The 57225-nt window shown below is 59.9% G+C and carries 47 protein-coding genes (1 of these 47 only partly in view); 25 read left to right on the forward strand and 22 right to left on the reverse strand.

The annotated features are described in order from the left end of the window. Positions 1-2350, forward strand: partial view of an aconitate hydratase AcnA gene (gene acnA, locus C7H09_RS15985; RefSeq protein WP_106764548.1) — the 3' portion only. Its footprint begins 413 nt before the window's first position; the window shows 2350 of its 2763 coding nt (coding positions 414-2763); its start codon lies beyond the left edge, outside the window; the stop codon is at positions 2348-2350. Here the strand turns inward: acnA and C7H09_RS15990 are convergent. From C7H09_RS15990 to C7H09_RS16000, 3 genes are read right to left on the reverse strand one after another with little or no spacing between them, the layout of a single operon-like run. Beyond that, complete coding sequence (locus C7H09_RS15990; protein ID WP_240616622.1) at positions 2347-4338, reverse strand: ATP-binding protein; 1992 nt, start codon at positions 4336-4338, stop codon at positions 2347-2349. The genes acnA and C7H09_RS15990 overlap by 4 nt on opposite strands. Positions 4339-4353: 15 nt before the next feature. After that, positions 4354-6777 carry a GAF domain-containing protein gene (locus C7H09_RS15995; RefSeq protein ID WP_106764550.1) on the reverse strand — a complete coding sequence of 808 codons (2424 nt, stop codon included), beginning with the start codon at positions 6775-6777 and terminating at the stop codon, positions 4354-4356. Next, positions 6764-8551 (reverse strand): ATP-binding protein, encoded by a 1788-nt coding sequence (locus C7H09_RS16000; RefSeq protein WP_106764552.1) that lies wholly within the window; start codon positions 8549-8551, stop codon positions 6764-6766. The genes C7H09_RS15995 and C7H09_RS16000 overlap by 14 nt, the downstream gene beginning before the upstream one ends. A 98-nt stretch (positions 8552-8649) precedes the next feature. On the opposite strand from C7H09_RS16000, the gene C7H09_RS16005 reads away from it, so the two are divergent. The 6 genes from C7H09_RS16005 to C7H09_RS16030 all read left to right on the forward strand — a co-directional run bounded on the left by C7H09_RS16005 (position 8650) and on the right by C7H09_RS16030 (position 14842). After that, entirely contained in the window at positions 8650-10380 is a 1731-nt protein-coding gene (locus C7H09_RS16005) for a diguanylate cyclase (protein WP_106764903.1), read from the forward strand. A gap of 9 nt (positions 10381-10389) precedes the next feature. Continuing rightward, positions 10390-11529 (forward strand): response regulator, encoded by a 1140-nt coding sequence (locus C7H09_RS16010; protein WP_106764554.1) that lies wholly within the window; start codon positions 10390-10392, stop codon positions 11527-11529. Continuing rightward, the gene (locus C7H09_RS16015; protein ID WP_206074344.1) at positions 11526-11924 is read left to right on the forward strand and encodes a response regulator; all 399 of its coding nucleotides are present in this window, start codon (positions 11526-11528) and stop codon (positions 11922-11924) included. Before C7H09_RS16010 ends, C7H09_RS16015 begins: the two co-directional genes overlap by 4 nt. Before the next feature lie 69 nt (positions 11925-11993). Then, entirely contained in the window at positions 11994-12314 is a 321-nt protein-coding gene (locus C7H09_RS16020) for a DUF2288 domain-containing protein (protein WP_106764556.1), read from the forward strand. Positions 12315-12373: 59 nt separating this feature from the next. Further along, positions 12374-13282 carry a LysO family transporter gene (locus tag C7H09_RS16025; protein WP_106764558.1) on the forward strand — a complete coding sequence of 303 codons (909 nt, stop codon included), beginning with the start codon at positions 12374-12376 and terminating at the stop codon, positions 13280-13282. Positions 13283-13489: 207 nt separating this feature from the next. Continuing rightward, entirely contained in the window at positions 13490-14842 is a 1353-nt protein-coding gene (locus C7H09_RS16030) for a diguanylate cyclase domain-containing protein (RefSeq protein ID WP_106764560.1), read from the forward strand. Between the two features lie 130 nt (positions 14843-14972). Here the strand turns inward: C7H09_RS16030 and C7H09_RS16035 are convergent, their stop codons facing one another. Both C7H09_RS16035 and C7H09_RS16040 read right to left on the reverse strand, forming a co-directional pair. After that, entirely contained in the window at positions 14973-16181 is a 1209-nt protein-coding gene (locus tag C7H09_RS16035; RefSeq protein ID WP_106764562.1) for an HD-GYP domain-containing protein, read from the reverse strand. Continuing rightward, complete coding sequence (locus C7H09_RS16040) at positions 16178-16987, reverse strand: TatD family hydrolase (RefSeq protein WP_106764564.1); 810 nt, start codon at positions 16985-16987, stop codon at positions 16178-16180. The genes C7H09_RS16035 and C7H09_RS16040 overlap by 4 nt, the downstream gene beginning before the upstream one ends. Before the next feature lie 150 nt (positions 16988-17137). Here C7H09_RS16040 and C7H09_RS16045 point away from each other — a divergent pair, with 150 nt between their 5' ends. Further along, positions 17138-18409 carry a D-amino acid dehydrogenase gene (locus C7H09_RS16045; protein WP_106764566.1) on the forward strand — a complete coding sequence of 424 codons (1272 nt, stop codon included), beginning with the start codon at positions 17138-17140 and terminating at the stop codon, positions 18407-18409. 22 nt (positions 18410-18431) lie between these two features. Here the strand turns inward: C7H09_RS16045 and C7H09_RS16050 are convergent, their stop codons facing one another. Next, positions 18432-19121 (reverse strand): tRNA/rRNA methyltransferase, encoded by a 690-nt coding sequence (locus tag C7H09_RS16050; protein ID WP_106764568.1) that lies wholly within the window; start codon positions 19119-19121, stop codon positions 18432-18434. On the opposite strand from C7H09_RS16050, the gene C7H09_RS16055 reads away from it, so the two are divergent. Beyond that, entirely contained in the window at positions 19120-20358 is a 1239-nt protein-coding gene (locus C7H09_RS16055) for a methyltransferase (protein ID WP_106764571.1), read from the forward strand. The genes C7H09_RS16050 and C7H09_RS16055 overlap by 2 nt on opposite strands. 64 nt (positions 20359-20422) lie before the next feature. Here C7H09_RS16055 and C7H09_RS16060 read toward each other — a convergent pair whose 3' ends face one another. After that, positions 20423-21637 (reverse strand): OmpA family protein, encoded by a 1215-nt coding sequence (locus tag C7H09_RS16060; protein WP_106764574.1) that lies wholly within the window; start codon positions 21635-21637, stop codon positions 20423-20425. Between the two features lie 170 nt (positions 21638-21807). Continuing rightward, complete coding sequence (locus tag C7H09_RS16065; RefSeq protein WP_106764576.1) at positions 21808-24132, reverse strand: ATP-dependent helicase; 2325 nt, start codon at positions 24130-24132, stop codon at positions 21808-21810. A gap of 54 nt (positions 24133-24186) precedes the next feature. Between C7H09_RS16065 and C7H09_RS16070 the strand changes: the two genes are divergently transcribed. Both C7H09_RS16070 and C7H09_RS16075 read left to right on the forward strand, forming a co-directional pair. Further along, positions 24187-26328, forward strand: coding sequence for a tRNA(Met) cytidine acetyltransferase TmcA (locus tag C7H09_RS16070; RefSeq protein WP_106764578.1), 2142 nt, complete (start codon positions 24187-24189; stop codon positions 26326-26328). A 79-nt stretch (positions 26329-26407) separates the two neighbouring features. Further along, positions 26408-27001, forward strand: a complete 594-nt coding sequence (locus tag C7H09_RS16075; protein WP_106764580.1) for an ankyrin repeat domain-containing protein — start codon at positions 26408-26410, stop codon at positions 26999-27001. A gap of 1 nt (position 27002) precedes the next feature. Here the strand turns inward: C7H09_RS16075 and C7H09_RS16080 are convergent, their stop codons facing one another. Next, complete coding sequence (locus C7H09_RS16080; protein WP_106764583.1) at positions 27003-28112, reverse strand: enoyl-CoA hydratase/isomerase family protein; 1110 nt, start codon at positions 28110-28112, stop codon at positions 27003-27005. A 221-nt stretch (positions 28113-28333) separates the two neighbouring features. Here C7H09_RS16080 and C7H09_RS16085 point away from each other — a divergent pair, with 221 nt between their 5' ends. Further along, positions 28334-28669 (forward strand): c-type cytochrome, encoded by a 336-nt coding sequence (locus C7H09_RS16085; RefSeq protein WP_106764585.1) that lies wholly within the window; start codon positions 28334-28336, stop codon positions 28667-28669. Between the two features lie 21 nt (positions 28670-28690). On the opposite strand, the gene ppnN is transcribed toward C7H09_RS16085, so the two are convergent. Continuing rightward, on the reverse strand, positions 28691-30079 hold the full coding sequence (gene ppnN / locus C7H09_RS16090; protein ID WP_106764588.1) for a nucleotide 5'-monophosphate nucleosidase PpnN: 1389 nt from the start codon (positions 30077-30079) through the stop codon (positions 28691-28693). Between the two features lie 122 nt (positions 30080-30201). On the opposite strand from ppnN, the gene thiI reads away from it, so the two are divergent. Continuing rightward, positions 30202-31656: a tRNA uracil 4-sulfurtransferase ThiI gene (gene thiI / locus C7H09_RS16095; protein WP_106764590.1), complete on the forward strand. Its 1455-nt coding sequence runs from the start codon at positions 30202-30204 to the stop codon at positions 31654-31656. A gap of 8 nt (positions 31657-31664) precedes the next feature. On the opposite strand, the gene C7H09_RS16100 is transcribed toward thiI, so the two are convergent. After that, positions 31665-32678 (reverse strand): histone deacetylase family protein, encoded by a 1014-nt coding sequence (locus tag C7H09_RS16100; protein ID WP_106764593.1) that lies wholly within the window; start codon positions 32676-32678, stop codon positions 31665-31667. Positions 32679-33053: 375 nt separating this feature from the next. Here C7H09_RS16100 and C7H09_RS16105 point away from each other — a divergent pair, with 375 nt between their 5' ends. Continuing rightward, on the forward strand, positions 33054-34502 hold the full coding sequence (locus C7H09_RS16105; protein WP_106764596.1) for an NAD-dependent succinate-semialdehyde dehydrogenase: 1449 nt from the start codon (positions 33054-33056) through the stop codon (positions 34500-34502). 67 nt (positions 34503-34569) lie between these two features. Here C7H09_RS16105 and C7H09_RS16110 read toward each other — a convergent pair whose 3' ends face one another. From C7H09_RS16110 to C7H09_RS16120, 3 genes are read right to left on the reverse strand one after another with little or no spacing between them, the layout of a single operon-like run. After that, entirely contained in the window at positions 34570-34983 is a 414-nt protein-coding gene (locus tag C7H09_RS16110; protein ID WP_106764599.1) for a type 2 periplasmic-binding domain-containing protein, read from the reverse strand. An 11-nt stretch (positions 34984-34994) separates the two neighbouring features. After that, on the reverse strand, positions 34995-36200 hold the full coding sequence (locus C7H09_RS16115; protein ID WP_106764601.1) for a hypothetical protein: 1206 nt from the start codon (positions 36198-36200) through the stop codon (positions 34995-34997). A gap of 28 nt (positions 36201-36228) precedes the next feature. Further along, positions 36229-37842, reverse strand: a complete 1614-nt coding sequence (locus tag C7H09_RS16120) for a methyl-accepting chemotaxis protein (RefSeq protein ID WP_106764603.1) — start codon at positions 37840-37842, stop codon at positions 36229-36231. 250 nt (positions 37843-38092) lie between these two features. Between C7H09_RS16120 and uvrD the strand changes: the two genes are divergently transcribed. Then, the gene (gene uvrD, locus C7H09_RS16125) at positions 38093-40258 is read left to right on the forward strand and encodes a DNA helicase II (RefSeq protein WP_106764605.1); all 2166 of its coding nucleotides are present in this window, start codon (positions 38093-38095) and stop codon (positions 40256-40258) included. 216 nt (positions 40259-40474) lie between these two features. Here uvrD and C7H09_RS16130 read toward each other — a convergent pair whose 3' ends face one another. The 3 genes from C7H09_RS16130 to arsH form a co-directional block, all read right to left on the reverse strand. Then, a complete protein-coding gene (locus C7H09_RS16130; protein WP_106764907.1) occupies positions 40475-41272 on the reverse strand; it encodes an undecaprenyl-diphosphate phosphatase in 798 nt (265 codons plus the stop codon). A gap of 177 nt (positions 41273-41449) precedes the next feature. Then, complete coding sequence (arsB, locus tag C7H09_RS16135; protein WP_106764607.1) at positions 41450-42520, reverse strand: ACR3 family arsenite efflux transporter; 1071 nt, start codon at positions 42518-42520, stop codon at positions 41450-41452. Between the two features lie 9 nt (positions 42521-42529). Further along, a complete protein-coding gene (arsH, locus tag C7H09_RS16140; RefSeq protein ID WP_106764609.1) occupies positions 42530-43246 on the reverse strand; it encodes an arsenical resistance protein ArsH in 717 nt (238 codons plus the stop codon). 91 nt (positions 43247-43337) lie between these two features. On the opposite strand from arsH, the gene C7H09_RS16145 reads away from it, so the two are divergent. Genes C7H09_RS16145 through C7H09_RS16165 form a run of 5 tightly spaced genes read left to right on the forward strand, consistent with a single transcriptional unit; the run spans position 43338 to position 47725 of the window. Beyond that, positions 43338-43694: an ArsR/SmtB family transcription factor gene (locus C7H09_RS16145; RefSeq protein ID WP_106764612.1), complete on the forward strand. Its 357-nt coding sequence runs from the start codon at positions 43338-43340 to the stop codon at positions 43692-43694. A gap of 43 nt (positions 43695-43737) precedes the next feature. Next, the gene (locus C7H09_RS16150) at positions 43738-44742 is read left to right on the forward strand and encodes an ArsJ-associated glyceraldehyde-3-phosphate dehydrogenase (RefSeq protein ID WP_106764909.1); all 1005 of its coding nucleotides are present in this window, start codon (positions 43738-43740) and stop codon (positions 44740-44742) included. Between the two features lies 1 nt (position 44743). Further along, complete coding sequence (arsJ, locus tag C7H09_RS16155; RefSeq protein WP_106764614.1) at positions 44744-45955, forward strand: organoarsenical effux MFS transporter ArsJ; 1212 nt, start codon at positions 44744-44746, stop codon at positions 45953-45955. Further along, complete coding sequence (locus C7H09_RS16160) at positions 45948-46619, forward strand: SDR family oxidoreductase (protein ID WP_106764616.1); 672 nt, start codon at positions 45948-45950, stop codon at positions 46617-46619. Before arsJ ends, C7H09_RS16160 begins: the two co-directional genes overlap by 8 nt. Further along, on the forward strand, positions 46616-47725 hold the full coding sequence (locus C7H09_RS16165) for a tRNA-queuosine alpha-mannosyltransferase domain-containing protein (RefSeq protein WP_240616624.1): 1110 nt from the start codon (positions 46616-46618) through the stop codon (positions 47723-47725). The genes C7H09_RS16160 and C7H09_RS16165 overlap by 4 nt, the downstream gene beginning before the upstream one ends. On the opposite strand, the gene C7H09_RS16170 is transcribed toward C7H09_RS16165, so the two are convergent. Continuing rightward, positions 47719-48123, reverse strand: coding sequence for an acyl-CoA thioesterase (locus tag C7H09_RS16170; RefSeq protein ID WP_106764618.1), 405 nt, complete (start codon positions 48121-48123; stop codon positions 47719-47721). The genes C7H09_RS16165 and C7H09_RS16170 overlap by 7 nt on opposite strands. 228 nt (positions 48124-48351) lie before the next feature. Between C7H09_RS16170 and C7H09_RS16175 the strand changes: the two genes are divergently transcribed. From C7H09_RS16175 to phoU, 5 genes are read left to right on the forward strand one after another with little or no spacing between them, the layout of a single operon-like run. Further along, positions 48352-49407 carry a substrate-binding domain-containing protein gene (locus tag C7H09_RS16175; protein ID WP_106764620.1) on the forward strand — a complete coding sequence of 352 codons (1056 nt, stop codon included), beginning with the start codon at positions 48352-48354 and terminating at the stop codon, positions 49405-49407. Between the two features lie 58 nt (positions 49408-49465). Then, positions 49466-50854 carry a phosphate ABC transporter permease subunit PstC gene (gene pstC / locus C7H09_RS16180; protein WP_106764913.1) on the forward strand — a complete coding sequence of 463 codons (1389 nt, stop codon included), beginning with the start codon at positions 49466-49468 and terminating at the stop codon, positions 50852-50854. Then, a complete protein-coding gene (gene pstA, locus C7H09_RS16185; RefSeq protein WP_106764622.1) occupies positions 50847-52124 on the forward strand; it encodes a phosphate ABC transporter permease PstA in 1278 nt (425 codons plus the stop codon). The genes pstC and pstA overlap by 8 nt, the downstream gene beginning before the upstream one ends. A 9-nt stretch (positions 52125-52133) precedes the next feature. Further along, a complete protein-coding gene (gene pstB / locus C7H09_RS16190) occupies positions 52134-53015 on the forward strand; it encodes a phosphate ABC transporter ATP-binding protein PstB (protein ID WP_106764625.1) in 882 nt (293 codons plus the stop codon). 31 nt (positions 53016-53046) lie between these two features. After that, a complete protein-coding gene (phoU, locus tag C7H09_RS16195) occupies positions 53047-53769 on the forward strand; it encodes a phosphate signaling complex protein PhoU (RefSeq protein ID WP_106764627.1) in 723 nt (240 codons plus the stop codon). Positions 53770-53823: 54 nt separating this feature from the next. On the opposite strand, the gene C7H09_RS16200 is transcribed toward phoU, so the two are convergent. The 4 genes from C7H09_RS16200 to C7H09_RS16215 all read right to left on the reverse strand — a co-directional run bounded on the left by C7H09_RS16200 (position 53824) and on the right by C7H09_RS16215 (position 57179). After that, positions 53824-54189 carry a histidine triad nucleotide-binding protein gene (locus C7H09_RS16200; RefSeq protein WP_106764630.1) on the reverse strand — a complete coding sequence of 122 codons (366 nt, stop codon included), beginning with the start codon at positions 54187-54189 and terminating at the stop codon, positions 53824-53826. A 42-nt stretch (positions 54190-54231) separates the two neighbouring features. Next, positions 54232-55527 (reverse strand): FAD-dependent oxidoreductase, encoded by a 1296-nt coding sequence (locus C7H09_RS16205; RefSeq protein ID WP_106764632.1) that lies wholly within the window; start codon positions 55525-55527, stop codon positions 54232-54234. Between the two features lie 77 nt (positions 55528-55604). Next, positions 55605-56162 carry an aminoacyl-tRNA deacylase gene (locus tag C7H09_RS16210; RefSeq protein WP_106764634.1) on the reverse strand — a complete coding sequence of 186 codons (558 nt, stop codon included), beginning with the start codon at positions 56160-56162 and terminating at the stop codon, positions 55605-55607. Between the two features lie 183 nt (positions 56163-56345). After that, positions 56346-57179 (reverse strand): mechanosensitive ion channel family protein, encoded by an 834-nt coding sequence (locus tag C7H09_RS16215; RefSeq protein ID WP_106764636.1) that lies wholly within the window; start codon positions 57177-57179, stop codon positions 56346-56348. Positions 57180-57225: the final 46 nt, after the last annotated feature.

Genomic DNA, 57225 nt, shown 5'->3' on the forward strand with positions numbered 1-57225 from the left:
CAAGTTTGGCAACCCCTCGGCATTCAAAGACAACGTGGCCATCGAGATGGAGCGTAATCAGGAGCGCTACGAGTTCCTGCGCTGGGGCCAGCAGGCCTTTGATAATTTCCGGGTGGTGCCGCCGGGCACCGGTATCTGCCATCAGGTGAATCTTGAGTATCTGGGCAAGACCGTGTGGCACAAGCCGGTGGACGGCAAAACCCTGGCCTACCCGGACACCCTGGTGGGCACCGATTCCCACACCACCATGATCAACGGCCTGGGCATTCTGGGTTGGGGCGTGGGCGGCATTGAGGCGGAGGCCGCCATGCTCGGCCAGCCGGTGTCCATGCTGATTCCCGAGGTAGTCGGGTTCAAGATTACCGGCAAGTTGCGAGAAGGCATCACCGCCACCGACCTGGTACTGACGGTTACCGAGATGCTGCGCAAGCGCGGCGTGGTGGGCAAATTTGTGGAATTCTACGGCGATGGCCTGAAAGACATGCCGGTGGCCGATCGCGCCACCATCGCCAATATGGCGCCGGAATACGGTGCCACCTGCGGTTTCTTCCCGGTGGACGAGCAGACCCTCACCTACATGCGCCTGACAGGCCGCGACGACGCCCAACTGGCGCTGGTTGAAGCCTATGCCAAAGCCCAGGGTTTGTGGCGCGAGCCCGGCCATGAGCCGCTGTATACCGACACCCTGGAGCTGGACATGGGCGATGTGGAAGCCAGTCTGGCGGGCCCGAAACGGCCCCAGGATCGGGTTGCCCTGAAGAACATGAAGGCTTCCTTCGAGTTGTTGATGGAAACCGCGGAGGGGCCGGGGGAAATCCGTGAAGCCAACCTGGAATCCGAAGGTGGGGGCACCGCAGTCGGCGCCGAAAGCGCTTGGTTCGAGCACCCCAGCAGCCAACCGCTGGAGATGAACGGTGAGCAAAGTCGGCTTGACCCGGGGGCGGTGGTGATTGCCGCCATCACCTCCTGCACCAACACCTCCAACCCCAGCGTGATGATGGCAGCGGGGCTGATTGCAAAAAAAGCGGTGGCCCGTGGGTTGCGCACCAAACCCTGGGTGAAAACCTCGCTGGCGCCCGGTTCCAAGGTGGTGACCGACTATCTGGCGGTGGCCGGGCTGCAGGATGATCTGGACAAGCTTGGCTTCCACTTGGTGGGTTACGGCTGCACCACCTGCATTGGGAACTCCGGGCCACTGCCAGACGCGGTAGAGAAAGCCATTACCGATGGCGATTTGACGGTCGCCTCGGTACTCTCCGGTAACCGCAACTTTGAGGGCCGGGTTCATCCGCTGGTGAAAACCAACTGGCTGGCCTCACCGCCACTGGTGGTGGCCTACGCCCTGGCCGGGAATGTGCGGGTGGATCTCGACAAGGAGCCACTGGGCAGCGACCGCGACGGTAAGCCGGTTTACCTGAAGGATCTCTGGCCCAGCCAGGCGGAGATCGCCGAGGCGGTGGAGAAGGTGAAAACCGATATGTTCCGCAAGGAATACGGCGAAGTGTTCGAGGGCGACGATATCTGGAAGTCGATCCAGGTGCCCGAGAGCAAGGTGTACGAATGGTCGGACAAATCCACCTACATCCAGCACCCGCCCTTCTTTGACGGTCTGCAAGAGCAGCCCGAGGCCATCGAGGACATCCGGGATGCCAACATTCTGGCGTTGTTGGGGGACTCGGTGACCACCGACCACATCTCGCCGGCCGGATCGTTCAAGGCCGACAGCCCGGCTGGCCAGTATCTGCAGAACCACGGAGTAGAGCCGAAAGACTTCAACTCCTACGGTTCCCGCCGGGGCAACCACGAAGTGATGATGCGCGGTACCTTCGCCAATGTTCGAATCCGGAACGAAATGCTGGACGACGTTGAAGGCGGGTTCACCCGTTACATCCCCACCGGCGAGCAGATGTCGATTTACGACGCGGCCATGAAATACCAGCAGCAGGGCACTCCGCTGGTGGTGATTGCCGGCAAGGAATACGGCACCGGGTCAAGCCGGGACTGGGCGGCCAAAGGCACTCGCCTGTTGGGCGTGCGGGCGGTGGTGGCGGAGTCTTACGAGCGTATTCACCGTTCCAACCTGATCGGTATGGGCGTGATGCCACTGCAGTTCCCCGAGGGCAGCGATCGCAAGAGTCTGAAGCTTACCGGTGAGGAGACCATCAGCATTGAGGGGTTGTCGGGTGAGATCAAGCCTGGCCAGACCTTCACCATGACGGTCACCTACAAGGACGGCTCAACCGCCACCTGCGAGTTACTGTCGCGGATTGATACCGCCAACGAGGCGGAGTATTTCCGGCACGGCGGCATCTTGCACTATGTGGTGCGCCAGATGTTGCAGAATGCCTAATCTGATCCGGTAGCACTGGAGGTATCTTCGGCCCGCGCTGTCGGTGCGGTGTCTGTCGGGCTGGCTGCTGCCACTGGCAGTTCCAGCCAGAAGGTGGCGCCGTGACCGGGCACCGAATGGTAGTCCACCTGGCCACCCATCCGGATCATCAGTTCCCGGGTAATGGCCAGGCCAAGGCCGGTACCGCCCTTGGCACGACGGTCGGAACTGTCGGCCTGGGAGAACTTCTGGAAGATGCGGTTGCGGAATTCCGGGTCGATGCCCGGGCCGTGATCGCGCACCAGAATATGCACCCGCTGGCCGTGAATTTCGGTATACACGTTAACCTTGGCCCCGGCGGGTGAGAATTTGATGGCGTTGGACAGCAGGTTGTTTAACGCCTGGGCCAGGCGCTGCCGGTCGGCGCTGACCGCAACCTCCGACAGACGGCTTGCGTGGATGGCAACCTCTCTGTCGCTAGCGTAATTCTGGATGTTTTCCAGGCACTCCAGAACCGCCCCGGCGACCGGGAAGGTTTCGATCCGGAACGCCATCTTGCCCGCCAGCAGCTTCTCTATATCCAGCAGATCATTGATCAGAAAGCCCAGCTGCTGGCTGTTTCGCAGCGCAATGGTGACCAATGAGGACGCCTTGGCCGGTAACTCGCCGACCGCGTTTTTCGACAGCAGCGACAGGGAGCCGGAGATGGAGGTGAGGGGAGTGCGCAGTTCGTGGCTGACCGTGGAGATGAATTCGCTTTTCATGCGCTCCACTTCTTTTCGCTCGGTGATGTCCTCGGCGATGATCCAGACCACCGGCTCGCTGTCGTGAATGTTGAGTTTCAGGCCGTGCAGCAGTAAGGGCACCAGGGCCTGGGAGCGGCCCGGAAAGCGACCTTCCAGGCCGCTGAACCGGAAACGGTTTGCCAGAGTGGCAGATAGTCCCTGGCCATCGGGTAATTGTGTGCCCTGGTCATCGTACACCCGGTCGAAATAGTCCAGAGATGCCGCGCCCGTTCCCAGCGTCCGCTCGAACACCGGGTTGGCCCGCAGCAGTTTGCCGCTGTTACCGCCATAGAGCCCGATGCCGAAAGGCGCCAGATCAAACAGGCCCTGAAAGCGGCGTTGCATGGTTCGGTCCCGCTGGATCAGATTGGTCAGCCAATGGGTGCCGCCCACAATGACCAGCACCATAAGCGCCAACAGGCTACGAAACAGCCAGGGGTTTGCCGGATGGCCGGGCCAGCCCTGGCGGGGTTGTGCGTAGAGGGTCCAGGAAATGCCGGACATTTTCATGGTGGAAAACACCGGCTCCTGCCATTTCGATGAGGTATCGCTGCCGTGGAATTTGCCCGCTTCCGGGCCGTCGCTGGACGAGGTGGCCAGGGTGAACTGGCCATCCCGGGCAAGCTGGGCCAGGTTGACGGCCGCGTAGAGGCGGTCGAGATCGAGGATAACGGAAATCACGCCCCAGAAGCGATCCGTCGGACTTTCGTGAATGGAGATGCGGGCCGCCAGCCCCTGGCCGCCCTGAACCAGATCAATCGGGCCGCTGAACACCGCTCTTTCGGTGTCCAGCAGCAGGCGTACCTGCTGTTCTGACAGGCTCTGGGTGCGCAGATCCAGGCCGATGGCAGCCCGATTGCCTTCCTGCGGATAGATGTAGCGAATGGTGAAATCCGGCGCCAGGCCAATATTCAACAGCTCCGGAGCCAGGTGAAAGATCACCTCGGCGAGATCCTGAAAGCGTTGTTCATTGATGTCCGGCTGAACAGCCACGTTCGCCGCCAGGCCCCAGACCGTCTGGATATTCTGCAGTATAGTGCCCTGCAACTGCAGGCTCAGGTCATCCACTCTCGCCTGCCATTGCTTTTGTAAGTCTGTCCGGTGTTTGCTGGTAGCGGCCGAGTCCAGCGTGAAGGCAAGCATCAGCATCAACAAAAAAATACCGATTCTCGCGGCCCAGATCAGAACCGGAAACGCCTTGTCATGATTTTTCAGGATCATCATCGGTCAGGCCCGCCATCAAGCCACTGGAAGTTCAAGCCAGAATTCAGAACCTTCGCCTTCAACCGATTTGAATCCAACATTGCCGCCCATCTGCACCATGATTTCCCGGGTAATGGCCAGTCCAAGCCCGGTGCCGCCTTTGCCGCGGGTGTCGGAGCTGTCGGCCTGGGCGAATTTCTGGAAGATCCGGCTGCGGAAGCTGTCGGGAATGCCGCTGCCCCGGTCGCAGACCTTGATACGTATCTGGCGATCATCCGCGATGACCTCAACCCGGACGATACTGTTGTCCGGTGAAAATTTGATGGCGTTGGACACCAGATTGGTGAGCGCCTGGGCCAGCCGGCGACTGTCGATACTGGCATAAACCGGGGTGTCGGGACATGTAATGGAGACAGTGATGCCGCGGTGGCTGGCGTAGTCACTCAGTCGCTCAACGGCACCCTGAACCACCGGTTTTACTTCCTGCCGGGCAAGCTGCATGGCCATTCGCCCCGAAACAAGTTTTTCTATGTCCAGCAAATCATCAACCAGTTGGCGCAGAAGTTCGCTGTTTCTTGAGGCAATGCTCAGAACCCGGTCGATTGGCTCAGGCAATTTGCCCAGGGCGCCCCCCGTAACCAGCCCCAGGGAGCCGCTGATGGAGGTCAGGGGGGTGCGTAGCTCGTGGCTGACCGTGGAGATGAATTCGTTTTTCATCTGCTCGATTTTTTTACGCTCTGAGATGTCCTCAACCAGACTCCAGATCAGTGCTTGTCCTGACGGGTCTGTTATTTTCATGCCCCGGATAAGCACCGGGTAGGTGCTGTGATCCTTGCGGATAAAGGTCAGCTCCTCCGGGCCGAAACGGGTGTTTTCCTTGAGAGCTTTAATGATCTCGCGAGCCCGGGCTTTCTCGGTGTCTGGAACCAGCTCAAGAACACCCATACGGGCCAGTTCTTCCCGGGTGTAGCCTGTGGGCGCCAGCAGGGCTTCGTTGATATCCACAAAGGCACCGGAACTATAGTCGTTCAGGGCAATCCCGATCGGCGATAGCTCGTACAGTCGTCGCAGCCGTTCTTCATTTTCCTGCAGCGCCAGTTGGGTGCGCTTTTTCTCGTCAATATCAATAATATGGCCGTGCCAGAGGATGCTGCCGTCGGCCAGAGCTTCCGGTGAAGCGCTGCCCTCTACCCAGCGCCAGCCGCCGTTGTCCTGCCATACCCGATGTTGTTGCTGCCAGAGCGACAGGGTTCGGGCGGAGGTTTCGATGCTCTTGCCTACGCTCTCCAGGTCATCCGGATGCACTTTATTGAACACATCGCTGGCGTCTTCTTTTACCGCTTCGGCGGTGACGTTGTAGACCTCAAGAATCCGTGGGCTGGCAAACGGAAATGACGAGTGACCATCGGGCCAGAGCCGGTACTGGTAGAGCATACCGGGGGCATTGGCTAAGAGTTTGGTCAGCGTTTGAGACTGGCGGGCCTGCTGGATACTGTCGGCAATCCAGCGCGCCAGCAGGTTTACGAACATTTTTTCTGTGTCGGTAAACGGTGGTTTTCGGGGGGCGCTGGCGGAAAAATTCAGCGTGCCGAAGAATTCCTCGTCTATCCATATGGGCGCAGCGATGTAGCTTTCCAGCTTATGAGCTTGATAGCAGGGGCGATCTTTATAGCGGGAATGCCCCATGTGATTGATGCTCATGACCTCCCCGTGATCCAGCAGCATAGAGCAATAAGTCTGCTCCAGCGGCAGGGTCAGGCCGTCTTCAATGCTGTCGCCCCGGCGCTCATCATGCCAGAGCACCGTGTAGGTCTGGCCGGAGATTTCGCTGACAATGGCGGTTTCTGTGCCCAGGAACCGGTTGGCGCGGTACAGGGCATCGGGAATGGCCTGATCGGGATCCGAGCAGTGCTCCAGCGCAATGTCGTTGAGAATATTCAGAGCTCGGGTGCGCTCGCTGTAATAGCCACCCAGTTCCTGTAACTGGAATTCCCTCTCCAGCACATCGGCCAGATCCCTGAGGTTGTCGAGATCGTCTGGGCTGAGCGTTCTGGGGCGTTTGTCGATAATGCACAGGGTGCCAACCCGGAATCCGGCGCGATCCTGCAGGGGCGCGCCTGCATAGAACCGGATATGGGGTTCGCCGGTCACCAGCGGGTTATCCGCAAAGCAGGCATCGGCCAGAGCGTCTGGCACGACAAAGGTTTTTTTGCCCAGAATGGCGTGGCCGCAAAAAGAAATATCCCGGCCGGTTTCTCTGGCACCGAGGCCGTAGCAGGATTTGAACCACTGGCGATCCTTGTCGACCAGCGACACCAGGGCAATGGGCACGTCGAACATCCGGGCCGCGAGCCGGGTGATGCGATCAAAGCGCTCTTCGGGTGGCGTATCCAATAGCTTCAGGGCATCCAGTGCCGATAGGCGTTGTTGTTCTTCCTGCGGAAACTCAGGTGCCCGCATGGTGGTTCTCCGTGTCTGCCTGTGTTTCGGGTAATTCGACCCAGAAGTGCGCCCCGCCCTGATAATAGTAGCCGACTTCACCACCCATGAGGTGCGCCAGCTCACGACAGATTGCCAGCCCCAGGCCGGTGCCAGCCCGGGAGTTTCTGGCGATGCTGTGGGCCTGTTCAAAGCGCTCGAACAGTACCGGCTCAAAATCGGCGGGTACGCCCTGGCCCTGATCCGAAACCACAACCCGCACCCGCTGATTCAATAACGACTGGCTGGTGATCCGGATCTGGCCGCCAGCGGGTGAGAACTTGATGGCGTTACTGATAAAGTTGTCCAGAATTTGACGCAGCCGTTGGGGGTCGGCCCACAGTCTGATTGGCTGCTCTGCTGGCGGAGATGACAGCTCAACCCCGTACTGTTTTGCCATTACCCGATTGCCGTCGGCGGCCTGCTGTATGGCACTGGCAAGGCTGAGGGCTTCTGGGTAGACCGGTAGCTTGCCGGCAATCACCTTGTTGAAATCGAGAAGATCCGAGATCAGGCGCTGCAGCTGTTCGCCGTTTCTCAGGGCAATATCAGTGATACTGCGGGCTTTGCCCGGCAGTTCACCGGTGGCTCCGGAGTGCAACAGTTTCAGCGAGCCATTGATCGAAGTCAGCGGTGTGCGCAGTTCATGGCTGACGGTGGAGACAAACTGGTCTTTCATTTGATCCAGGTGTTCTCTGGCTTCCATCAGTTCATTGAAAGCCCGCGCCAGTTCCCGGGTTTCCATCGGGCCATCCGGCGCCAGGCGCCGGGTTTGCTGATTGCTGGTGATCATGGTTCGGATATTGGACGACATCCGGGCCAGGGGGCGGGTTGATGCACGAGCCAGCCACCAGGCCAGCACAATCAGAATGGCCAGAGCCGCCATGCTCCAGTACACGAACGTATTGAACGACGCCCATGCGGGCCCGGTGACGCGATCGTAGGGTTCGGCGCGCAAAAAAATCCAGCCCACCCGTTCCAGGTGGCGGGTTGCATAGACCCAGCGCTGGCCAAGTTCGTCTTCAACAATGCCGGAGGTAATGCCCGACAGCGCCGCATCGATCATGGCATTTTCGCCGGGGGGCGGCAGCGTCAGCATAGGGGAGTCCGGTGATAGCGAGTCCACCTGTATAAAATGGTTGGTGTCGAGAACCCGAAAAATCGTGTCGGTATTTTCGCCAAAAGAAGCCGGAATGATGCCGGATTCCGCCAGATTGATAGTGCCCCCCGCCAGACCCAGCAAATCGCCGTCGTCACTTTTAATGGGCGCCAGAAAAGTCAGCAACGGCAGGCCCGTGGTTCGGCCAATAATCGGGCGGCTAATCAGAGCTTCACGCTCTCTAAGTGCCTGTTGAAAATGCGGCCGATCCTTGTAATTGGTACCTACCCGGTTGGGCACAAAAAGGTTCTCGGCGATGGCGGTGGCCTGATCATCAAACACCAGCAAGCCGCCCTGAAAATAACGTTCCAGCCCGGTTTGTCGTCCAAGAGTGTCCAGGATCAGAGGTAGCGGAAGGCGCTCGTCACCATCGGTGAGGAAGCTTGCAAAGGTATTCAGGGCGTCCAGGCGGATCTGGAGTTCCTGGTCGACGGTTCTGGCAGCCTGTTCGGTTTCAAGTATCTGGCGCTGGGTGAGCACGTTTTCGAAGTCGCGAACCAGGCCGTGATAGGCTAGCAGCAGAACGGCGACAACGGTTACGACGCTGCTGAGAATGGTGATGAGCGTAACCCGGATGCCAATGGACAATGATCTCAACGGTATTCCTTAGTGGCGTGGCCGTAAACGATAAAACATGCTTACATAGAGCGTAGAGTATTTCCAAGCAGGGAAACACCGGAGTCCGGGGGGAATTGTTGAACAGTCCATTGCAAGATCCGCTTGCTGACCGCCTGCACGCCTTGAAGCAGCGCTTTGTTGAGCGCCTGAAGGTTGAGCTGGTCAGCCTTGAGGCATACGGGCAGAAGCTTGAGCAGCAGGACGTGGAACTGGAGTCTATGCGCAACTGTGTTCAGCGGCTGCACCAGCTGGCGGGCTCTGCAGGCACTTTCGGTTTTCCGGAAGTGGGTGAGCTTGCGCGGGAGCTGGAAAAGCGCCTCAAAACCGAGGTTGAACACTGGCCTGATAATGCCGGGGCCGGGCACCCGGGAGCAGAGGCCTGCACCGGTCTGGCGGTTCAGTTCCGGGCTCTTGTCGCGCGAATGAAAACGGAATCGGCCGAGCCGGTGCCTGATCGTGATCAGGCTGCCACCACCGTGATTGATGAGGCGTCGTTGCACGGTCAGCAGGTGCGTTTGCTGGTGGTGTCGGATGGATTGTCGGAGCTGGATGACCTGGTTAAGGAACTATCCCGATACGGGTTTAATGTTCTGGTGCTCGGGCTCTCTGACGACCGTTTTTCAGAGACGAATCGCGCCGCGTTACTGGATAACGTGGCAACGGCTATTTGTTGGCACGGTATGGTTGAGCGTGTCGCCAGACAGGTGTCAGGCCACCACGCAGACGCCTGGCCATATCTGATGCCCCTGGTCTGTATCGGTGAGACCGGCCAATTTGAACAACGTTACCGCGTTGCCAGTGCCGGTGCCCGGGCGTTTTTTCCCGAGCCGGTGGATGTTCCGGAACTTGTTGAGCGGGTGGAAACGTTCGTTGAAGAAAAAACCAGCCGGGTGCGTGGCCGGGTGATGATCATCGACGATGACCGCGAGCTGGCCGAGCACTACAGCCTGGTGCTGGCGGCGGCCGGAATAGAGCCCCGGGTGGTGAACGATCCGGCGCAGTTACTCGAGGCGCTGCATGGTTTCGAGCCGGATCTGGTGTTGATGGACATAGAGCTGGGCCATTATTCCGGCGTCACCCTGGCCGGTATGATCCGTTTCCACGCCCGCTGGTTGAGCCTACCGATCATCTACCTGTCCGCCGAGGACGATCTGGAAAGCCAGTTGCAGGCGCTTTCGGGTGGTGCCGATGAGTTTCTGGTTAAACCGATTTCGGACGACTATCTGATCCGGTCGGTGCAGATGCGCTGCCAGCGGGCGCGCCAACTGTCGGAGCTGATGAACCGAGACAGCCTTACCCGGCTGCTGAAGCACTCGATCATCAAGCAGGAAGTGGAGCGAGAGCGTTTGCGATCCATGCGCGGTGATTATCCCTCCTGTGCGGTCTTGCTGGATATCGACCATTTCAAGCAGGTTAATGATACCTGGGGCCATGCTCAGGGAGATGTGGTGATCCGGGCGCTGGCGAACCTGTTGCGTAACCGGTTGCGGGAGTCGGATGCCATCGGCCGCTATGGCGGCGAGGAATTTCTGGTGGTCTTGTCCAATTGCGATGCCCCGGCGGCAGAACATCTGGTGGGCCGTATCCTGCAGAATTTTTCTGAGCTGGAATTTGCCGTTGGTGAACAGGCCTTTCAGGTTACTTTCAGTGCAGGCATTGCGCTGATCAATCAGTTTGCAGAGGGTGACCAGGCCATAGAGGCCGCCGACCGGGCATTGTATGCACGCAAACGCGCGGGCCGGAATGGCGTAATGATCTATGACCAATCAATGGCAGGGCGGTCATTGTCGCCAGCCGATGGGTTTTAAGGAGCCGAATTGAACGCGCTGATTCTGGAAGACGATGATCTTTTTGCCGAACTACTGGAAACCGTGATTGCCGGTTTGCGCCCGGGTATCCGGGTGACAGTGGCGAGTGGCTTTCAGGAGGCCGCCCGGTTGGTGCGGGAACAGAGCTTTAACCTGGTGGTTACCGACTGGAACCTGCCAGACGGTTCCGGGCTGGATCTGGTGAAGCAGATACGGGCGGAGGATATGCAGCTGCCGATAGTGATCGTGTCCGGGCGGGCGGATCGGGAGTCGGTATTGCGGGCGGCCCACTACGGGATCAATGGCTATATTACCAAACCGCTCGATGTCCGGTTGTTGCATAAGCGCTTGTCGGAGTTGCTGGCGGATGTGGATGAGGTGCTGCCATCGGTGGAAGATTTTCTGTCTGCCGCCCTTGAGCATGTTGTGCAGTTGCCAACGGAAGTGGATGCCGCCGAGATTTTCCAGCTCCAGGAACGACAGGCCGATTTATCGGCAGCTCAGCTGGCGGAGCGTTGGCGTGAGTTGCCCGGGTTGTCTGCCCGGCTGCTGGATGTGGCTAACAGCACGTCGTTCCGTCGCTCCGGCGAGGCGGTTGAGCACCTTCGGGATGCGGTCAGCTCACTAGGGGTTGCTATGGCGCTCAATCAGGCGCTGGCGCTGGCCCTCGATGTCTCCGGCCGGGTACAGCATGCCGAACTGGCAGGGCTGGCAAGGCAGTATCATGACAAGGCGCTGACTCTGGCCAAGGCGGCACAGTCACTGGCGCTGAAAATGAAGAAAACGCCGGTGCTGTATCAGCAGGCGGGCTTGCTCAGCCGCCTGGGTGAAATGGCGGCGATCAAGGTACTGGACGATTACCTGGCGCTGGGTGGCCAGTTGCAGGATGGGCAGCCCGAGCGCCTGATCCAGCAATGGGCGCAGCCCTTCGGTAACCGGCTGAAGGTGCAATGGCGTTTGCCTCTGGGGCTTCGGGAGCTGATCGGGGCGGTGTATGTCCTGCCGAGTAACAGCACTCGGGAAGGTTCATTGCTGATGCGGGCGGCCGCGCTGGAAGCCGAAGGGCAGGCGAGCGCGGAAGAATGCCAGCGCCTGATGCGCAGGCTGGGGTTGGACGACTCAACACAACAGGAGGTGGGTCCGTTATGAGCAATGACGCCCGAATGCCGGAAAAAGTGCTGTACGTAGAGGACGACCCTGATATCCGCAGTATTGCCGAACTGGCGTTGAGAGACGTTGGGGGGTTCACGGCCTGCCTGTGTGAATCCGGAGCCGAAGCCTTGGCGGTGATCGACGACTTCCAACCGGATCTGGTGCTGCTTGATGTGATGATGCCTGGTATGGACGGCCCGCAAACCCTGAAAGCCTTGCAGTCGCGCCCGCAAGGCCTGCCGGTGCCGGTGGTGTTCATGACCGCACGTTTGCAACCGGCCGAGATTGAGGAATACCTGGCCCTTGGGGCCATCGGTGTGATTCCCAAGCCCTTCGACCCCATGACTCTGGCGGATGAGATTCGCCGCCTGGCAGCCGCGGGAGCGTCGTGAGCCGGATGCAGCGCCAGGGCTTTTCAGGTAGGCTTGCCCGTCGAATTTTGACCGATTGCCGAGGTTAGCATGTCATCCCCTGAGTCTCCGGAACAGCTGAAAGCCAAACTCAACCTGGAAACTTCCCGTATCCACTGGCATGAGCTGCAGACTTACTATGCCCGTGGGCAGGTGGTTCGGGTGTCGGCAGAGCTGGATCTGTTAACGGTTGCCGCTGAACTGGCGGCGGATAACAAAGCCCGGTTCGAGGGCTGGATGGCCAGCGGCCTGGTGGGGGAAGTCTCTGCCGACCTTGCCCGTGCCTGGTACGACCGTAATGCAGAGCTTTGGGCGGTGGTGATCGCACCCTGGGTGTTGGTGCAGGATCGCTCGGGTAATGCCCTGCACTGAGCCAGTGCGCCGCTGCTCTGCCGGCGCTTCCTTGTCTCCCTTTTGTTTTTGAGGTTGTCATGTTCACCAGCGCGCTGCTGATCCTTGCTCCGTTGTTTCTCGGTTTCGCCTTCGCCCTGTCTGACCGCAGGCTGATGACGGTGATCCATTATCTGGTTGAGGCGTTGGTGTATTTCATTCTGGCTCTGTTGGGGCTGGGGCTCGGGCAGATGGACGGCTTGCTGAATCAGTTGGGTACCATGGCAGGGCAGGTAGGCGGGCTGGTCTTTGCCTTGCTGCTGGCGAATCTGGCCGGGCTCTGGCTGTTTCACCGCTGGCAGCCTATGGATACCGGCACAGCCGACCAGGGTAACCGGCCCGGCTACGGCCGTCTGTTTCTGGCAGGCCTGAAGCCGCTGGTGGCGGTTTTTCTGGGGGCTCTGCTGGGCCTGTTTGTCTTCCCGGCGCTGCCCATGGTGGAGGATCTGGCAACCTGGTCGTTGATGTTACTGTTGTTTCTGATCGGCCTTCAATTGCGTAACGCCGGGCTCTCGCTGCGCAAACTGCTGATGAATCGTCAGGGGCTGGGTATCGCCACCGCGCTTGTGCTCAGCTCACTGGTGGCCGGGCTGGCCCTGATTCCCTGGTTGGGGGTGCCCTGGCATCAGGCCCTTGCGCTGGCCTCGGGATTTGGCTGGTATTCGCTCTCCGGCATCATGATCGGCGATGCGCTGGGCCCGGCCTGGGGTGGTGTTGCGTTTCTAAACGATGTGCTGCGCGAGATTATCGCCCTGGCGCTGATTCCTCTGGTGATTCACGCGCGGCCAGCGGTGGCAATCGGCTACGGTGGAGCCACCTCCATGGATTTCACTCTGCCGGTCATCCGTAGTAGCGGTGGTCTTGCCTGTGTGCCGGTTGCTATTGCCTCCGGGTTTCTTTTGTCTTTCCTGTCTCCGGTGTTGATGGGGATCTTCCTCTCCTTCGAATAATTTGGCACGTAGCTTGGAATAGCTTGGCACGATTTCTACCGCGCAAATTCCTATGCACCGGTTTGGCCGTTTTGCTACTGTGCAGATGCGCGTTTTTTCGATATCGTACGCCGCTATTGTATCGTTTGTGTACATGTGGGTGGCCTGAAAAGCCAATGCCCTGTCGTCGGTGCCCCGTAAAAACATGGTCTTGCCCCGGTATTCTCTATGAATGACAGTCATGTCTGGGTGGTTGCCTATGCCGCACTCCTGGCCTGCCTTGCGGTGTGCAGTCTCTGGCTGTGGCAAAGCCGCCGGGCGCTGGCGCGGGAAGAGAGGCGCCTTCGGCAGATGGTGGATCAGTGGCCTGAGCCCATGCTGATATTCCGGGATGGCCGGCTAATGCGGTGCAATCGAGCGGCTGCTGACCTGGTGGGATACCCCTCTGTTACCTCATTGTTCGGCAAGTCTCTGGTGAGTCTGTCGCCTGCCTACCAACCGGAAAACCAGCCATCATCGCGCCGGGTTGACGAGCTTCGGCGGCGGGCTCTGGCGGGTGACGTGGTGCAGGCCGACTGGATGCTGACCCGGGCGGATGGCCGCCGGATCTGGGTGGCCATGACCCTTGCACCCGTTTACCAGCGGGGTATGCAGACACCCGCAGTGCTGTGTGCCTGGCACGACATTACCCGCCAGAAATTGTTTGAAGAGCAGAACAAGCTGGCGCTGACGGTCTTCAAGAATGCCCGGGAGGCCATTTTTATCACCGATGCGCAAGGTCTGGTGATGGATATCAACGATGCCTACAGCCAGATTACCGGGCGCAGTTATGAACAGGCGGTTGGTCAGTTGCCGCCTTTGCCGGTGGATGAAGGCAGCTCGGTTCTGATTGTTGCGCGCCACAGAGGCGTGTGGAGCGGGGAGTTTGCCAGTCAACGCCGCGACGGGCAGCAGCGGGTGATTAACCTGACACTGAGCAGCGTGCTGGATGACCAGGGTGAGCCGTCCCACTTTGTCGGTGTGTTCAGCGACATAACGCGGCAGAAAGAAGCCGAGAAGCAGCTGCGCTTTATGGCACACTTCGATGCCCTCACCCGGCTGCCGAACCGAGTGTTGTTTGCCGACCGTTTGCAGCAGGCCATGGCCCAGGCCCGGCGACATGACTTTCAGCTGGCGGTGGTCTACATCGACCTGGATCAGTTCAAGCCGGTGAACGATGCGTTTGGCCATGATGCCGGAGATGGTCTGTTGCTGGAGGTTGCCCGCCGCATGAGGTCGATCCTGCGGGAGGAAGACACTCTGGCCCGGCTTGGGGGCGATGAGTTTGCTGCCGTGGTTATGAACGTACCGGATGCAGGCAGCCTGGAGCTGCTACTGGATCGATTGCTGGTGCGTATTGCTGAACCGGTGTGGGTGGTAAATCACAGTGTCGAGGTTTCCGCCAGTATGGGCTACACGCTGTTTCCCCAGGCCGGGGATATCGATGGAGACCAGCTGCTGCGCCAGGCGGACAGGGCCATGTATCAGGCCAAACGCGAGGGCAAGAACCGTTACTGCCGGTTTCAGGATTCAGCCGGTTGAGCCTCCGGATGGTTCAGGATGGCCATCCCAGCCTGCCACTGCAGGGCCTTGTTCCACTGGTCTGTGAGCCGGCGCACGGCACTGAGTGCATTCAGTAACCACTCGGCGAATGTTGGTGTGACTTTGGCCCTTAAACAAGGAACTTGCGAATATCGAGTTTGTAGTCACCAGGGTCGACGGCGCGGAGGATGCGATCCTGATTGCCCGGCTTTGCCAGGTCGATGGTTTCTACGGTGATCGGCATTCTAAAGCGGGTGTGGTACATCACCCGAACCTTTGGCAGGCGTTGATCCGATTCGTTGGTTTCTACCACAACGCCAAGCCGTCCGCTTTCCAGCAGCGTGAGTGTTCCTACCGGGTACAGACCTACGCAGCGTATGAATTCCCGAACCAGCAGCGGGTCAAGGTGATCGCCGGACCATTCCAGAAGCTTCTTGAGGCCCTGGGTGGGCGTCATGCCTTTGTGATAGACCCGATCGGCAGTGATCGCATCGTAGACATCGGTAATCGCCACCATGCGCCCGTATTCGGAAATTTCCTCGCCTTTCAAGCCCTCGGGGTAGCCGCTGCCGTCGAGTTTTTCGTGGTGTTGGGCAGCCGTGATCAACGTGATTTCACCAATCCCTTCGGTGGCCGCCAAAATGTCTCTTGAATTGCGGGCGTGATGGCGCATCACTTCAAACTCTTCGGGGCTCAAGCGTGCAGGCTTGTGCAGTATTTCTTCAGGGGTCAGGATTTTACCGAGATCGTGCAGAAGAGCACCGACAATGGTTTGGTGCAGGATGTCGGCTGACAGTTTACGGTGATTGCCGAAAAGCGACATCAGCACGCTCACGTTCACCGAGTGCTCAAGCAGATAGTTGTCTTTTTCGCGTATCCGGCCGAGACAGCTCAAGGCGTTGGCGTTGCGAAGCACCGAACTCTGCAACTCATCGGCCAGTTGATGGATCGGTGCAACATCTATGGCAGCTCCAACCTTGGCATTGTTCATGAAACTGCTGACCAGGCTTTGTGCCTGGCTGTGGACTGCGGTGGCCACTTCCATTTCATCGGCAAGCGCCACCTTGGGTAACATCGCCGGAGCCTGGGCACCTGCCTTTTGCAGCCTCGCTTCGTTACGCCTGTCGACATCGATAGCAGGCTCTGCGTCCTGGGAATCCTTGCCCCGACTGATGTCAATGTAAACGTACTTTACGCCCAGCGTGCGAATCTTTTCGATGGTTTCTTCACGACGGATAACCCCCCGCTTGCGCTGGCTGTTGTGGGGAATCCAGTCGTTGTTCAGGTCGGTGATGTACATGCCGACCGCCAGGGCGTCTACGGGGATCCGTTTGATCATCGTTGCGGGAAAAACGTTCGCAGGCTGTTCTGGTATGTTTGGCTGAGTACCTGATCCAGTGGCAGATTTTTTATCTCTGCGATTTTTTCCGCAATGAACGGCAGGTAGCAGGGCGCGTTTTCGCGGCCGCGATAGGGAACCGGCGTTAGAAAGGGCGCGTCTGTTTCCAGCAAGATCTGGTCGATCGGCGTCATGCGCACGATATCCCTCACATTCTCGGCCTTATTGAAGGTGGTAATACCATTGAAGCCAAGACACCAGCCCTGGTCAAGCACGTAGCGGGCAAGGCCGGGGCCGGAGGTGAAACTGTGGATAACGCCCCGTCGTGCCAATGAGTTTTCGAACTCTTTGAGAATCGCGATGGTGTCGTCGTCTGCATCCCGGCTGTGAATAACGACAGGCCGGTCTGTGTCGCAGGCAATCTGTAGTTGGCGTCGGAATACCTCTCTCTGCACATCCCTGTCGGCATTGTCGTAGAAGAAATCCAGGCCAATCTCACCCACGGCGACAATCTTCTCATCGGTTGCGTGCTGGCGGATTTCCTGATCGACGGCGTCGTTGTAGCTTTCTGCCTCGTGCGGGTGGATACCCTGGGTGCCGTACACACAGCTTGTGTTCGCGGCCAGTTCCCGAACCGCCGCCAGATTGTTGGGGGAGACGGCAATGGTGATCACCTTTTCGATATTTACCTGCCTGCTCTGTGCCAGAGTCTCTTCCAGAGGCCTATCTTTCAGATAGTCCAGGTGGCAGTGGGTCTCGATGATCGGATGATCAAATACGGGAATCTCACGACGTTTCTTGCTCATGCGCGGCTACTAGACTCCATCAAGGCAGATGTATGAATGCTATTCTGGCAACAGAATGGGTTCAGTTTAACATCTCCGGCAATGGCTGGTCTGCCCGCCCGTATTAACTGGGGTGGGGCCAGTCATCGGACACGAGCTGAGGGAGGCAGTATGCATATAGCAATAGTCGGTGGTGGCGTGGTGGGGGTGACGACAGCCTGGGAACTGGTTCGCCGGGGGCACCGGGTCACGCTTCTGGAACGCCACCAGATGGCGGGAAACGAGACCAGCAAGGGCAACGCCGCCCAGCGTTCTTACGGTGTGGTTTACCCCTGGGCGGATCCAGCCATGGTGTTCAAGGCCGTTCCCTGGTTGTTTCAGACCGATGGCCCGCTGAAGCTGCGGGTGCCACCGTCGGTGGATGCTATTCGCTTTATGTTTGCGACCCTGCGTTACGCCTGGAGCCCGGGGATGTTCGGGTTAAACAAACGGGCCATGTTACGCCTGGGTATCCACAGCCGGGAGCGGTTTCTGGCCCTGGAGCAGGAGCATGACCTGGCTTTCGATGGCGACCACAAGGGACTGCTCCACCTGGCCAGTACGCCGGAAGCCATGGAAGAGTACCGGGAGATCCATGGGTTGCTGGGCGAGCTGGGCATTGCCTCCCGGTTGCTGACGGCGGAACAGGTACGGGAAGCCGAGCCGGGTATGACCGGCGACGGCCCGCTGTTTGGCGCCATCAGTTATGACACTGACGGTACCGGCGACTGCCACCTGTTTTCGCGGGAACTCGCTAGGGTGTGTGAAGGCCTGGGGGTCAGTTTTCACTATGGTGTTGAAGTGGAACGGCTGGCGTTTGATGCGGACACAGTTCAGGCGGTGGAGTACCGGGCGGCCGATGGCAAGCGCCAGAGCCTGGCTGCCGATGCCTTTGTAATCTGTGCCGGGTGCTGGTCACCCGGGCTGGTTCGCCCGCTGGGTTTGAACCTGCCGATATACCCCATCAAGGGCTACAGCATTACAGCAACGCTTACCGACACTGCAAAAGCTCCCGTCAGTACGGTGCATGATGACCATCTGAAAGTGGTTTCGACCCGCCTGGGAAGCCGGCTTCGGGCAACAGGGTTTGTTGAGTTGGCGGGCTTCAATCGTGACATTCCCGAAGCCCGGATCGAGACCATCAAAAAGTCAGTTCGCTCCCGGTTCCCGGGCTGTGCCGATCTCACCATGGCTGAGACCTGGACCGGATTCCGGCCAATGACGCCCGATGGCCCTGCCATTATTGGCCGGGGGCCCCGGGAGAACCTGTTCCTGAATACCGGCCACGGAACCTTTGGCTGGACATTGTCTGCAGGCAGTGCCTCGGTGATTGCCCAGCTGATTGATGGCGAGGAGCCATCCGTGCCGCTGGATGCTTTCCGCCCGGGCCGGTTTCAGGAGTAGGCTGGTCTTACCCCTGGGCGGCTCACGGATTGCGTAGTTTGCGTTCGATGTTGCCGCACAGGGTGTGTATAAAACCAATGTCCCGTTCCGGCAACAGTGGAAGTCGCTCGAACACCCACTGCGACAGCTTCTCGTCTGCGGGCGCCTCCAGTGCCGGAAGCAGGGTCTCCAGCCGGGTGCGCAACGCCCCCAGACTACTGTCGGGTGCCGCTGGCCTGGCCGCCCGCACCGCAGGCTTCAGTCCTGAGAGCTCCCAGGCGTAAAGCATGACGGCCTGTGACAGATTCAGTGACGGGTAGGGCACCGCCATGGGAAAACCGGTCAGCAAATCGCACAGGGCCAGTTCCTCGTTCGCCAGTCCCCTGTCCTCGCGCCCGAATACCAGGGCGGCCGTGGCGACGGATCGACCCTTGTTCTCCAGTGCCTGTGCCAGCGCGGCTGGCTCGTGCCAGTCCTGCCGTTGATGGCGGGGTTTGGCTGAGGTGCCCATCAGCAGTTCCGCGGAGTTCCTAACCGCGGCCAGATCAGGGAAAATGCGCGCGTTATCCAGAATATGATCGCTGCCGTGGGCCAGCCAGTGGGCCTCGGGGCGGGTGTGCAGGTCGGAATTGACCAGCCACAGGTCGGCGAAGCCCATGGTGCAGAGTGCACGGGCTGCAGCGCCGACGTTTTCAGGAACTTTGGGTTCAACCAGAACAAAGGCCAGTTTCATGACGTTACCTCCGACGGCGAGTTTACACCAGGCCCCGGATTGTTTTTACTCGCGCTGGCAATCGGTGAATGACTGGCTGCTGGCAAAGGCGGGTTTCTGGCGCCCGGCACCGTTTATGGAGCCGAATCCGGTCTGGAGTCTGACTTATCCGGAGCTGGCGGACTGGCTGGAAAATCTGTCTGAGCAAGACTGTGAAACCTACCAGCAACAGCTTCCGCAACTGGCCGACGTCTTGTCCCGCTGGCTGCCGGGGCTTAACCGCTATCGGGAACTGGTGGCCCTGCCCGGGCTGGCCAGTGCTGAAGCTTGCAGGGATGCCGCTCTGCCCGAGGTGGCGGCGGTGGATATGCCCGGGCGCAAACGGTTGCAGGCCGGGGCCTTCTTGGCAGCAGTTGCCCCCCTGACACACCCGGTGCTGGACTGGTGTTGCGGTAAAGGGCATTTGTCACGCACGCTGGCCCGGCAAGGTGATATCGGCGTGCTCGGGTGGGAGTGGGACCCGGCGCTGGTTGACGACGGCAACCGTCTGGCCGGGCGCTTTCAGGATTCCGTGCGCCTTTGTACGCAGGATGTGATGGCACCGGAGCTGATATGGCCGAAAGGTCGGCAGGGGGTAGCCCTGCACGCCTGTGGTGACCTGCACCGGCGGTTGATGGCGCTGGGCAGTGCCGCAGGTGCGCCCAGATTAAGCTTTTCGCCCTGCTGCTACCACCTGACTGCAGCCGGAAAATATACGCCGATGGCGGCACGAACCCGGGCGTATCCGGGGCGCCTGGAGGTTAGCCAGAATGAGTTGCGGCTGGCGGTTCAGGAAACCGTGACCGCCCCGGCGCGGGTGCGTTTGCAGACCGGCCAGGCCAGTGCCTGGCGCCTGGGGTTCGATGTCTTGCAGAGGGCGTTGACCGGCAACCAAACCTATCTGCCCGTACCTTCGCATCCGGTGCGGCTAAATGCTGAAGGGTTCGAGGCTTTTTGTCGCTGGGCCGCAGAGCGGAAACAGCTGGCTTTACCGGCGTCGGTCGATTGGGCGCATTGGGAGCATCGGGGTTATCAGCGCCACAGGCAGGTACGCCGCCATGAATTGCTGCGCCATGTGTTTCGTCGCCCGCTGGAGCTCTGGATGGTACTGGATTACGCGGTGTATCTTGAGGAGCAGGGCTACCGGGTAACCCTGGGCCGGTTTTGTGATCGAAGCCTGACCCCCCGTAATCTGCTGCTGGATGCCGTGCGCGGTTGAACGAGCCTTGCCGCGAGAACCAGAAGAGGCGCCCGAAGGCGCCTCGTCAGATCAGCTGGCAGGATTATCGGCGCACCTGAATGCGGGCTTCAACCCGGCGGTTCTGTGCACGGCCTGCAGGCGTATCGTTGCTGGCGATCGGCTCAGCCTCACCATAGCCCACAGCACTTACGCGCGCAGGGTCAACCCCCAATGGGCCGGTCAGGCGGGCCGCAACTGCCTCTGCCCGTCGTTGTGACAGTGACTTGTTGTAAGCGGCTTTGCCGGAACTGTCGGCGTGGCCGGCAATCTCAACACGGGTGTCCGGGTATTTCTGCATGAAATCGGCCACCTGGCGGATTTCAGTGTCGTAGGCATGGTCGATTACCGAGCTGTTGTTGGGGAACTGAACCCGGAGTTCAATGGTTTCCACGGTCTCGGTTACGCCTTCACAGCCTTCGGCATCAACTTTGGCTCCGGCGGCAGTGTCCGGGCAACGATCCTGACTGTTTACAACGCCATCGTTGTCGCTGTCGAGTTCACAGCCACGGCGGTCTACCTCGGCACCGGATACTGTATCCGGGCACTGGTCACGGCTATCGGCGACGCCGTCACGATCGCCGTCGGGTTCACAGCCGGTGTTGTCAACGCGGGTGCCCGCAGATGTTCCCGGGCATTGATCCCGGTTGTCCGGTACGCTGTCACCGTCGCTATCGGCAGGCGGTGGCGGCGTTTTGGGGGCGGGTCCGGCAACGGTGCGGGCGAAGGCCCAGCTCAGCCCCAGCGACACCATGGTGTCAAAGGTGCTTTCATCAATGCCGTGGAATTCACGCAGGTCTGCCCGAATCGAGATGCCGTCGCTGACGTTGTACCGGAACCCTGCCCCGAGGTTTACCCGGGTCTCATCGTGATCGGTTCCAGCGGTGGTGTAGGAGATAGTGTCGCCCAGGCCGAACTTCGCATGGCCGCCACCCAATGAAACGTAAGGGTTCCAAGCGGCTTCAGGACCGGCGAAGTAGTAGGTGCCATCAAGGCGGATCTCTTCAAATTCGGACTCTCCCGCCACGTATTTGCGATCCGCGTCAGCCCGTGAGTAAACTGCCTCTAGCGCCCAGTGCGGCCGGAAACGGTACTCGATGCCAATTCCGAAAGTGCCGGTTTCGCTCAGATCTCGCTTGTCGTCGAACAGCTGAAAGCCTGCAAATGGATTCAGATAGATGGTTTCCTGGCGCTCGGCGAGCGCGGGAAGTGTAAGGGTCGTCGTAAGGGCGGCCAGAGCCACCGGGCGCATGATTTTCATGCCTAACCTCCTGTCTGGTTGTTATCTCCTGAAGCTGCCTGTAAAATACTCTATTAATTTGGCGAAACATCAGGTTACGGGCAATCTATGTGTGCCGATCGGGAAACACAAGTGTCAAATACAACTGTCCTTGTTCGGAATCAGATCACGTTTTTGATGGCGTGACCGGGTTACCGGGTTTCTGCCGAGAAATACAGGTGAGCGCTTTTTTTACTGAAGCTCAGGGTATCGCCATTGGCGAAGCAAACTTCAAATGCGCTTTCGTCTTCGGAAACCACGGTGCCTATACCAAAAATAGCATGTACGACACGGGTTTGTTGCCAGATTAGTTGTGTTTCAGTCGTGGTCTGCGGAACCTCACCCTGCAGGGTGAGCCCGGCACGCCGGGCATAACGCTGGCTGATCGGGGTAATCGGGCTGTCTAGCTTGAGGGCTTGGCCCGCCAGGGCATGACGGCTGTCCATGTGTTGCCCGAGTTCGCGACAAAGCTCGAAACACAGTTCACTGACGAAACGGCTCGGGCCCTGTTCACCAGCCAGGTGAGGGGTGGCCGGGGCAGGCCGGGTGATCAGGTGCAGACTGTGGCGGGTTCGGGTCATACCCACGTATAGCAGGCGGCGTTCGCTCTCCAGCAGTGCCCGGGCATTGTCCTGGGGGCGGGGGCTGTACGGCAGATATTTCTCCTGCAGGCCCGGGATGATCACCAGTGGCCACTCCAGGCCCTTGGTACGGTGAATAGTAGATAGCAGTACGCCTTCATCCTGCTGTGCACCGGCCTGTTGCTTGAGGTTGGCCAGGTGATCCAGCGTGGCGTCGGCATTCAGCCCCAGGCCCTTGAGGTAGTCCCGGAAGCCCTGAATGGTATCAATGCGTTCTTCGGCCGAATCGTGGGTCAGGGCCAGGCTGCGCAGGCCCTCATAGAGATCGGTGTGCTCGGCATAGACGGTCAGCAGGCCAGCCACCGGGCCCTGATGGCCCGCCAGTTGCTGCAGCACTTCGCCCAGTTTTTTCAGTTTCTTGGCCGCCATTGGCGCCAGGGCATCGAACTCCAGGCCGAGCAGCCGTTGGTGCCAGCCGTGATCCGAGGCGGCGAGAAATTGCGCCAGATTCTCCAGTTCCGGTTCTTTCAGCCCGACGTGGGGGAATCGTAGCAGCTGCCGTGCGATGTCCAGCCGGTCGGTATCGGCCAGCGTTGGTAAACGCCCGGTGACCACCAGCAGCAGGCCGGTAATGGCCTGGACTTCCCGGCTGAACAGGGCACCCTTGCCGGAGTCAATACGGTAGGGAATCTGCTCGGCCAGCAGTTTCAGTTCGATCGGCACGCTTTGACTCCAGACCCGGAACAGGATGGCGCCCTGTTGGCGCATGGCCTCTGGCTGCTGCGCCAGTATCCGGAGCACCTGGTCGCCGTCGTTGTTACTGCGGTGCAGTTCGATGTTGGTGGCCGGTGTGCCCGGATGGGCGTGGCACATAACGTCCCGGCGGCCGGTGTTATGGCTGATCAGATGGTTGGCCAGCAGCGCCACCCTGTGGCCATAACGGAAGGTGTAGCTCAGAGTCTGCTCCAGCGGGCTTTCGAATTCGTCGCTGAATTTGCGCAGGATGAACTCCGGCCGGGCACCCCGAAATTCGTAGATGGTCTGGTCGGGGTCGCCCACCACGGTTACCCGGGCCCGGTCGCCCGCCACGTAACGCAACAACAGGTGCTGGATTTCGTTGGTGTCCTGGTATTCATCCACCAGAATCAGATCCATCTTGTTACCCACCAGTCGTTGCAGGGGTGGGTTCTGGTGGATGGCCATGACCGGCTCATACAGCATATCGGCATAGCTGATGCGGCTGTGGCCTTTGCGCCATTGTTCAAAGCTGTGGAACAGGTCGATCAGGTAGCGGTGTTTGTCGGAAAACCCCAGTTCCTCGAAAACCACCTCGGCGGGCGCCAGCCCGGTTTTTACCCGGTCGATGAAACCGGTGGCGGTCTCGACAAACTCTTTCTTGTTGCGGCGGATTTCCCCCGCCAGCTCCTCTGGTGCCAGCCGACGGGTGAGCAGCCAGGCCTGGTAGCCGATTTCCTGATCGGTCAGAATCTTCTCGGAGAACCCCGGCAAATAGCCTTCCCGGACAAAGCGTTTGTATAACCGCAGCCCCATGGCGTGGTAGGTGCGGATTTCCGGCAGCGCCAGCCCGGATTGATCACATACCGAATGCAGTTTACGTTCGAAGTCTACCTTTGCGCTGCGGTTGAACATCAGCACCAGCATACGGTCGGGGTCGTGACCCTGGGTCAGCAGATAACGAATGCGCCAGGCCAGAGTGGAAGTTTTGCCGCTGCCCGCCACGGCGGTAATGACCGCGTGCTCGTAACCCGCGGTAATGATGGCGCGCTGTTCCTCGGTGAGGTAGTCGGGCAGGGGCAGAGTGTCTGGAGTCTGGGGTCTGGTTGGCATGGCCGGTATTGTACTGGCCAACTGGCAGCGCGGATAGCGCTCGCGCATAATCCGAGCAGGAACCCGGTGGTGCCCGGGCATGGACAGAACTTAAGACGGCATATGGAATTATCTGAACTTACTGATCTGCGCAGTCTGGTGGTTGCTCTGGCTAAGAGCGGCCAGCGCCGGTTGGTGCTGGTGGAAGGCGAGCCTGAAAGGTGCCGTACCCGGGCTGTCCGGCTGGTACAGACGCTGGCGGAAACAGATGGGCTCTGGGTGGGCGAAACTGTAGATGCTGAGCGCGCCGGTCTTGCCTGTACGAGTGCGCGCAAGCACCGGGCTTATCTTGGCCAGGAACTGTCGGTGCTGGTTTGGGATGGCTGGAAAGGCACACCCCCGAATGCCTTTGCAGCGTTATCCGGCGCCCTGCGCGCTGGCGGCCTGTTGATCTGGCTGATGCCACCACGGGCACGATGGGGCGGCTTTGCAGACCCGGATTATGCCCGCACCGGGCTGGATCAGGCGGATCATCATCCGTTTGCCGCTCGCCTGGCGGCAGTGCTGAGTGGTGATGCATGGGTGTTGCAGTTCGGTGAGGATTCAACGTGTTCGAAAGATGCCTTGGCCGAACTCTCGGGTAGCAAGTCGCCAACGGCTTTTCGAGTTCAAACGACACCGGAGCAGCAGCAACTGATTGAGCGCCTGGTGCGCACCGGGTTAGGCCGGCGGCGGCGACCGCTGGTGGTGACCGCCGATCGTGGCCGTGGCAAGTCGGCTGCGCTGGGGATTGCCGCTGCCCGGTTGTTGCAGTCCGGGCGGGAGCGGGTGCTGGTGACCGCGCCGTCAGCGGATAACGTCGCCACCCTGTTGCGTCATGCGGCCGATGAACTGGGAGCGCACCTGGCGCAGCAGTCTGCTACGGGCCTGACCACGACTACCGGGCAGGAAGTGTGTTATTCGCCACCCGCCGAGTTGCTGGATCAAAAGCTCCCTGCTGAGGTGGTCATGGTGGATGAGGCGGCCGGGATACCGGCACAGTGGCTGCGGGAGATGCTACTGGGCTGGCCCCGGGTGATTTTTGCCACCACGGTGCACGGCTATGAGGGCACCGGGCGTGGCTTCGCGCTGCGGTTTCGCCAGGTTTTGGATCGGGAAACACCGCATTGGCAGCAGCTTAATTTGAGTCAGCCGATTCGCTGGGCCAGTGGCGATCCGCTGGAACAACTGATCTCACGCCTGTTTCTGTTATCGGCGGATGCACCCGAGAACATGCCGGCGGCGGATGCGCAGGTTCAGATTGAACACTGGTCACCCGAGTGCGCCCCTGAGACGGAACTGACAGAGGCCTTTGGCCTGCTGGTAAACGCCCACTACCGCACCACGCCAGCCGATTTGCGCCAGTGGCTGGACGATCCGCGCGCGATGAGCTGGCGGGCGACCCTGAACGGGCGAACGGTCGGCGTGCTCTGGGCGACCCGGGAAGGTGGCTTGTCACCGGAGCTGGCGGAGGACGTGACGGCCGGAAAACGACGGGTGCGGGGGCACCTGCTGGCCCAGTCGCTGGCCAACCACGGTGGTTTTGCCGACGCCGCCCGGCTGAGAACCCTGCGGGTGGTGCGCATTGCTGTATCGGAATCACAACGTCGCCGGGGGCTGGGGCGGCAACTGGTGCAGGCGGCACGAATAGCCTGCCAGGCTGAGGGAATTGACACTTTGGGCACCAGTTTTGGTGGCGAAGTCGGGCTGCTGAGGTTCTGGCAAGGGTGTGGCCTTCAGGTGGTGCGCATGGGGTTGCGTCAGGAAGCATCGACCGGAGAGTTTCCTCTGCAGCTGCTGGCGGGCATCAGTGCCGAAGGCGAGCAATTGCAGCAGGCGTTGAGCCAGCGTTTTGCCCGCCATTGGCTGCGGCTGATGCCCGTACACTGGTCGACGCTGGAGCCGGAGCTGCTGTTGGCCATGGCCCGATCCCTACCCGGGCGAAAAGCGCTGGATCATCAGGACTGTCAGGATTTGCACCGTTTTGGCCACGGCTTCCGGGGTTATCAGCTGACCTTGCCGGTGCTTCAGGATGTATCCGCTTGTCCGTCTGTTTATGAGCAATTGTCTTTACAGGCAGATGCTGCTCTCTGGTGTCGCGCTGTGCTGCAGGGCTGGTCCTGGGCCCGCGTGCAACATGCCGGGCTTTGTCTTGGCCAGCGTGATGGCGAGCAGCGCCTGCGGGCCATGGTTCGGGCACTGATTCAGCAGAATCCGGAGTTGTGACAGTTGTGACCGGTTCGATTTAATTCTGGTCATGTCCTGAGCAGAATAGCTGCAGACTGCAAGCAAGAGGTTTTGGATCATGAGCAGGGACGCGAACAAACCAATAGCGTTAGTATTCAGTGTGGTTCTGGCGCTGTTGGCAGGGTGTGGCACGACTGGTTCAATGCCGAGCCAGCAGAAGCAACAGGCAACGCAGGTCACGGGAGATTTGCTCACGGCGGTGGTCGCCAACCGGGATCGTCAGGTGCTGAGCCTCTTGTCAGCAGGGGTTGCGCCGGATCAGCCTGGAGCCTCTGGCGAAACGCCGCTGATGCTGGCGGCGGCCAGTGGCAATCGTCGCATCGTACGTTTGCTGCTGGCTGCGGGCGCTAAGGTTAATGCGGTGGACAAAGATGGGTATTCGCCGGTGATGCATGCTGCGGCGCAAGGGCATTTGTCGGTGGTGCGGGCGTTATTGGCGGCTGGTGCCAACGTTAATGTCAGCCAGGATGGCGAATCTCTGCTGATGAAAGTGGTGGGCAGCGGAGACCTGCTGACGGCTGAAATGCTCTTGGCCGCTGGAGCGGATGTGCACTATCGGGGCGGTCAGGGCGTGACCGCACTGGATATTGCCCGCACCCGCGGCTTCCAGGAACTGGAAATGTTGCTGAGACAGGCAGGTGCGGGGCGCTGAATCAGAGCCTGTCCAGTGCCATCGGGTCGGTGGCGTCGTCCCACAGCGGCGGGAAGTGCCGCTGCACCACGTCTTCGGGTACCTCTGCCACGGTAGCGTAGGACCACTTTGGGGTTCGATCCTTGTCCACCAGCAGGGCACGAATGCCCTCGGCCAGATCCGCCCTGCGGGTGCATTCCCGGGCCATGGCCAGTTCCATCCGGAACACATCTTTCAGCGACATTTGCTGGCCTTTCTGCAACTGGTTCCAGATCAGCCAGGCGGTGACCGGGCAGCCGTTTCTCAGGGTATCGATACAGGCCTGCCACCAGGGGTCGGTGCTGCCGGAACCCAGCAGTTGATCCACCACTCCGGGCAGGGCATCGCCGGAACTTAGCCGGGCAATGGTCTGCTCGTGCTGCTCCAGATGCCCCGGCGCCAGCGCCCGATAGTCCAATGCCTCGGTCTGGTTTAGCAGGCGGAACAGACGGTTGTCGTCGGCGGCGGTTTCTCCGGTCCAGCGCTGATCCTGCAGGCTGGTTAACAGGTTGGCCTTCTGGTTGGGGTCAATCACCATATCTGCCAGGCCTACCCGCAAGGCATCGGTCACGTTCAGCCGGGCGCCGGTCAGCCCCATGAACAGCCCGAGTCGGCCGGGTAGCCGGTTCAGAAACCAGCTGGCACCCACATCCGGGAACAGGCCGATGCTGATTTCCGGCATGGCCATGGTGACGTCCGGAGTCACCAGCCGGTAGCGGCAGGCCGACAGCAGGCCGAGGCCGCCGCCCATAACGATGCCATGGGCTAGGCCCACCACCGGTTTCGGGAATCGGTGCAGGGTGTAGTCCAGGCGATATTCCGCGGTAAAAAAGCGCCCCGGGGCATCCTGGTCGCCTTCGCCGGTTAATGCGCCGTAAAGCGCCCGGATGTTGCCACCGGCACAGAATGCCCGGTCGCCCTCTGCCTGCAACACCACCAGGCACACTTTCGGGTCTGCTGCCCACTGCTCCAGCGCCTGCTGTGCCTGCTCGACCATGGTTTCGGTCAGCGCATTCAGGGTGCCTGGCGCATTCAGCGTCAGCAGGCCGATATGTCCTTCCCGGCAGGGCAGTTCCCGTACCTCTACTGACATGCTTCGGTTCTCCGGTATTTCAGGGATTTAATCGGTCGGATCTTGTGGTTTATTCGTACTGTCTTCCACAATGGCCAGGAGTAAAAGGGGACTATCGTCGCACGAAAGTCCTTGATCTATCACATTTGAGCTCGCACCCACGTGTGCTATAAGTGACATCTGACTTACTGACTGGTTTCATGCCGGAATGTAAACGTTAAAACGATGAGAGGGTAAACACAATGAATCTGAAGCATCTCGCAGTAGCAGGTCTGTTCGCCGCTGGCGCCATGGTACCGGTTGCCTCCATGGCCGCAGGTGATATTGCCGCAGGTAAGGCCAAAGCCGCCGTTTGCGCTGCTTGCCATGGCCAGAACGGTATTTCTCAGGTACCCATCTACCCGAACCTGGCGGGCCAGAAAGAGCAGTACCTGGTTGCGTCTATGAAGGCCTACAAAGCTGGCCAGCGCCAGGGCGGCCAGGCTCCGGTGATGCAGGGCCAGGCAACGGCTCTGAGCGATGCCGATATTGCCAATCTGGCAGCCTACTACGCCAGCCTTCCGGCTGACGGTAAGTAAGCTGGCGTATTGAGGTGCAGCTCAGGCTGCACCGCTGACGATCCGGTAGCAGGGCCGATAGGCTGCGCTGCCGGGCAGTTTCATCCGGTTCTGGGCAACAAACTGCTCCAGCATGGCTTCCAGAGGCTTGATCAGCGTCGGGTCTCCGGCAATTTCGAACGGCCCCTTCTGCTGTATCTGTCGAATTCCGCTTTCCTTGACGTTCCCCGCCACAATGCCGCTGAAGGCTTTGCGCAGGTTGGCTGCAATCAGGTGCGCAGGCTGCTCCCGATGTAATTCCAGGGCGCGCATATTGTCGTGATCCGGCTCGAACGGTAGCTGGAACACCGGGTCAATTTTTAGCATCCAGTTGAAGTAGTAGGCGTCCTGCATGGCCCGGCGGAAAGTTTCCACTTCCTTCATGCCGTCTTTCATGGTCTGGGCGACCCGCACCGGGTCATCGATGATGATCTCGTACTTGCTGGCGGCCTCGTCGCCCAGGGCATTGCGAATGAACTTGTCGATCATCTCGAAGTATTCGGCGTTCTCCTGGCGCCCGGTAAACACCACTGGGAAGGGCAGATCGGCATTGTCCGGGTGCAGCAGAATGCCCAGCAGGTAGAGGATTTCCTCAGCGGTACCCACGCCGCCGGGGAACACGATAACGCCGTGGCCACAGCGTACGAAGGCCTCCAGTCGTTTCTCGATGTCCGGCATGATCACCAGCTCGTTCACAATCGGGTTGGGCGCTTCGGCGCCGATGATGCCCGGCTCGGTGATGCCAATGTAGCGGCCGTTTTTCACCCGTTGTTTGGCATGGCCAATGGTGGCGCCTTTCATCGGACCCTTCATGGCACCCGGCCCGCAGCCGGTGCAGATGCTCAGCGCCCGCAGGCCCAGCTGGTGGCCGACATCTTTGCTGTACTGGTATTCGTCATGGCTGATGGAGTGCCCGCCCCAGCACACCACCAGATCCGGCTGGCGACCGGCCTGCAGCACCCGGGCGTTACGCAGGATATGGAACACCAGGTTGGTGAGGTCTTCCGGGTCATCCTTGCGGAACCCCGCCACGGAGCCGGGCAGAGAGTGGGTGTACACAATGTCCCGTAGCACAGAGAACAGGTGCTCGCGCATCGCCCGGAGCATTTCTCCGTCAACAAAGGCATGGCCGGGGGCATTAATCAGTTCCAGTTTCAAACCGCGGGGTTGCGGCACCAGCCGGACATCAAAATCGGCGTGGATTTCCAGCAGCTCCTTGCAGTCATCAAGCTCGATACCCGTATTGAGCACCGCCAGAGCACATTGCCGGAAGAGCCGGTACAACCCCCCTTCGCTTCGGTCCTTGAGGCGGTTGACCTCGAAATTGGAAAGTATTTCCAGGCTGCCCTCCGGAGAAACCAGGGCATTCATGGTGGATTCGGGTTCGGTCATCGGTGGTGGAGCTCCTGATTGTTTCGGCAATGACGGATTTTGTGCCGCTCTGATGAAAGAGTACACTAAGGCCTTTCCTGCGTTTACGCTACCCGACGTTATTCCGATCAAAGCCTGTTTATATGAAATTACTGATTCGCCCCGCCCCTGAAGTTGCCATTAAAAGCAAGCCTGTCCGCCGCCAGCAGATGCGCCAGTTACGCCAGAACATCCGCAAGCTGCTGGCCCGGCTGGACCCGGACATCCAGGTGGATGGCAGCTGGGATCGGGTAGATGTGGAGGTGCCTGAAGGCCGTGGCCTGGCCGGGCCGGTGATTGATGAAATGGTGCGGATTCCCGGTATTTCCACGATTCAGGAAATCGGGGTGTTCCCGTTCATCGATCTTGACGATGTCGCGGATAAGACGGTGCAGGCCTGGGCTGAACGGCTGGCGGGTAAGACCTTTGCGGTGCGGGTACGGCGTAATGGCGATCATGATTTCCGTTCCATTGACCTGGAGCGCAGCGTGGGCGCCGCCCTGCTGCAGGCCTCGGATGCCCGGGGTGTGGATCTGAAACAACCGGAGCAGGAAGTGCGGATTGAGGTTCGTGACGACACCTTCCACATTGCCCATCGCCGACACGAAGGGCTGGGTGGTTACCCGCTGGGCACGGTCGAGACGGTGATGACTCTGGTGTCCGGAGGCTACGATTCCTCGGTGGCGGCCTACCTGATGATGCGCCGGGGCATGCGCAGCCATTACCTGTTTTTCAACCTGGGGGGCACGGCCCACGAGGTTGGCGTGCGGCAGGTGGCGCACTACCTGTGGGACAGGTACGGTTCCTCCCACAACGTGAAATTTATTTCGGTGCCCTTTGAGGGCGTCGTGGCCGAGATCATGCGTTCGGTCAACCATCGGCACTGGGGCGTGGTACTCAAGCGCATGATGTTGAAGGCGGCCGCTGACATTGCCCGGGATTATAACGCGGCTGGCCTGGTGATGGGCGATGCGGTGGCCCAGGTGTCGAGCCAGACTCTGACCAACCTGAACGTGGTGGATAGGGCCAGCGATGAAGTGGTGCTGCGCCCACTGATTGCCATGGACAAACAGGAAATCATCCGTATTGCCCGGGAAATCGGCACTGAGCCGTTTGCCCGCAATATGCCGGAATATTGCGGCGTGATTTCCAGCAAGCCGGTTACCCGGGCCAAGTTGCACCGGGTGGAGCAGGAAGAAGCCGGTATGAACCCCGCAGCGCTGGCTGAGGCCATCGCCAACCGCACCGATACCATGGTCAGCCAGTTGCTGGAAAGCACGCAAACGCCGGAAGAGGTGGAGCTTATTCAGACGCCTGCGGTGGCCGACGTCATCATCGACGTACGCCACCCGTCGGAAGAAGAACGCTCACCGCTGCGCCTGACCAACAACGATGTGCTGAAGATTCCGTTCTACGAGCTCAACCAGCAGGTGCCCGGCTTGCCAGCCGATCGCCAATACCTGCTCTATTGCGATCGCGGTTCGATGAGCCGGGTACACGCCGGGCACCTGAAAGCCGAGGGGCATGCGAACATCAAGGTTTATGCTCCGGTGGTCTGAGCCACCGATTAGCCCTCCAACCCCTTGAAAAACTGCTGGACGTTCTCGCTGAGGGCGTCCAGATCATACCCACCTTCCTGCACCACCAGTGTGGGTAAGCCCAGCTGACGAAGGTGCGTGCTCAGCCGGCAGAAGCCTTCGGAAGTCACCGATACTTTCGCCTGCGGGTCGTTCTTGTAGATATCGAACCCCAGGGTCAGGATCAGCACGTCGGGCTGGTACAGCCGAATGGCCGCCAGGGCTTCATCCAGTTTGGCGAAGAAATCGTCCTCGCTGGAGCCGTGGGGCATGGGCAGGTTGATGTTATAGCCATAGCCTTCCCCTTCGCCCCGTTCGTTCTCAAAACCACTGACTACCGGATAGAAGTTGGTGGGATCACCGTGAATGGAAACGTACAGCACGTCGCTGCGGTCGTAGAAGATCTCCTGAATGCCCTGGCCATGATGCATGTCGGTGTCCAGGATGACCGTTCGCGGGAACCGGCTCTTCAAGTGCTCGGCCGCGATGGCGGCGTTGTTCAGGTAGCAGAATCCACCGGCGGCATCCTTGCGGGCGTGATGGCCCGGTGGCCGACACACCGCATAGGCGGTGCGCTCACCGGCCATCAGGGCATCTGCCGCGCCCAGAGCGGTCTGGACAGACCAGTAGGCGGCCTTCCAGGTGTTTTCACCGATCGGGCAACTTCCGTCCGCCAGATAGCAGGCCGCTTCGGCCAGAACGCCCCGCATGGCGTTGGGCGAGCGCACGAAGATGTTCGACATCACCTCGTCACCCCAGTCTTCCATCTCCATCCAGCGCCGGTGGGCCGACTCCAAAAACCGCAGATAGCCCAGGTCATGCACCCTGGCAATAGCGGCGGAGCCCTGGTCTGCCGGTTGCAGCACCGGAATCCCCCGGGCTTTCAACCCCTCCAGCATCTGGCTGGTGCGATCCGGCACCTCCTGGGGCTGACGCATCTGGCCCCGGGTAAAGTACGTCTTCGGAATATGCAGATCCTGCGTGGGATGAAAGAATGCCTTCATGAATCCATCTCCTTGGGTGTGTCTGGGAGCCTGATAAAACTCTCCCCCCGAGTATAGGCACCCAACCCCATGGGTCAAAAAATCGCCGGGAGCGATTTTTAACGTTGCGCCAGCAACGGCCCGAAGGGAGGCCGCCAGGGAAGGCAGGCCATAAAAAATCGCCGGGAGCGATTTTTAACGTTGCGCCAGCAACGGCCCGAAGGGAGGCCGCCAGGGAAGGCAGGTCATAAAAAATCGCCGGGAGCGATTTTAACGTTGCGCTAACTTTCGTTGACTTTACAGGTTGCAGATCAGCATCCACTATGAAGGGCGAATTCTTGTTTTCAGGCACTCCGGAGAACGGGGCGCCGCCACGGTCATGGAAAAGGAGCCGAGATGATCGAGTCACCCTTACTGGACAACCTTACCGGTTACATTGGTGGGCGCTGGACGGATTCGTCGAACGGGGCCACCTTCGATGTTTACAACCCGGCCACCGGCGCTGTTATTGCCAAGGTGCCGTCGATGCCGGAACAGGATGTGCTGGCGGCGGTCGATGCCGCGCAATCGGCGCTTCGCCTGAGTAACCCCTATCCGATCGAAACCCGACGCCAGTGGCTGCAAGCCATCCGTGATGGCCTGAAAGCCAACCGGGAGGAAATTGGCCGGGTGCTGTGCCTGGAGCACGGCAAACCCCTGAAAGAAGCTCAGGGCGAAGTGGATTACGCAGCGGGCTTCTTCGACTACTGTGCGCAAAACCTGGATGCCCTTGACGCCCATGCGCTTCCCGGTAAGCCCCGGGGCTGCACCTGGACGGTACACTATCGCCCCGTAGGAGTAACCGGCCTGATCGTGCCCTGGAACTTTCCCATTGGCATGATTGCCAAGAAGCTGTCTGCGGCGCTGGCTGCCGGTTGCCCGTCGGTGATCAAGCCAGCCAGTGAGACCCCGCTGACCATGGTTGCCTTTTTCAAGGTGATGGACGGCTTGGATCTGCCGGACGGCATGGTGAATCTGGTGATGGGCAAGGCCAGTGTGATCGGCAAGGTGCTGTGCGAGCACAAAGACGTACCCATGCTCAGCTTTACCGGCTCCACAGAAGTGGGGCGTAAACTGATTGTCGATACCGCCGAACAGGTCAAAAAGCTGGCGCTGGAGCTGGGTGGCAACGCCCCCTTTATTGTCTTCGAGGATGCGGACCTGGATGCCGCTGCCGACAACCTGATGGCCAACAAATTCCGTGGCGGTGGCCAGACCTGTGTGTGTGCCAACCGCATCTTTGTTCATGAAAACGTTGCCGATGCGTTTGGCCAGAAACTGGCAGAGCGGGTGAACAGGATGACTGTTGGTGACGGTATGCAGGATGGCATCGACATAGGCCCACTGATCAACAAGGCAGGTTTCGACAAGGTGAAACGGCACCTGGAAGATGCGCTGGCCCAGGGCGCTACCCTGGTAGCCGGTAAGCAGCCCGCCGACCTCGGTGATGGCCTGTTCTTCCCGCCCACCGTGGTGCAGGGTGTGACCCGCAACATGGCCTGCTACAAGGAAGAGACCTTCGGCCCGCTGGTGCCCATGGCGCTGTTCCGCACCGAAGAGGAAGTGATCGACGCCGGCAACGACACCGAGTTTGGCCTGGCCTCTTACGTGTTTACCGCCGATGCCGGGCGCGCCCAGCGGGTGGCGGCTGGTTTGCGGTTCGGCCACGTAGGCTGGAACACCGGCACCGGCCCCACGCCGGAGGCACCGTTTGGCGGCATGAAGGCGTCGGGGATTGGCCGGGAAGGCGGGCTGGAAGGTTTGTTTGAATTTGTGGAGGCGCAAACGGTGCCGCGCGGATTCTGAACAACCGGATGGGTAAGCAGCAAAAAGGCGAGCCTGGGCTCGCCTTTTTGTGCGTTGCGCAGTGGCATCAGGGTGTGAGGATGACCTTCACGCTGCTGTCCACTTCCGCCGAATCAATGTAGCCGATGGCGCCGGGCGTGGAGGCGACCTGGGCCTTCATGCCAGAAGCACTGCCCGCTTCGGCGGGCGGCTGGCCGCGACCAGTGAACACCTGCTGGGACCAGAAGGCTTTCAGTTGGGCGTCGTTGCGGCCGGTTACCTTGTCGTGGAACTCGGCGCGGGTAGCGTTGCCCTCAGGCAGCTCGAAAGGCTTGGCGCTGTCGCCGTTTGGTAATGCCTTGCTGCGGTTCAGATAAAGATCCCGAACCTCGTTGGCGCTGATGCTGTCCGGGCCAGCCGGGTTGCCAATCACCACGACTTCGGCCAGGGTGAAGGGGCTTACCAGCAAGCTGGCCGCAAACAACAGGCTAAGCTTTTTCATAGGGGCCTCCTTCAGAATGCCGAGTCGAGTTTGAGGGTGTAGACGTTGGTGCTTTCCGGGTTTTCAGCCAGCATGTAGCCGGTATTCAGGTTGCCATAGCCTTTGTCCAGACCGCGAACGTGGGTAACGTCGGCTTTAATAGCAACGCCCGGCGTGATATCCCAGCGGGTGCCAATACTGTATTCGTGGCGCTGATAGTTCAGGATAGACTCGGGAACGGCGCCCGGAATGAAGAAGCCGGTACGTTCATCGTCGTCCTGGCTTTCGGTCCAGCCAGCGGCAAGGTAAGGCGTCCAGCTTCCGAAGCGGTGGCCTACGGAAAGGTAGGCGGAGTCGGTATCGGCAAACTTGCCATCAACCTCAACGCGGGTAACTTCGCCGATAATCTGCCAGCTGCCGTCATCATAGCTGGCGCCCAGGCCGAAGAAGTTACCGCGATCACCGTCGGCAAGTTGAGTAATGCCGGGCGGAAGGGTAATGCCGCTTTGGGCTGCTAGTGCGCCAAGCCGGGTCCCATCAATATCCGCCTCGGCGGTCGCCGCCACACCACGCACAGTCCACACGTAGTCGGTCCAGGTCAGGTTCATGCCTGCGATGTTGCGCAGCTGTACGTCGCCGGAGTTGCCATCTTCATCGGTAAAGCCGGTGAAGCCGGTTGCGGTCAGCGAGGAGTTGTCGAAATTCAGGTTGTAGCTGGCATCCGCACCAACATAGCTGGTCACGGCAATCGGGCCATACACGCTCTGGGGCGGGCGTGCCCACGGCTGGGCGTAGCCGACTTCCAAGGAGTCGGAGTACATGAAGAACGGAATCCGCATCTTGCCGGCCCGAATCTGCAGGTTGTTGGTGGGGCGGTGGCTCAGATAGGCCCACTCCACCTGGGGTTCCCAGTCATCTTCGCCCCGGCCGACCAGTTGCATCACAATCTGGCTCTTCTGTGTGACGTCAAAGGTGCCCTGCAGGGCGAACAGGCTCAGATCCGCCACTTCGGATTCGTCGGTGATTCCGGCGTAACCGGCATCGTTGCTGGCCCGGGCGAAACCGGTGCTGAAAAAGCCGTTGAAGCGAATGCCGGTGTCTTTCGCGGAGTTCAGCTGTTGTTGCATGGCATTCAGCTGCTGCTGCATGCGCTCGAGGGTTTCCTCGGTACTCTGTGCCAGAGCCGGGGTCGCGGCAATGGCGAGCGCCAGGGGCGCTGCAGTAAACAGTTTTTTCATCAGGAGTTTCCTTTTTCTGGGGTTTTACTTAAACGCGGAACTGCCCGGCCACGCTCTGCAAGCCATTACTGACGTCCTGGATCTTGCGGCTGACCGTATCCAGCTCGTCGGTGCTTTCCATCACGGCTTCGGCGTTGCGATGCATGTCGCCCATGTGGCCGGTGACTTCGCTGAAGGTGGTGCTTTGCTCATAGGTGGCCGCGGCAATCTGCTCGTTCAGTTCGCTGATCTGCTGAACATTCTCGAGAATCTTGCGCAGGACCTCGCCAGATTCGGTGGTGGCATCCACGCCCTGTCGGGCCATATCCACGCTGCCCTGCATGGAATGCACGGCAGCACCGGAGGCTTTCGACAACTCGGAAATCACCTGCTGGATTTCTTCGGTGGCCTTGTGGGTGCGCACAGCCAGGCCGCGAACTTCATCGGCGACCACGGCAAAGCCACGTCCGTGTTCACCGGCGCGGGCGGCTTCGATGGCGGCATTCAGGGCCAGCAGGTTGGTTTGTTCGGCGACAGTCTGGATGGTTTCCAGCAGGCCGCCCACTTTCACGGAGAACTCATCAAACTGGTTGACCAGGCTGGCGGTGTTCTCGATTTCTGCCATCAGTCGCTGGATGGTCTGTATGTTGCCTTCAACCTTCTGCTGCCCGGTGGTCGCGAACTTGGAGGCATCCTGGGTCTGGTCTGAGGCGCTTGAGGCGAAGCCTGCGACTTCTTCGACGCTCTTGACCAGTTCTTCCACGGAATTACGGGTAGATGAAATCGCCTGGGCCTGCTGGCTGATGCGTTCAAGATTGGTGCGGCTGGTGCTACCCAGATGTGAGGCGACGCCGTTGAGCTCGCCAATATCCTGCTGGATGGTGGCAAAGGACTTGTGCAGTTTTTCAACAAACCGGTTGAACTGGTCCACCAGGTCCCGAAGTTCATCCTTGCCGGTGTAGTCAATGCGGGAGGTCAGATCACCCTCACCGGAAGCCATGTCCCGTAGGGAGGTAATGATCTGTTGCAGGCTGCCCGATACCGACCGGCCAATGATCAGGCTGAGCGCAATCAGCACCACCAGCGCGACCACCACAATGGTGACGGAGACGGTGGCGGCTTCACTGCTGGCAGCGGTGGTGTCGTCGATGGCCTGGGTCAGGCGGCTTTCCATCGCGTTGCGCATCTCGTCCAGATCAGAGCGCAGTCCGGCCAGCCGCTCGGCGTTGGCGGAGGCTTCCTGGCCAATGCGATTGAAATCCGCCGTACCTTCTATGATTGCGGTGGCGATTCGGGTGGCGGTGTTGTAGTAACCGTTCAGCTCGGATTTCAAGGCCTTCACCTGATCATGCAGAGCCGGGTTCAGGGTGGCGATGCGGTCCAGGTTGGCGGATATTTCTGCCAGTTGTTCCCTGGTGGCGGCAATCTGTTGATCGTCACCGGTGGTGACGGCAGTGTTGATCTGGTTTTCAATCAGTTGCAGCAAACCGCGGTTGATCGTGGACAGTTCCAGGGAGGGATAGAGCTGGTCGCGAACTTCGCTGAGGCGTTCGGAGTTATTGCGCTCGGTGACAATGGAAAAGGCCTGGCTGACCACAAAGGCAACAATGGCAACGGTGACCAGCAATGCCAGTTTGTGAGAGATCTTAAGTGATGAGAGCATGTTGTAGTCCTTGTCAGCCCGGCCTAAGACTTTAGTCGTGGGCGATTCTAGGTCGTTTTTTGAACGTATGACACAGAATTCATGTGTCAGTGTGTTAAGGCGTGTATCGGCTGACGGCAGGAGATCTGAACCAAGGTGGATGTAAAATGCATCAAATTTTTCCGGCAGTCGGGCGGCTGGCAGAAAGGAAGTCTTTGCGTTGTGCTGATATAATGCCCTGTAAATTTAACCAGTAGTGAAGCTCTACTCTATGGATGTCTCCCACATTATCGATTCCCTGAACGACGCCCAGCGAGAGGCCGTCACCGCCCAGAACGATCACTTGCTGGTGCTGGCCGGTGCGGGCAGTGGCAAAACCCGGGTGCTGGTGCACCGCATGGCCTGGCTGATGTCGGTCGACCGGGTGCCGCCCACCTCCATTCTGGCCGTGACCTTTACCAACAAGGCCGCGAAGGAAATGCGTTATCGGGTAGAACAGATGATGAACATCCCAACCCGGGGGTTGTGGATTGGCACCTTTCACGGGATTGCCCATCGGCTGTTGCGGTCGCACTGGAAAGACGCGGGCTTGCCGGAGAACTTTCAGGTGCTGGACAGCGATGACCAGTTGCGGCTGGTGAAGCGGGTGATGCGGGAGAACCAGATTGATGAGAGCCAGTGGCCGCCCAAACAGGCCCAGTGGTTCATCAACAGCCAGAAAGACGAAGGGCTGCGGGCAGACCACATTCAGGAGAATCCAGGTGATCACTTCACCACGGTGATGCTGAAAATTTACCGCCAGTACGAAAAGCTCTGTCAACAAGGTGGTCTGGTGGATTTCGGTGAATTGCTGCTGCGTTCCCACGAACTCTGGCTGCACCGGCCGGAGCTGTTGAGCCACTACCAGCAGCGGTTCCAGCACATTTTGGTGGACGAGTTCCAGGACACCAACACCATCCAATACGCCTGGCTGCAGGTGCTGGCCAGCAACCGCGTGCCACTGACGGTAGTGGGCGACGACGACCAGTCCATTTACGGCTGGCGGGGCGCGAAGATCGAGAACATCCAACAGTATCAGCGCGATTTCCCGAATTCACGGCTGGTGCGGCTGGAGCAGAACTACCGCTCCACCAAGCTGATTCTGAAAGCCGCCAACTCGGTGATCGCCAATAACCAGGGGCGGTTGGGCAAGGAGTTGTGGACGGACGGCGTGGAGGGCGAGCCGATCAGTCTGTACGCCGCCTTCAACGAACAGGACGAAGCCAACTACATCGCCGATTCCATCTCGGCCTGGGTCAGCGAGGGCAATCTGCGCAGCGAGTGCGCCATTTTGTACCGCTCTAACGCCCAGTCCCGGGTGCTGGAGGAGGCCCTGATGCGCCAGGGCATTCCGTACCGGGTGTATGGCGGCCTGCGGTTCTACGATCGCCAGGAAATCCGCAACGCCCTGGCGTACCTGCGCCTGGTGCATTACCACCGGGACGACGCAGCCTTTGAGCGGGTGGTGAATATTCCCACCCGGGGCATTGGTGCGAAGAGTCTCGGGGAGATTCGCGAGTACGCCACCGGGCAGGGCATTTCGCTGTGGGAGTCGGCCGAGCGGCTGTTGGCGGCCGGGCAGGTAAAAGGCCGGGCCAAAACCGGGCTGCAGCAGTTTATGGAGATTGTGAACGGCCTGTCGGAGATGGCGGGGCATGCGTCTTTGCAGGGGCTGATGAAGCAGGCCATCGAGTCCAGCGGGCTGAAGGATTACCACGCGAGCGAGAAAGGTGAGAAGGGGCAGGCCCGGGTGGAGAACCTGGAGGAACTGGTCAGTGCGTTGGCGGATTACGATGTGGAAGAAGGCGTGGACCCGCTGGCGGAGTTCATCGCCCAGGCGGCGCTGGATGCCGGGGAATCCCAGGCCGACGCTCATGAAGACAGTGTCCAGTTGATGACCCTGCACTCCGCGAAAGGGCTGGAGTTTCCGATGGTGTTTCTGGCCGGTGTTGAGGAGGGCTTGTTCCCGCACAGCATGTCGCTGGAGGAACCGGGGCGGATGGAGGAGGAGCGCCGTCTGGCCTATGTCGGTATCACCCGGGCCATGAAGAAGTTGGTGCTGACGTACGCGGAGTCCCGCCGGTTATACGGGCAGGAGAAGTTTCATGCGCTGTCTCGGTTTGTGCGGGAGATTCCGGGGGATTGTCTGCAGGAGGTTCGGCTGCGCAATACGGTGACCCGGCCGGCGATGGTGGAGCGGCCGAATGAGAGCCTGTTCAGTCAGGATTCAGCGCAGCAGGCGGGGTTCAGTCTGGGGCAGCGGGTTCGGCATCCGAAGTTTGGTGAGGGGGTTGTGATGAACTGTGAGGGTTCGGGGCATCATACCCGGGTGCAGGTGAACTTTGATGAGGGGGCGAAGTGGCTGGTGTTGGCGTATGCGCCGTTGGAGGCTTGTTGAGCGGTTGAGCTAGCCTCATGCAGCCTTCGAGCACGGAGGTGGCATGGCGGTGGGAACGTCTTTCCAAAAAGCGCTCGAGCCGTCCATGGGCGCTTGTGTTCCGCCATCCCTGGCTCCACAAATTTTTGGAAAGACGTTCCCACCGCCACGCTTTGACGTTTCTGCAATCCGAAACAGAACGCTATCTCCAAGGTTCATATTTATGCGCTTTGAGAGTTACATCAAGACAGCGTAAATCACACCCGCCAACACAATCCGGTAGATCACATACGGCCACATACCCACTTTGTTGAGCCACTTCAGGAAGAAGTGGATGGCGGTGATGGCCATCAGAAACGAGGTGACGCCGCCAATCAGAAAACCGTTCCAGTCCACGATCACGTCGGATGTGGCCACTTCCAGCAGTTTTACCGCCGATGCCAGCACAATAATGGGAATCGCCAGCAGGAAGGAGAACCGGGAGGCTGTTTCCCGGGTCATGCCCAGGAACAGGCCAGCGGTGATGGTGACGCCGGAGCGGGAGGTGCCGGGCACCAACGCCATGGCCTGGGCGATGCCGACGATGACGGCGTCTTTCCAGTTAAGGCTGTCCAGGGTGCGCTGGCGTTTGGGCAGCCAGTCGGCGAGGCCGAGAAGCAGGCCGAAGATCAGGGTGGTGAAGAAGATCACCGAGGCACCGCGTAGTTCGTTGTCGATCATGTCCAGCAGCGCCAGGCCAGCCAGGCCCGCCGGGATGGTGCCGATCACCAGGTACCAGGCCAGGGCGCCCTGGCCGACGATTTTGCGCTGGCCGATGGAGATCAGGCCATCCCGGGCGATGCCGAAGACATCCCGACGGAAGTACAGCACCACCGCCAGCAATGTGCCCACATGAACCGACAGATCGAAACCGACGCCCTGGTCGTCCCAGCCAAAGAATGCGGGTGTGAGTATTAAGTGCGCGGAGCTGGAGATGGGCAGGAATTCGGTCAGCCCCTGCAGTAGGCCAAGGAAAAGGGCTTGGAATACGTCCATTTTGATGGTTTCCGGTTGCAGCGGTGAGTCAGGTTTCCGCTTTTCTTGGGCCGTGCGGGATAGTGTCAGGGTGGTGGATGGTACCAAGGTGATTCCCGGCTGAACAGGCAGCGAAGGTTACAGTGGTATTACCAAAGGGTTCCTCCGCTGCCTGTGCGGTTAGTCGTGGATAATCATTCAGGCTGGAAATCTGTCCCGTGTGTTGTTGGCGATGCGTACCAGCGCCAGCATCAGTGGCACTTCCACCAGCACCCCCACCACCGTTGCCAGAGCCGCCCCGGACTGCAGGCCGAACAGGCCAATGGCCGCGGCCACCGCCAGTTCGAAGAAATTGCTGGCACCGATCATGGCGCCGGGGGCGGCAATGCAGTGGCGCACTTTCCACAACCGGGCCCAGCCGTAGGCCAGCAGGAAGATAAAGACCGTCTGGATAATCAGCGGCACGGCAATCAGCACTATATGCAACGGATTTTGCAGAATGACGTCACCCTGGAAGGCAAACAGCAGTATCAGCGTGATGATGAGCGCTACCGGTGTCACGGGCCCCAGCCGCTTCATAAAGACCTGGTCGTACCATTGTTCACCGCGCCGGGCGATCAGGGTGCGGCGGGTCAGGTAACCGGCGGTGAGCGGAATCACGATATACAGCACCACCGACAGAAGCACCGTATCCCAGGGCACCTGAATGTCGGAAATGCCCAGTAGCAAGACCACGATCGGGGCGAAGGCGAACAGCATGATGAGGTCGTTCAGGGACACCTGCACCAGGGTATAGGCGGCATCGCCCCGGGTCAGGTAGCTCCAGACAAACACCATGGCGGTGCAGGGCGCCGCCCCCAGCAGGATGGCACCGGCCAGGTATTCGCTGGCCAGTTCCGGTGCAATCAGGGGCGCGAACACCACCATCAAAAAGAACCAGGCAATGGCAAACATGGTGAACGGCTTGATCAGCCAGTTCACGATGGTGGTGATGGCCAGTCCCTTGGGTTCCTTGCGCACTCCGACCACGGCGCTGAAATCAATCTGCGCCATCATCGGAAAAATCATCGCCCAGATCAGGATGGCGGTGGGGATGGACACCTGGGCGTATTCGAACCGCGCCAGGGTCTCGGGGACAGAGGGGGCCAGCTGCCCGAGGGTGATACCGGCCATAATGGCCAGCGCCACCCACACCGACAGGTAACGCCCGAACAGATCCATTCCGCCGTCATTGGCTTCAACCGTGTTCACATCGCTGTTACGGCTCATCGCACACCCTTAAATGGAACGTTGGTTCACTCGTTTCGACAGTTCTTCGGCGCTTTCCTTGCGCTCGGAATAGCGGTCGGTGAGGTAATCGCTGCGGTCCCGCACCAGCAGGGTGAACTTTACCAGCTCCTCCATGACATCCACGATGCGGTCGTAATAAGCCGAAGGCTTCATGCGATCGTTGCCGTCGAATTCCATGAACGCCTTGGGCACTGACGACTGGTTCGGAATGGTCACCATGCGCATCCAGCGGCCCAGCACCCGCAGCTGGTTCACGGCGTTGAGCGATTGGGAACCCCCGCACACCTGCATCACGGCCAGGGTCTTGCCCTGGGTGGGGCGCACGGCGCCCAGAGACAGGGGAATCCAGTCGATCTGGGTTTTCATGATGCCGGTCATGGCGCCGTGGCGTTCAGGCGAGCACCACACCATACCCTCGCTCCATTGCACCAGGTCTCGCAGTTCCTGCACCTTGGGATGGCTGGCGTCTTCGGCATCCGCCAGGGGCAGGCCCCGGGGGTTAAAGATGCGGGTTTCCGCGCCCATGGCCTCCAACAATCGGGCCGCTTCTTCCACCGCCAGGCGGCTGAACGAGCGCTCTCGCAGGGAGCCGTACAGCAGCAGAATGCGCGCTGGGTGGGACGATGCCGGTGTGCTGAAAAGTCTGTCGGAGTCGGGTGCGGTGAACAGCTCAGTGCTCAGGTTGGGGAGGTTGTTGATGGGCATGAGGGCTAGTGGATCCTTTACGTCATTACAATGTCACACTAATATGCGAAAAACTGCATATTCGGATAAGCATATATATTGGTGAATTCAGATGAAAGGTCAAGGGTTTTACTCACCGGCTTCGCTGTTCAAGGCGTTGGGGGATGAGCTCCGGTTATGCGCGACGCTGTTGATTCATCAGCAGGGCGAGCTGTGTGTGTGTGAGTTGATGGAAGCTTTCGCTGCGCCCCAATCGAAAGTCAGCCGTCACCTGGCGGCGTTGCGGGAGGCTCGCGTGTTGAGCACTGAGCGCCGGGGCCAATGGGTCTATTATTACCTTGACCCGGAGTTGCCGGAGTGGGTGATTCAGACTCTGGAGCAAACCCGTGGCAATAACCCGGATCTGCTGACCGGGCCTCTTGCCCGGTTGCAGGCCATGGCGGATCGGCCGGTGGCCAGTTGTTCCTGATTCGGTAATGGTGGCTGAAGGCTGTTCTGACAAGGAGATTTTTATGAACACGATTAAAGTCGGTATCAATGGCTTTGGCCGGATTGGCCGGCTGGCATTGCGGGCGGCCTGGGGCTGGCCGGAACTGGAGTTCGTTGCCGTCAACGACCCGGGTGCAGACGCCCACACACTGGCTCACCTGCTGAATTTCGACAGCGTGCACGGCACCTGGAGCCGTGAAGCGGTTGCCGATGGCGATGAACTGGTAATTGACGGCCGGCGCATTGCCGTCACTCACAACAAGGCCATTGCTGACACTGACTGGTCCGGCTGTGACCTGGTGATTGAAGCCAGCGGCGTGAATAAAACCGTGGCGGTGTTGCAGGCCTACCTGGACCAGGGGGTGAAGCAGGTGGTGGTCTCCGCGCCGGTCAAGGAAGCGGGAGCGAAGAACATTGTCATGGGAGTGAATGACCACACCTTTGACCCGGCCACGGACCGCATCCTCACCGCGGCGTCCTGCACCACCAACTGCCTGGCGCCGGTGGTCAAGGTGATTCATGAAAAGCTGGGCATCAAGCACGGCTCGCTGACCACCATCCACAGCCTGACCAACACCCAGACCATCATCGATGCGCCCCACAAGGACCTGCGCCGGGCCCGGGCCTGTGGCAGCTCGCTGATTCCCACCAGCACCGGCTCGGCCACGGCGATCATTGAGATCTTCCCGGAGCTCAAGGGCAAGTTGGACGGCCACGCGGTGCGGATTCCGCTCATCAACGCGTCGCTGACCGACTGCGTGTTCGAGGTGGAAACGCCCACCGACAAAGATACGGTGAACCGGTTGCTGCAAGACGCGGCGGAGGGCGAGCTGAAAGACATCCTGGGCTACGAAGAACGCCCGCTGGTGTCCATCGACTACAAGACCGATCCCCGTTCTTCCATCGTCGACGCCCTGTCCACCCTGGTGGTCAACGGCACCCATGTGAAAATCTACGCCTGGTACGACAACGAATGGGGCTACGCCAACCGCACGGCGGAACTGGCCCGCAAGGTAGGGCTGGCCTGATATGAGCGCGGCCATCCGCCAGTACCTGGTGATCACAGGCAACTACTGGGCCTTCACGCTGACCGATGCCGCCCTGCGGATGCTGGTGGTGCTGCATTTCCACCAGCTGGGCTATTCGCCCCTGAGCATTGCCCTGTTGTTTGTTTTTTACGAGTTCTTCGGGGTGGTGACCAATCTGGTGGGGGGGTATCTGGGGGCGCGCATGGGCCTGAACCGAACCATGAACATCGGGCTGTTCCTGCAGATTGTGGCGCTGGTCATGCTGGCGGTGCCGGCGGCCCTGCTCACGGTGCCCTGGGTGATGGCAGCCCAGGCGCTATCGGGCATTGCCAAGGATCTCAACAAGATGTCGGCCAAAAGCGGCATCAAGTTGCTGGTGCCGGACGAGCAGCAGGGCAGGTTGTACGCCTGGGTAGCGCTGCTCACCGGCTCCAAGAATGCCCTGAAAGGCCTCGGGTTCTTTCTGGGCGGTGTGTTGCTGATGGCGGCGGGTTTTACCGGCGCGGTGGCGGCGATGGCCGTTGCCCTTACGCTGGTGTGGCTGGCCAGCCTGTTCCTGTTAGGGCAGGATCTAGGCAAGAGCAAGGCCAAACCCAGGTTCCGAGAGATTTTGTCCAAAAGCCAGGCCATCAACGTGTTGTCGGCCGCCCGGATGCTCCTGTTCGGGGCCCGGGATGTGTGGTTTGTGGTGGCGCTGCCGGTGTATATGGCCACGGTGTTTGGCTGGGATCATTGGCAGGTGGGTGGTTTCATGGCCAGCTGGATTGTCGGTTACGGCCTGGTACAGACCATTGCGCCGCGCATGACCGGCCACGGCAACGGCAAGTCCGGCGCCATCACCTGGGCGGCATTACTGGCTATTGTCCCGGCAGCCATAGCCGGAGCGTTGGCAGCGGGCTGGCCAGCTCAGGCGGTGGTGATCGGCGGCTTGCTGGTGTTCGGCGTGGTGTTTGCCGTCAATTCGTCCCTGCACAGCTATCTGATCGTCAGCTATGCCCGCAGTGACGGGGTGTCTCTGGATGTGGGCTTTTATTACATGTCCAACGCCGCCGGTCGTTTGTTGGGAACGATTCTGTCCGGGTGGGTCTATCAGGTTTATGGCCTGGAAGCCTGCCTGTGGATTTCTGCCGTACTGGTAGCCATGGCCGCCCTGTTCTCGTTATGGTTGCCGGAATCAACACGCAAACCGACAGGAGAACAAGGCTATGTCTGATGCCAATGTGGTGGTGATTACCGGCGCTAATCGAGGAATTGGCCTGGAACTGGCCCGACTCTATGCCGCCGAAGGCCGTCAGGTGATCGGGGTGTGCCGACAGTCGTCGGAAGAACTGGCCGCCGTGGCCGGGCAGGTGATCGACGGAGTGGACGTCACCACCGGAGCGGGCATTGAGAAGATGAAAACGGGCCTCGCTGGCAAGCGGATTGGCTTGCTGATCAACAACTCGGGCCTGTTGCAGGATGGGCAGCTGGGCAGTATCGATTTCGATTCCATCCGCACCCAGATGGAAATCAATGCCTACGCGCCCCTGCGGGTGACGGAAGCGCTGGTGCCGCAGATGGCGCAGGGCAGCAAGATTGCCAACATCACCAGTCGCATGGGTTCCATCGCCGACAACGACTCCGGTGGTCGCTACGGCTATCGGGCGTCCAAAGCGGCGCTGAATGCTTTCGGTAAATCCCTGGCGGTGGACCTGAAACCGGAGGGTATCGCCGTGGCCCAGCTGCACCCGGGTTATGTGAAGACCCGCATGGTCAACTTTGGCGGCCTGATTACCCCGGAAGAGTCTGCCCGGGGGTTGGCGGAGCGGATTGCTCAACTGAACCTGGACAACACCGGGTCGTTCTGGCACAGCAACGGTGAGGAACTGCCCTGGTGACCGAGCCAGGCAGGCAAGCCCGGGTGCTGATGCTATCCGCCTACGATGCGGGCAGCCATCGCCATTGGCGCTCGCAGTTACAGCAGGTATTGGGTAGCCATTGCCAGGTGGAGGTGCTGGCATTGCCCCCCAGATTTTTCCAGTGGCGTATCCGGGGCAATGCCATCAGCTGGTTGCGAGAGCCCTTGCTGCGAGAACACTGGGATTTGCTGATCGCCACATCGATGGTGGATCTGGCCACCCTGAAAGGGCTGCAACCGGCTCTGGCGCGGGTGCCGTCGTTGCTCTACATGCACGAAAACCAGTTTGCGTTTCCGGCCAATGAGCGCAATACCGCACGCCTCGAACCCATGATGGTGAATTTATACAGCGCCCTGGCTGCGGATGCGGTGGTGTTTAACAGCGCCTGGAACCGGGACAGTTTTTTGCAGGGTGTGGAGGTGTTGTTGGGCAAAATGCCGGATGCGGTGCCCGAGGGGGTGGTGGACGAACTCCGGAAGCGCTGCGAGGTGGTTCCTGTGCCCATTGACGACCGGTTATTTGCGGCGACGCCCAGGGCGTTTAACCGGGCCTGTCCCCACCTGGTGTGGAATCATCGCTGGGAATACGACAAGGCGCCCGACCGTCTTCTGGGGCTGTTGCAGGTGCTCAGAAACAGGCAGCAGCCGTTTCGGCTGAGTGTGGTGGGCGAGCGGTTCCGACGCGCACCCAGGGTGTTCGAGCAGATTCGCCACGAATTTCGTGACCAGCTTGAATGTTGGGGTTATCTGCCCTCGAGGACGGATTATCAGCAGCTGCTGGGCCGAGCCGATATTGTGGTCTCGACCGCCCTGCATGACTTTCAGGGATTGGCGATGCTCGAAGCCATGGCGGCCGGTTGCACGCCGCTGGCGCCGGATCGCCTGGCCTATCGCGAATATGTTCCGGCGCCCTGCCGCCATGCCAGCCACGAGGCTGATCCTGCGCCGGAGGCAGAGGCTGCGGCAGACTGCCTGCAGCGCTTGCTGGCGGCCGATTTGCCCGCCTGCCTGCCCGATGCCTGGCGAACCAGCAACCTGAGCCAGCACTACTGGCAGGTTATCGACCGGTTGCTGGGCGCTCAGTAATTCTGTGCGGGCACCTCTCGAATACGCCCGTGTTCATCAATGGCCACATAGACGAACAGGCCTTCGGTTACCTTGCGCGGGGTTTTTGAAGCGCGGTCCAGGGTCCAGACTTCCACCTGAATCTTCATCGAACTGCGCCCGATATCCACCAGATCGCAGTAACAACCCACCTGTGAGCCCACCCGCAGTGGTGATAAAAACTCCATCCGATCCATGGCAACGGTGGCGTTGCGGCCCTGGGAAATGCGCCCGGCCATGGTGGCGGCGGCAATATCCATCTGCTTGACCAGCCAGCCGGCAAAGACATCGCCATTGGCGTTGGTGTCGGCGGGCAGGGGGATTACCTGGAGCATCATTTCGCCACGGGGGGCGGGTTTGTCGTCTTCGTATGCGGTCATGGGGTACATCGCCTTGAGAGTTGTTTTCTGTGCATGGTAACGGGCTTTATCGGCGGTGCAAGCATATTTCATAGCATGCTCAGCCCGGAGAAAGATTTAATCGGGTGTCACAAAGCTGTCACAGAGTCCTTCTAGGATGCAGCTATCGAACAGGTATCAGCAATCGGCGCAGTAAGACGCGCAGTCGGCTGGCTTGAAAAGAGTTCATTTTGATGGAGACGGAATCTGATGAAATTGAAAGCGGTTATCAGCTCGCTGGTTCTCACTGGCAGCGCACTGGCAGTCTCGGCACCGGCCATGGCTCGGGATACGGTGAATATTGTAGGTTCGTCTACGGTTTATCCGTTCGCCACGGTGGTGGCCGAGCGGTTTGGCCGTAACACCGACTTTCGCACCCCGAAACTGGAGTCTACCGGCTCCGGTGGTGGTCTGAAGCTGTTCTGTGCCGGTATCGGTACCCAGCACCCGGATATCACTAACGCATCCCGCCGGATGAAGAAAAGTGAATTCGACATGTGCCAGAGTAATGGCGTGAAAGACATCACCGAGGTCAAGATTGGTAGTGATGGCATTGTCATCGCCAACTCCAAAGAGGCCGACCCGATGGATCTGAGCCTGAAGCAGGTGTTCCTGGCGCTGGCCAAAGAGGTGCCGGATCCGAACGGTGGTGAAACGCTGGTACCCAACCCCTACCAGAAGTGGAGCGATATAGACGCCAGTCTGCCCGCGGTGGAAATCAGCGTCATGGGGCCGCCGCCGACCTCGGGTACCCGGGATGCGTTCGTCGAGATTGCGATGGAAGGTGGCTGTAAGCAGTACGACTGGATTGCCGCCATCAAAAAGCAGGACAAGGGCCGATACAAGAGCATCTGCCACAGCATGCGTGAAGACGGCCTGTTTGTTGAAGCCGGTGAAAACGATAACCTGATTGTCCAGCGTCTGGCGCAGGATAAGGATACTTTGGGTATTTTCGGCTACAGCTTCCTGATGGAAAACAGCAGCCGGATTCAGGCTACGACCATTAACGGTGTCACCCCGACTCCGGATACCATTGCCGACGAAGACTATCCGGTGGCCCGTTCCCTGTATTTCTACATCAAGAACGCCCACGTTGGTGTGGTGCCGGGTGTGCAGGAGTATGCCGAGGAATTTACCAGCGAGGGTGCCTGGGGCGACAATGGCTATCTGGTGGATGTGGGCCTGATTCCCAATCCGCGCTCAACCCGGATGGACGTTGCTCGCAAGGTGCGTAGCCTGGAGTCGATGACCGGTAATGAGCTCTGAGCAATACAATACAGCCAGGGATGACGGAAACGCACAGGCTGATTAGAGAGAAATGAGTATGCAAACAGCCAATCTGTTACCCCTGGTTTTGGTGATGACTGCTGTCGCCTATGGGCTGGCCTACATGAGATCGCGCTCGGTGGCCGAGCCCCTGGGCGGCATTCGTCACCTCAAGTCTCTGCCGTTCTACTACGCCGCCCGGGCTGCGCTCTGGTGCAGCCTGCCGGCACTGGCGGTACTGGCGGCATGGGTGGGGTTTGAAGGCCGGGTGATCCAGTCGCTGGTGGTGTCCTCACTGCCAGCGCACCTGGCGCCGGACAACGCCGGCGAGGCCAGTCTGGTGCTTTCCCAGATCAGTAACCTGTCGGCGGGTAAGCTGGATGCGGCGCGGGTACCGGCCGAAATCGTCGGTGCCGCCGAGCTGCTGGGCCAGTTACGGGCTCAGAGCCAGCAATTCAAGTCGATTCTGGTGGTGCTGATTGCGGTGCTGGGGGCCACTTTCGCCTGGACCCGGGTGCAGCCCCGGATCAACGCCCGGGAAAACGTGGAACGTACCCTGCGCTGGCTGTTTTTCAGTTGTGCAGCGGTGGCCATACTGACCACGGTGGGCATTGTGTTCTCGGTGATCTTTGAAACCCTGCGGTTTTTCGGCCGGGTACCGGTCACCGAGTTCCTGTTCGGTAGCTCCTGGAGCCCGCAAACCGCATTGCGGGTGGATCAGGTGGGCTCTGATGGTGCCTTTGGCATGATTCCGCTGTTTACCGGCACCCTGCTGATTTCGGCGATTGCCATGCTGGTGGCGGTGCCCACGGGTCTGCTCTCGGCGGTGTATCTGTCGGAGTATGCCTCCCGGCCGGTGCGTAATGTGCTCAAACCCATGCTGGAAATGCTGGCCGGGGTGCCGACCGTAGTGTACGGCTTCTTTGCCGCCCTGACCGTGGCGCCGTTTATCCGGGATCTGGCGGAAGCTCTGGGGTTGCAGGCGTCTTCCCAGAGTGCCCTGGCGGCTGGCCTGGTGATGGGCATCATGATCATTCCCTTTGTGTCGTCGCTGTCAGACGACGTCATCAATGCTGTGCCGAAAAGCCTGCGGGACGGCTCACTGGCGCTTGGGGCCACCCAATCGGAAACCATGCAGAAGGTGCTGTTTCCGGCCGCGCTGCCCGGCATCATGGGCGGTATTCTGCTGGCGGCCTCCCGGGCCATTGGTGAGACCATGATTGTGGTGATGGCGGCGGGGCTGGCGGCGCATCTGACGGCCAATCCATTGAACTCGGTGACCACCGTGACCGTGCAGATTGTGACCCTGCTGACCGGCGACCAGGAGTTCGACAGCGCCAAAACGCTGGCGGCCTTTGCCCTGGGTATGATGCTGTTCCTGGTCACACTCACCTTCAACATGGTGGCTTTGAAGATTGTCCGTAAGTATAGGGAACAGTATGAGTGATCAAACCCCACAGGCGGAACTGATCCGCCAGTCGCTGAAGAAGCGGTACCGCAAGGAAAAACGTTTCCGGCTCTATGGCATGCTGGCCATCGCGGTGGCGCTGGGATCTCTGTTGATTCTGTTTACCGACATCATCTCCAAGGGCTACACCGGGTTTATCAAAACCACCATTACCCTGGAGGTGCCATTGGATGGCGAACTGATGTACCTGCAGGATCCGGGTGATTCGGAACAGCTTGCCATGGCCGACTTTCAGGCGCCAATTCTGGCGGCCTTGCAGCAGCATTTCCCGGAGGCCAGCAGTCGCCAAGATCAGCGCGAACTCAATCGTCTGGTGGGCAGTTACGCCGCTAATCAAGTGCGGGATTTGCTGAAAACCCAGCCTGCTCTGCTGGGCAGTACCAAGACCCTGGAGTTTCTGGTGCACGATACGGTGTCGGTGTACGTCAAGCATGCCGATAATCCCGCCTACAGCATCCGCTTGTCGGAACAACAACGCCGGTGGGTGGATCAACTGGTGGCCGAAGGCGCCATTCAGACCAGCTTCAACGATGTGCTGTTCAGCCGGGGGGCGTCCCGGGAGCCGTCTAACGCCGGTATTCTGGGCGCGATTGTGGGTTCGTTGCTGACTATGGTAGTCACCCTGGTGATTGCCTTCCCTGTGGGGGTTGCAGCGGCCGTGTACTTGGAGGAGTTCGCACCCCAGAACCGGTTGACCGACTTTATCGAGGTGAACATCAACAATCTGGCAGCGGTGCCTTCGATCATCTTTGGCCTGCTTGGCCTGGCAGTGTTTATCGGGTTATTCGGGATGCCCCGGTCGGTACCGGTGGTGGGTGGCCTGGTGCTGGCGTTGATGACTCTGCCCACTATCATTATTTCCAGCCGGGCCGCCATCAAGAGTGTGCCGCCATCCATTCGCGAGGCGGCGGAAGGTATTGGTGCCTCCCGGATGCAGGTGGTGCTGCATCATTTGGTGCCCCTGGCCATGCCTGGCATGATGACCGGTTCCATCATCGGCATGGCCCAGGCGCTGGGTGAGACGGCACCACTGCTGCTGATCGGTATGGTGGCCTTTATAGTGGAGGTGCCGGACGGCTTTTTCAGTTCCGCCACGGTGCTTCCGGTACAGATTTACCTGTGGGCCAGCAGTGCCGAGCAGGGCTTTATTGAATTGGCGTCGGCAGGAATCATGATCCTGCTGGCCTTTATGATTACCATGAACGCATTGGCGATCTGGCTGCGCAAGCGGCTTGAGCGCCGGTGGTAAGGAGTGCAGATGAATACCACAGTGACTGCCGGTACCGCCGGTGTCAGTGAGCGGCAAACGGCTACCGCTCCCCAACCGGCGCGGGAGGATACGGCGGTGCGCGAAGGCGTAACCGTGGGCATGCCCTTTGCCGATGATCCCAAGTTTCGGCTGCGCAACGTTGAGGTGTTCTATGGCGTGGATCGCGCCATCAAGAACATCAGCCTGGATATTGCCCGCAACGAGGTGATTGCCTTTATCGGCCCGTCTGGCTGCGGCAAATCCACCTTTCTGCGCTGCCTGAACCGGATGAACGACAGCATCGATATCTGCCGGGTGAAAGGGTCTCTGCAGTTGGACGACCTGGATCTGTACGACCCCAAACGTGATGTGGTGGAGTTGCGGGCCCGGGTTGGGATGGTGTTCCAGAAGCCCAACCCCTTTCCGAAATCGATCTACGACAACGTGGCCTACGGCCCCAGAATCCATGGCCTGGCCAACCGCAAATCAGACCTCGACGATATTGTCGAAAACAGTTTGCGCAAGGCGGGCTTGTGGAACGAGGTTAAAGACCGTTTGGACGCGGTTGCCACCGGCATGTCCGGCGGCCAGCAGCAGCGCCTGTGTATTGCCCGGGCGATTGCGGTGAGCCCGGAGGTGGTGCTGATGGACGAGCCCTGTTCGGCGCTGGACCCCATTGCCACCGCCCGGGTGGAAGAGCTGATTGCCGAGTTGTCGGAGAGCTACACCATTGTGATTGTTACCCATTCCATGCAGCAGGCGGCCCGGGTATCCCATCGCACGGCCTATTTCCATCTGGGCCATCTGGTGGAAGTAAACCAGACCGACAAGGTGTTCACCGCACCGGAACACTCACTGACCGAATCCTATATTACCGGCCGGTTCGGCTGAGCGGTTTTGGCGATAACAGGAGGCAGAAACAATGCCCAGAAAGCAGGATGACGTTTACGGCGATCACATTTCCCATCGCTTTAACGATGAATTGACCGAGTTGAAATCCCGGTTTCTTGAAATGGGCGGCATGGTGGAAACCCAGATTGAACGGGCGATCCAGTCGCTGGTGGATGGTGACAGTCAGGTGGCCGATGAGGTGCGGGCGAATGACCGCACTGTTGATCGCATGGAAATGGATCTGGATGAAGAGGCCATTCTGATCATTGCCCGGCGTCAGCCCGCTGCCCGGGATTTACGGCTGGTGATTTCAGTGATCAAGATGGTGGCGGATCTGGAACGGGTGGGCGATGAAGCCAAGAAAATCGCCAAGATGGCCATCAAGCTGATCGAGGAAGGCCAGGCGCCCCGGGGCTATGTGGAAATCCGCCACATTGCCAGCCATGTGCAGGGCATGTTGCACGATGCGCTGGATGCCTTCGCCCGGCTGGATTCAGAGCAGGCACTGCGGATTATGAAAGCCGACAAGCAGGTGGATGAGGAATACCAGGCGGCCGCCCGGGCCCTGCTCACCTTTATGATGGAAGACACCCGCAATATCTCACGGTGCATGTCGGTGATGTGGGTGCTGAGGGCGCTGGAGCGGGTGGGGGATCACGCCTGCAATATTGCCGAGAACGTGATTTTCATGGTTAAGGGCGAGGATGTGCGCCACACCTCCATGGAAGAGGCGGAGCGGGTCGTCGGCGGCTGAGCCGGTCATCCGGCCCGGGCAGCATGGATGCCGCCCGGGCCCAAGGCCGCCGGTTCAGGCCTGCTTCATTTTATCGGTGTAGGGCGGCCAGCCCAGGGGTTTGCCTGCCAACAGGTGCAGGTGAATGTGAAACACCGTCTGGCCTGAGTTTTCACCGCAGTTCATCACCACGCGATAGCCGTCTTCAGCAAAGCCCATCTCTTTGGCCAGCTTGGCCGCCACCCAGTACAGATGCCCGAACAGTTCCCGGTCGTCTTCTTCGATGTCGTTGATGGTGGCAATCGGCTTCTTCGGAATGATCAGCAGATGTACCGGGGCCTGGGGATTGATGTCCCTGAAGGCGAGGCTGATGTCGTCTTCGTAGACAATGTCCGCCGGAATTTCCCGGTTGATGATTTTGGTGAAGATGGTCTCAGACATAAAAGCTCCTGTGCATTAACTGAGAGCGGCGTTGACAAGCCACTACAGGCCACCCAGACGGGGTAAGCGATTGAGTATGCCCTGAATCGGGGCGGGTAACTGTTCGTCCAGCCCCATGGCGTAGCGGGCAACCTGATTACGGGCAAACGGCAGTGCCCGGGCGGCCCCGAGGCCAAGATTGCGAGCCAGATGCAGGGGGGGAATCCGGTTGCTGAACAGGTGATAGAACAAGTCCATGGCCAGCATCATGCGCTGGTTGGCCGGTCGTCGGCGCTGTTCATAGGCCTGCCGCAGCGCCAGCCCGGCAATGTCTTGCTGCTCGGCCCTGGCTTCAACCAGTAATTGCTGCAGGCACTGGGCATCCTGGAACCCCAGATTAACGCCCTGACCTGCCAGCGGGTTAATGGTGTGGGCGGCATCGCCCACCAGAACCACCCGCTCCTGAGAGTAGTGCCTGGCGTGCTGGCGGGCGATCGGAAAGCTTGCTTTGGCATCGATATGCGTCAGTTCCGGTAATCGTTCCGGGAACTGCCTGTGCAGTTCGGCGATCAGGTCCGCGTTGTTCATGGCCTTGAGTTGCGCAAGTCGCTCCGGCTGGTCGTACCAGACCAGGGAGCCCCAGCATTCTCCGGGGTAGGCGTCGCCCGCCGGGCGCAGTGGCAGAAAGGCTCTGGGGCCGGTTGGATAAAAACCTTGCCAGGTAATGTCCTCAACGGCGCCGCGATAGCGTACCGAGATCACCATGGCCTGCTGTTGGTACTGATCCCGGGTAACGCCGATCCCGGCCAGTTCCCGTATCCGCGACTGGGCGCCATCGGCCCCCACCACCAGTTGTGCCTCCAGAGTCCGGTCGTCGTCCAGCGTGACTCTGGCACCACGGTGATCCTGGCTGAGATCACGCACGCTGTGGCCGGTGATCAGCGTGACGCCGGGCTCGGCTTCTGCGGCCTGCCAGAGCGCACGCTGAGTGATGCTGTTTTCGACAATGTGCCCCAGGTGGCTGGCACCAAGCCGGCGGGCATCGAATTCCACTTCAGTGAGCCGGGAGGGCAGGAGCCGTCTCAGCGGGCTGCTGGCTTCATCCCAGACGGCCAGCCGCTGATAGGGCGTAGCGCGCATGGCGAGAATGCCGGGCCAGGCGCCCAGGCTTGCGAGGTAGCGCTCGCTGCCCGCGCTCAGGGCCGATACCCGGATATCCGGAGCAGCACCGGGCTGAAATTCGCGGGGAGAGGCCCGGTCGACCAGAGCGACATTAAAGCCCTGCTGGCCGAGGCCAAGCGCGAGGGCGGCGCCGACCATGCCCGCGCCAACAACAATGGTGTCAAATGCTTGTATCATATCCGTTCCCTGTCTGCTGGCCCCAGTTTACGCGATGCACCAGGTTAGACAAGGGAACGGCTTGAGGTGTGGCAGGCTCAGTATCCGGCGAGGGATGGAGACGAGGTTTCTTTTCGCCGCTCGGTGCGGCGGCTGGTGCGGATAAGCCACGCAGGCTTGCGGGCTCCGGGCCGGTTAAAGCCCTGGGTCAGCACTACCGGCTGCACCAGATTCAGGAAATCCCGGGTTTTCATGTGAATGGATTCGCTGTGACTGCCAGCGGCAAAGGCCAGTTCGGGTTGCTCGGTGAGCGCTTCGGCGCAGTACACGGTCATGCCAAACAGGCTGCCGAACGGGGGCATGGCACCCACTTCGCAATCGGGAAAGCGATCCTGGAATTCCTGTTCATCCGCCAGATCGACAAAGTCGGTATCCAGCACGCTGCTCAGGCGATCCCAGCGAACACGCCAGGTGGCAGGCATCACCAGCATGGCCATTTTGCCATCCAGTTCAATAACAACGGTTTTGACCACTCGGTCTCCGGCAATCCTGACGTGGTGGGCGAGTTGTTGAGCGGTATAGGCCGGTGGATGAGTAAGGCGCATGTACTCGACCTTGGCCTCGTCCAGAAAGGTTTTCAGCTGCTTCGCGGGCATGTCACAACCTCCTGACAGCACTAACAGTGGCGTGGAGCCATACGCCGTAAACGGGCCGGGCCCCGTTGGCAGGTGAGGAGATTATCCCTCACCTTGTCGACAGCTTAGCCCAGCCTGATCAGTTTGCGAGTAACTGTTTGTAGCGATTGTGACCGGCTTGTAGCGATTGTGACCGGCGTTCGGTCAGTCAGCTTTGTACATATGAACATCCCGTTGCGGGAAGGGAATGGAAATGCCCTCGGCGTCAAAGGCTTTCTTCACGCGCTCCTGCATGTCCCAGTAGAAGGGCCAGAGGTCGCCGCTCTTGGTCCAGGCGCGCACGGTCAGATCTACCGAGCTGTCACCCAGGCCGCCAACAACAATCAATGGCGCAGGGTCTTTCAGGGCACGCTCGTCCTCTTCGATCAGGCGCTTGCAGATGGCCTTGGCTTTGTCGATGTCATCGCCGTAGCCGATGCCAAACTTCATGTCACAACGGCGGGTTTCGTAGGCACTCAGGTTGGTCAGGCTGGCGTTCGAGAGGCTGCCGTTGGGGATAACGATGCGGCGGTTATCAAAGGTGTCGATGATGGTGTAGAGAATGCTGATTTCCCGCACCGAGCCCAGGTACCCCTGGGCTTCGATGGCATCGCCCACTTTGAATGGTTTGAATATCAGGATCAGCACACCCCCGGCGAAGTTGGCCAGGCTGCCTTGCAGGGCCAGGCCTACGGCCAGACCGGCGGCACCGATGATGGCGACAAAGGAGGTGGTGGCAATGCCCACCATGGACGCCACGGAGATCAGCAGCAGGATTTTCAGTATGGCGCTGATCAGTCCGCACAGAAATTTGTTCAACGTTGGGTCTTTTTTGCCCAGCTTGGCGTCAAGCACGTTGACGAAACGGTTGATCAGCCAGAGGCCGATAACAAGGGTGATGATTGCCAGCAGTACCTTGGGCGCGTAGGTCATGACCATTGCGATCCCCTGGTCTACCCATTCGGAGGCGCGGCCATTAGCGCCGAAGAGTTCATCCATCAGAGAAAACTCCTTTCTCGTTGGTGTTTTTGAGGTTTTGTGTCAT

The sequence above is a fragment of the Marinobacter fuscus genome, from assembly GCF_003007675.1.
Lineage (GTDB): Bacteria > Pseudomonadota > Gammaproteobacteria > Pseudomonadales > Oleiphilaceae > Marinobacter > Marinobacter fuscus.

What these genes read in the sequence shown, in the direction of transcription:
- C7H09_RS15990 (WP_240616622.1), bottom strand. Translation starts at nt 4,338, where the DNA reads ATGATGATCCTGAAAAATCATGACAAGGCGTTTCCGGTTCTGATCTGG.
- C7H09_RS15995 (WP_106764550.1), bottom strand. Translation starts at nt 6,777, where the DNA reads ATGCGGGCACCTGAGTTTCCGCAGGAAGAACAACAACGCCTATCGGCA.
- C7H09_RS16015 (WP_206074344.1), top strand. Translation starts at nt 11,526, where the DNA reads ATGAGCAATGACGCCCGAATGCCGGAAAAAGTGCTGTACGTAGAGGAC.
- C7H09_RS16020 (WP_106764556.1), top strand. Translation starts at nt 11,994, where the DNA reads ATGTCATCCCCTGAGTCTCCGGAACAGCTGAAAGCCAAACTCAACCTG.
- C7H09_RS16025 (WP_106764558.1), top strand. Translation starts at nt 12,374, where the DNA reads ATGTTCACCAGCGCGCTGCTGATCCTTGCTCCGTTGTTTCTCGGTTTC.
- C7H09_RS16030 (WP_106764560.1), top strand. Translation starts at nt 13,490, where the DNA reads ATGAATGACAGTCATGTCTGGGTGGTTGCCTATGCCGCACTCCTGGCC.
- C7H09_RS16035 (WP_106764562.1), bottom strand. Translation starts at nt 16,181, where the DNA reads ATGATCAAACGGATCCCCGTAGACGCCCTGGCGGTCGGCATGTACATC.
- C7H09_RS16040 (WP_106764564.1), bottom strand. Translation starts at nt 16,987, where the DNA reads ATGAGCAAGAAACGTCGTGAGATTCCCGTATTTGATCATCCGATCATC.
- C7H09_RS16045 (WP_106764566.1), top strand. Translation starts at nt 17,138, where the DNA reads ATGCATATAGCAATAGTCGGTGGTGGCGTGGTGGGGGTGACGACAGCC.
- C7H09_RS16055 (WP_106764571.1), top strand. Translation starts at nt 19,120, where the DNA reads ATGACGTTACCTCCGACGGCGAGTTTACACCAGGCCCCGGATTGTTTT.
- C7H09_RS16050 (WP_106764568.1), bottom strand. Translation starts at nt 19,121, where the DNA reads ATGAAACTGGCCTTTGTTCTGGTTGAACCCAAAGTTCCTGAAAACGTC.
- C7H09_RS16060 (WP_106764574.1), bottom strand. Translation starts at nt 21,637, where the DNA reads ATGAAAATCATGCGCCCGGTGGCTCTGGCCGCCCTTACGACGACCCTT.
- C7H09_RS16065 (WP_106764576.1), bottom strand. Translation starts at nt 24,132, where the DNA reads ATGCGCGAGCGCTATCCGCGCTGCCAGTTGGCCAGTACAATACCGGCC.
- C7H09_RS16070 (WP_106764578.1), top strand. Translation starts at nt 24,187, where the DNA reads ATGGAATTATCTGAACTTACTGATCTGCGCAGTCTGGTGGTTGCTCTG.
- C7H09_RS16075 (WP_106764580.1), top strand. Translation starts at nt 26,408, where the DNA reads ATGAGCAGGGACGCGAACAAACCAATAGCGTTAGTATTCAGTGTGGTT.
- C7H09_RS16080 (WP_106764583.1), bottom strand. Translation starts at nt 28,112, where the DNA reads ATGTCAGTAGAGGTACGGGAACTGCCCTGCCGGGAAGGACATATCGGC.
- C7H09_RS16085 (WP_106764585.1), top strand. Translation starts at nt 28,334, where the DNA reads ATGAATCTGAAGCATCTCGCAGTAGCAGGTCTGTTCGCCGCTGGCGCC.
- ppnN (WP_106764588.1), bottom strand. Translation starts at nt 30,079, where the DNA reads ATGACCGAACCCGAATCCACCATGAATGCCCTGGTTTCTCCGGAGGGC.
- thiI (WP_106764590.1), top strand. Translation starts at nt 30,202, where the DNA reads ATGAAATTACTGATTCGCCCCGCCCCTGAAGTTGCCATTAAAAGCAAG.
- C7H09_RS16100 (WP_106764593.1), bottom strand. Translation starts at nt 32,678, where the DNA reads ATGAAGGCATTCTTTCATCCCACGCAGGATCTGCATATTCCGAAGACG.
- C7H09_RS16105 (WP_106764596.1), top strand. Translation starts at nt 33,054, where the DNA reads ATGATCGAGTCACCCTTACTGGACAACCTTACCGGTTACATTGGTGGG.
- C7H09_RS16110 (WP_106764599.1), bottom strand. Translation starts at nt 34,983, where the DNA reads ATGAAAAAGCTTAGCCTGTTGTTTGCGGCCAGCTTGCTGGTAAGCCCC.
- C7H09_RS16115 (WP_106764601.1), bottom strand. Translation starts at nt 36,200, where the DNA reads ATGAAAAAACTGTTTACTGCAGCGCCCCTGGCGCTCGCCATTGCCGCG.
- C7H09_RS16120 (WP_106764603.1), bottom strand. Translation starts at nt 37,842, where the DNA reads ATGCTCTCATCACTTAAGATCTCTCACAAACTGGCATTGCTGGTCACC.
- uvrD (WP_106764605.1), top strand. Translation starts at nt 38,093, where the DNA reads ATGGATGTCTCCCACATTATCGATTCCCTGAACGACGCCCAGCGAGAG.
- C7H09_RS16130 (WP_106764907.1), bottom strand. Translation starts at nt 41,272, where the DNA reads ATGGACGTATTCCAAGCCCTTTTCCTTGGCCTACTGCAGGGGCTGACC.
- arsB (WP_106764607.1), bottom strand. Translation starts at nt 42,520, where the DNA reads ATGAGCCGTAACAGCGATGTGAACACGGTTGAAGCCAATGACGGCGGA.
- arsH (WP_106764609.1), bottom strand. Translation starts at nt 43,246, where the DNA reads ATGCCCATCAACAACCTCCCCAACCTGAGCACTGAGCTGTTCACCGCA.
- C7H09_RS16145 (WP_106764612.1), top strand. Translation starts at nt 43,338, where the DNA reads ATGAAAGGTCAAGGGTTTTACTCACCGGCTTCGCTGTTCAAGGCGTTG.
- C7H09_RS16150 (WP_106764909.1), top strand. Translation starts at nt 43,738, where the DNA reads ATGAACACGATTAAAGTCGGTATCAATGGCTTTGGCCGGATTGGCCGG.
- arsJ (WP_106764614.1), top strand. Translation starts at nt 44,744, where the DNA reads ATGAGCGCGGCCATCCGCCAGTACCTGGTGATCACAGGCAACTACTGG.
- C7H09_RS16160 (WP_106764616.1), top strand. Translation starts at nt 45,948, where the DNA reads ATGTCTGATGCCAATGTGGTGGTGATTACCGGCGCTAATCGAGGAATT.
- C7H09_RS16170 (WP_106764618.1), bottom strand. Translation starts at nt 48,123, where the DNA reads ATGACCGCATACGAAGACGACAAACCCGCCCCCCGTGGCGAAATGATG.
- C7H09_RS16175 (WP_106764620.1), top strand. Translation starts at nt 48,352, where the DNA reads ATGAAATTGAAAGCGGTTATCAGCTCGCTGGTTCTCACTGGCAGCGCA.
- pstC (WP_106764913.1), top strand. Translation starts at nt 49,466, where the DNA reads ATGCAAACAGCCAATCTGTTACCCCTGGTTTTGGTGATGACTGCTGTC.
- pstA (WP_106764622.1), top strand. Translation starts at nt 50,847, where the DNA reads ATGAGTGATCAAACCCCACAGGCGGAACTGATCCGCCAGTCGCTGAAG.
- pstB (WP_106764625.1), top strand. Translation starts at nt 52,134, where the DNA reads ATGAATACCACAGTGACTGCCGGTACCGCCGGTGTCAGTGAGCGGCAA.
- phoU (WP_106764627.1), top strand. Translation starts at nt 53,047, where the DNA reads ATGCCCAGAAAGCAGGATGACGTTTACGGCGATCACATTTCCCATCGC.
- C7H09_RS16200 (WP_106764630.1), bottom strand. Translation starts at nt 54,189, where the DNA reads ATGTCTGAGACCATCTTCACCAAAATCATCAACCGGGAAATTCCGGCG.
- C7H09_RS16205 (WP_106764632.1), bottom strand. Translation starts at nt 55,527, where the DNA reads ATGATACAAGCATTTGACACCATTGTTGTTGGCGCGGGCATGGTCGGC.
- C7H09_RS16210 (WP_106764634.1), bottom strand. Translation starts at nt 56,162, where the DNA reads ATGCCCGCGAAGCAGCTGAAAACCTTTCTGGACGAGGCCAAGGTCGAG.
- C7H09_RS16215 (WP_106764636.1), bottom strand. Translation starts at nt 57,179, where the DNA reads ATGGATGAACTCTTCGGCGCTAATGGCCGCGCCTCCGAATGGGTAGAC.